Below are 57,671 nucleotides of genomic sequence, written 5' to 3'. Positions count from 1 at the left end.
CCTTACTTGTCATGAAAAGCATTAAAGCCGCACTTGACCCACATAACATTATGAATCCAGGAAAAATTTTTATGATGTAGTTTTTCAGATTAAGAGGGAAACTTTAGTAGCCTATAACACTTCATCACCTAAAAACACGGCCCCCGTTTAAAGTGGGAGTCCGTGTTTTTTTGAACATAATTAAAACGATGCCTGCTATTACCTCGTTTAAAGCCAAGTACGTGTACAACATTGTTCAACAGACGAAAGTTATATACTCACAATACGTAAATTAACTTCAAACACCCAACATGAGAAAAACTATCGTTGATTTTCATGTACGTTCCATCATCCACACACACTGGTTGAGCGACTCGGCCTAGATTATTACAATACCTTCGATTACTCTCAGCAACAATTTCTATAATTTTTTTTACAAAAAAAAAGCAATCCAGCGTCTCCCAGATTACTTTTACTATGTAGCGATGAAGCCATCCATCTTGACAACGTACATCGCACGTGGTCTACATCCCTCTGGCTGTGTTCCACTTTTATGTTATTCACATTGACATCCTCTGTTGCCAATGTGAACTCTCTTTATATAGTACTTCTCAACCCGAGAAGCATATGTCGAACGTTATGCTAAAATCGAAGCCATTACTGCTTTTTGTGCGTGAAGTCTATTCTCAGCTTGCTCAAAAATATAAGAATTTGGACCATCAATAACAGATGTCGCAACTTCTTCCTCACGGTGTGCTGGTAAACAGTGTAAGAACATGTAATCAGGCTTTGCATGTGCTACGAGCTCATCGTTGATTTGGTAACCTGCGAAGTCTTGTAAACGTTTTGCCGCTTCCTCTTCTTGCCCCATTGACGTCCAAACATCTGCATATACAGCGTCAGCATCTTTGACTGCTTCTATAGGATCATTGGTAATTGTGACTGTACTGCCATTTGCCGCTGCGATAGCTTGTGCCTTTGCAATAACCTCTGTATCACATTCATAGCCAACTGGCGTTGCTACTGCCACGTGCATTCCTACGTGTGCAGAAGCGACTACTAACGAATGCGCCACGTTGTTGCCATCTCCAACATATGCAATTTTAAGTCCTTTTAGTTCACCTTTGTTTTCAGCGATTGTTTCTAAATCCGCTAAAGCCTGGCAAGGGTGATAAATATCTGTTAAACCATTGATCACTGGAATCACTGCATGCTCGGCAAGTTCTTTCACCATTGCATGAGAGTTTGCACGAATCATTATGCCGTCTAAGTAGCCTGATAGCACATGTGCTGTATCATAAATCGATTCACCACGACCAATTTGTAAATCACGTGAATGCATAAACATTGCTTTACCACCCAGCTGATTCATGCCCACTTCGAATGAAATACGAGTACGTGTTGAATGTTTCTCAAAAATCATACCCAGAGTTTTACCTTCTAGTAATTTCGGGCATTTCCCTGCTTTAGTAATCGTCTTTAATTGCGTTGACAACGCTACTAATTGTTGAACTTCTTCACTTGTATAGTCAAGCAGGGTTAGTAAGTCTTTTCCTTTTAAACTAGACACTAACTGTAGCTGCACTTCTTCTAGTAATTTCATCGCTTTCGCTCCTTGCTTTCGTTGCTGTTGAGTTTATTATATACATGCATAAATATAAAATCAACTGAATTTTTATGTTTATTTTAAAAAGTTTGAATTCATACTCAAATTGTGACAAAAACACGTCATTCTGAATTTTTATGCATAATATGTAATTTTGACTTTCATCCAATTTAAAAGCAACGATGGTGTTCTAGCTCAACATGGTCGAACAAAAAAGAGCCTACCTCAGCAGGTAAGCTCTCTTCGTATATCAGTCAAAAATAATTTTATTTACAGCATCACGGTCTAATTTTTTTATCACTTCGACGATTAATTTAACTGCGTTATCGTAGTCGTCACGATGTAAGATTCCTGCATGTGAGTGAATATAGCGTGTTGCAATACCAATTGATAGTGCAGGTATACCGTTTGCAGTAACATGTATAGAGCCAGCGTCTGTCCCACCACCAGCCATCGCCTCAAATTGATACGGGATGTTATTTTCTTCTGCTACATCCAATACAAATTCTCGTAATCCTCGGTGTGATACCATCGATGCATCGTACACGACGATTTGTGGGCCAGCACCCATTTTGCTATTAGATTCTTTCGGTGTTACCCCAGGTGTATCTCCAGCAATACCAACATCGACAGCAAAGCCGATATCTGGTTGGATTTTGAATGTAGACGTTTTCGCTCCACGCAGGCCTACTTCCTCTTGTACATTACCCACTGAATATAAAATGTTCGGATGTTTTTCGTCTTTTAAAGCTTTCATCACATCAATGGCAATGGCACAACCAATTCGGTTATCCCAGGCTTTAGCTAATAAATATTTATCATTTTTCATAACATTGAATTCAAAATATGGCGTCACCATATCCCCAGGACTAACGCCCCATCCAATCACTTCATCCTTAGAAGCAGCACCGATATCAATGAACATATCTTTAATATCTACCACTTTGTTGCGCACTTCAGCCGGTAATATATGAGGCGGTTTAGATCCAATAACCCCGATAATTTCTTCGCCTTTACGTGTTGTAATCGTCACACGTTGTGCCAACATCACTTGGCTCCACCAGCCACCAACAGTTTGGAATTTGATGAATCCTTTGTCATCGATTTGCGTTACCATGAAGCCGACTTCATCTAAGTGACCAGCAACCATAATTTTAGGACCGTTTTCATCTCCTACTTTTTTGGCGATCAAGCTACCTAAATTATCTGTTTCCACTGAGTCCGCATACGGTGCAATATATTGTTTCATCACTTCACGCGGTGCACGTTCGTTACCTGGGATACCATTAGCATCTGTTAAATCTTTAAACATTTGCAACGTTGAATCTAATTGTGTCATGACTGTTCCTCCTACTTCTTATGTCTCTTCTTATTATAATTAGTTTATCGAAATATGCCTAATAAATCGTCTGAAAATTGAGGTAAAAAAAACAAGCATTCCCGAAAGAATGCTTGTTTACCTTACTCTTGTTCGAAAATTGTATCAGCAATGTTGTTGGCATGATCACCAATACGTTCTAAGTTACTGATAATATCCGCAAATACAATGCCCGCTGAACCAGAACAAATACCTTCGTTCAAACGTTTAATATGGCGTTTACGTAATTTACGTTCCATTTCGTCAATACGATTTTCTTGCTCTCTCACTTGCTGTGCTATCGACACATCGCGTGTATCTAGCGCTTGCATTGCTATCGTTACTGTATCAATAACAAGCTTAAACATTTCTTCTAGCTCTTGCATCGCTTCTTGACTAAGTTTTACGCGGTTCGCTTCTTTATAATCAATTAGCTCAACTAAGTTTTCTACGTGATCACCAATACGCTCAATGTCACGAATATTTTCAAGTAGTCCATGATGTAAATGAGAGTTTGCACCTGATAATGATTGTTTCGATAAACTTACTAAATAATCTGTTGTTTTTTGATCGAGGTTATTAATTGCCTCTTCTAGTTGTGCCGCTGTACTTGCCTGCTTCACATCTAGTGTATTTAAATAATCCAGTGATGCTACTAATCCCTGCACACCAAAATCACCCATACGTACAACTTCTTGTTTTGCTTGTCCCAACGCAATAGCTGGAGACTTTGTAATTAATGAATAATCTAAGAACTTCGGTTTATACTCAACAATTGCATCCTCGCCCGGGATTAACTTCGTCACGACGTAAGCCCAAACCCCGATTAATGGCAGTTGAATAAGTGTATTAATAACGTTGAACGTTCCGTGCGCAAAAGCAATTTGCATTTTAGGCTCTAACCCTAATACACCTGAAATCCACAAGATATAATTCGTAAATAGCCCAAGAACGAGCATGAAAACAATGGTACCAACTACATTAAATAATACGTGTGTTGCCGCTGCACGTTTTGCCGCAATAGATGCTCCTAATGCTGCCAATACCGCCGTAATCGTTGTTCCGATATTGTCACCGAAAAGTACAGGTATCGCACCATCAAGCGTTATTAAACCTCCTGCATATAGCTCCTGTAAAATACCTACTGTTGCAGAAGATGACTGTACGATTAGCGTAAAGATCGTACCTACAAGGACACCTAGAATCGGTGAATCACTCATATTTAATGTCAAATCAATAAATGGTTGCCATTCACGTAAAGGCTTCATACCACTACTCATCAACTCTAAACCGATAAATAAGCCCGAGAAACCAAATAATACTTGACCAATATTTTGAATTTTACTTTTCTTAAAGAAAAATAGCAGGACTGCCCCAAGTGCCATAATAGGGTAAGCATATTCCCCAACGTCAATCCCAATGATGAAAGCTGTAATGGTTGTACCAATATTCGCCCCCATAATGACACCAATCGCTTGTCGTAACGTCATAAATCCAGCGCTTACTAAACCAACCGTAATTACAGTCGTCCCTGAGCTAGACTGGATAAGTACTGTTACAAAAATACCGACTAAAACACCCATAAATGGATTTGTCGTAAAACGATCTAATATATCTCTTAAACGGTCTCCGGCTGCTTTTTGCAGACCATCACCCATATATTTAATTGCAAATAAGAAGAGACCTAGACCTCCCAAAAATTGGAAAATCATTTCCTGCCAATTTAACTCCATGTTGACACTCCTTCAAGTTTTATCTCATTTATTATAAAAAAAACTAGCTCTCTGTGCGGTTTTCAGCAGAGTTTTAACATGTTCTTTACATTGCGTTTACAATAAAGCCGCAATTTCGGCAAATTTCTTTATATTTTTATGTTACGCTTAAAGTTTGTGGAATTTTCCTAATATTATAAGAAAAACCTTATGAAACACATTGAATGTATTTCATAAGGTTCTTCGCTAATAGCCTGTACGTTGGCGTTTATAATTTTCCTCATTTTTTTCTACATACGCACGCACCACATCATCAAAGCTAAAACCTAAGTTATAAGCAATTACCCCATAGCATTGCCAAATAGCTAGGTAGCCATCCTTTGTCGGATTGTGGATGAATGTTAAAATATATTCTTGTGTCATTAGGAATGTTTCAGTTAAATCGCGTTTTTCCTCAATTACAGGCCACTTCTCGATTGTCGTAAAGCCTTTTAGTATACCGAGCGATAAAATAAAGTGAATCGAGTCCACATACTCTTCTAAAATCACATCACGTTCAGACGGACCTTTTGTGCTCCAGAACTTGAAACAACGAGTTTCATTGGCAAGTTCCGCAAGTTCTACCATAAGCGCAAGCCCTTTCTCCTTAAATACATCACGTTCAATCTTTTGCGTCTTCTCGATAAAGTCATCTAGCCCTTTTTGCATTTCAAACAGTTTTTGTAAGTTCATTTTTTTCTCCTAAAGTTTTTTTTCTAAAAGTGAAACTAATTGCCCCCCATATTCGTATAGGAAAGAATAACCTTTATACAAGGGGGAAATCTAACATGGTGCCATTACTAATACGACTTGCTGTCATTGCGCTTATTATTTATGTATTTTATAAAGCGATTCGTTATATAACAGATCCAAAGCGAAAACTGGACGAGGCCTACGAAAAAAATCAATATTATTTTTATGATGATGTCAAAAATGTCCGTAAAAACTTCTTTATCTCTTATAAGGGTGCGCTATTTGAAGGTGAAAAATACTTAGGTACCACAGAAGATGCTTTTGAAGTCGTGACAATATTCGTCGGAGCCCGTGACGCCGCTACTTTGCAAGGTCTCACCAAAAAAGACTTCGAATATTTACAACAAGAGATTTTAACGACCTATCCAAATGCAAAAATTAACTGGAAACAACCAATTGAACAACTTATGCGTGATACGTCCTCGAACTGAGGGCGTATTTTTTGTTTATCGGATAGCTTTTGGAATTTATCGGACAACTATATTGATTTATCGACCACATTTTCACTTTTATCGACATCAACCTTACAAACACATCAATTACGACTCGGCGTAATTATTGCTGACGCTTCGCTTTCGCACAGAAAAACACCTCCCTACCTAAAGAGAGATGCCCCATACACGCACAATTAGAAATATTTGCAAGGCTGCTAGTAGTGGAAATCCAAATGCGAAGCTATTATGACGTGTCTTATGGCGAAATAGATACATGCCCAGTACACCGCCAACAGCTCCTCCAGAAATTGCAAGTGTAAATAGTGTACGTTCAGCAATTCGCCACTCCTGCTTTATCGCACGAGATTTGTCCATGCCCATGAAAACGAGCAATACGAGTGACATTACTGCCACATAAGCAAGTAGTGCCTGTGCCATAACTACCTCCATATCTAGAAAAAAGGCTGATGGAAAAATCCATCAGCCTTTTGTTCTCAAAAATTATTTAGCGATTGCTTTTTTCACACCTGCCGCTTGCACTTTCGGTGTGGAAAAGAGAAGCATAGACCTTAAATAAGGTAATACTAGAGCCTAGTACTATTTCTTATTTAGCGATTGCTTTTTTAGCAGCGTCTGCTAATAATGTGAATGCTTGTGCATCAGTTACAGCTAGGTCAGCTAACATTTTACGGTTAACTTCGATACCAGCAACTTTTAAACCGTACATTAAACGGCTGTATGAAAGACCATTCATACGAGCAGCTGCGTTGATACGAGTGATCCATAATTTACGGAAATCACGTTTCTTTTGACGACGGTCACGGTATGCATATTGACCTGACTTCATTACTGCTTGGTTAGCAACTTTGTATAATGTATGTTTTGAACCATAATAACCTTTTGCTAATTTTAAAACCTTTTTACGACGCTTGCGCGTTACTGTTCCGCCTTTTACGCGTGGCATACTAATTACCTCCTGCTTTTCATTTAAAAATGAATGTTATGTTTTTATTCGATCTTATTTTACGTAAGTAAGTAACGTACGGATACGTTTGAAATCACCAGATGTAGCGATTTTAGCTTTACGTAATTTACGTTTAGCTTTTGTAGATTTGTTCGCGAATAAGTGGCTACCAAAAGCACGGTCAAATTTTAATTTACCAGTACCCGTTTTTTTGAAACGTTTCGCAGCTCCACGGTGTGTTTTCATTTTTGGCATGTCGAATTCCTCCTAAACTGTTCGTCTAATATTATTTCTCGTTCTTTGGTTGAAGAACTAAGAACATGCTTCGGCCTTCCATCTTCGGTTTTTGTTCAACCGTAGACACTTCAGCACAAGCTTCAGCAAATCGATCTAGCACACGCTGACCAATCTCTTTGTGTGTAATCGCACGACCTTTGAAACGTAGGCTACATTTAACTTTATCGCCTTTTTCAAGGAATTTGATAGCGTTACGTAGCTTCGTTTGGAAATCATTTTCATCGATAGTTGGGCTCAAACGAACCTCTTTCATCACGATAACTTTTTGATTTTTACGAATTTCGCGGTCTTTCTTTTGCTGTTCAAACTTAAATTTACCATAGTCCATGATACGAGCGACTGGCGGCTTGGCTTGAGGGGCCACAAGGACAAGATCCAAGTTTACACGCGTGGCGATTTCCAACGCTTCATTACGTGTCTTTACACCAAGCTGGTCACCATTATGATCGATTAATCGAAGTTCACGTGCGCGAATACCTTCGTTTACATACATGTCTTTGCTAATAGTAATCCACCTCCAAGTAGTTGTCGCGAATACATGGTTTGGGCAAAGCCTTGCCCGGTTGAACGGTACAACTTCTAGCGTCTGTCCATAAAAAAAAGACGGACATTTTGAAGATGTCCGCCCGCTATATGTGCATACGCCATCAAAGCGTAAAACAATTCAACGTGTCATAACCTTGAAACAACTCAAAATGAGCGTCAATCAGGTGAGAAGCGGGCAGCCTCTACTTCAACCACAAACTTTGTATTCATTAACCTCCACAATAATATCATGTCCTTTTTTGAAAGTCAACTATATTTCCATATTCATTCGATTAATTTTATACTAGTGCATTTTATTGTTCGAATATATTTTCAACATGATTACTTATTTTTTCTTTCTATCTATATAATCAGCACAATTACAAAATTTCATATTTTTCACTTTCGATGAAATTAGATGTCATTCATAGGAAAAACAGCATAATATTATCTTAACATTTCCAATTATTTGATTTACGATAGTATGAACGCCTAAAATAATTAATAAAGCGAGGTAAGGTAAATGTCCATTCGTAAAAAGCTTTTAGTAAGCTTCAGCATTTCTATCATTGTTACAGTACTTGCTTGTACGGTTATTTTTATGCAATTACGTAGTATTGATGCGAAATACAGCAACACAATAGCACTCGGATTGCCACAAATAAATTTAACGTCCGAAATTGAGTATTATACGCTATTGCAAACAGCACAGGTACAAAGCTATTTACTTGGCGATCAAAAAGCACTTGACCAGGTTGAATCATCGCAACAAAAATTGCAAGACATTACAAAAGAATTAAAATCCTTGCTCCAAAGAGAAGAAGTACAGCAAAAGCTGACTGGCGTTGTCCAAGACATAAATATTTTTGAAAAAAGCGTTAACGAAACGATTAATATCAACAATACACAGAATGTAAATGCTGCAATTGACCACTATAACACTGAAGTAAAAGAAAATCGTACACAAACAATTACATCAACAGATGAATTATCTACATTGATTGATACTTTATTTGAAAATGCACAACTTGAGGCCGATAAACGAGCGCAACAAGCTCTGTTTATTGCCATTTTAATTATTATTATCGCTGTTATCATCGGTGCATCAACTTCATTCATGATGAATCGATTAATTGCTATACCATTAAAAAATTTGCAAAGCAACGTACAACAAATTGCTAAAGGTAATTTAACCGTTCCTTCATTAGCTATTAGATCAAACGACGAAGTAGGCCAATTAACGACTTCGTTTAATGCTATGAAAGATACATTAAAAAATCTAATCATGCAATTATCTGACAGTGCAACACATTTAAGTTCTTCTGCTGAAGAATTAAGTGCATCAACTGAAGAAGTAACAGTATCCTCCGTTGAAACGGCACAACGCTCTGAACTTAGTGCTCAAAATACCCTATCTGCAGCACAAACAGCTCAAGAAAGTGCTGTTGCAATGGATGAAACAGCTTCTGCTGTACAGCGTATTGCTGAATCTTCACAAAATCTGCATACAAAAGCATCAGAAACTACAATTATGGCCGATCAAGGCGCAACCAATATCAATTCTGCTAGCAAGCAAATGACAACGATTTACCAATCAACCAAGTTAACGACAGAACTCATTCAAAAGTTAAGTAAGCAATCCGAAGAAATTGAAAGTATTTCTCGCGTGATCACGAGCATTACAGAACAAACAAACCTATTGGCACTGAACGCAGCCATTGAAGCTGCACGTGCAGGGGAACATGGAAAAGGCTTTGCCGTTGTGGCAGATGAAGTACGTAAACTCGCAGTAGAATCGAATGCATCAGCAAGCCAAATTGTCGCATTAACAAATGAAATTCAAACAGATACAAAAAATGTTGAAAAAGCAGTTCGAGAAAGTTTACAAATAGTGGAAGATGGAGTTGGCATCATTAACGAAGCTGGTCTATCATTTAGCCAAATCGAAAATGCAGTAGACGATATGAAATTACAAATTGAAGATATATCTGCCATCACTGAAGAAATTTCTGCAGCAGCTGAAGAAGTAGCTGCTTCAGTCTCTGAAATTGCAATAGCAGCTAAATCTACAGCTGAACAAGCTAAAAGTTCAACAGAAGCTTCACAACAACAATTATCTACATTGCAAGAGATTAGTGCTGTCTCAAATGATTTAAGCACCCGTGCACTGGATTTACAAAATGCGGTCAATCAATTCCGTGTGTAACTATCAAAAAAGACCTCGCTCCTATCTAAAAGGCGAGGTCTTTCACGTGTATCTATTAGAAGCGAGCTACTTCTGCTTTAATATTAGCCAGGAATTCTTCAAAGCTAATTGTTTCTGAATCTTTAGAGCCGTAGCGACGAACATTTACGCCGTTTGCTTCTACTTCTTTGTCCCCGATGACAAGCATGTACGGGATTTTTTTCATTTGTGCTTCACGGATTTTGTAACCAAGTTTTTCTTCACGGTCATCCATTTCAACACGTAAGCCTGCAGCAGTTAATTGCTCTTCGATTTGTTTTGCATAGTCGAAGTGCGCTTCATTGGATACAGGAATTACTTCTACTTGTACTGGTGCTAACCAAGTTGGGAAGGCACCTTTGTACTCTTCGATTAAGAAGGCTACGAAACGTTCCATTGTTGATACAACACCACGGTGAATAACGACCGGACGATGTGGTTTACCATCTTCACCAACGTATGTTAAGTCGAAGCGTTCTGGTAATAAGAAGTCAAGTTGAACTGTAGATAATGTTTCTTCTTTACCAATCGCAGTTTTTACTTGTACGTCAAGTTTTGGACCATAGAATGCAGCTTCACCTTCAGCCTCGAAGTAATCTAGGCCAAGTTCATCCATCGCTTCTTTTAACATACCTTGTGCTTTTTCCCACATTGCATCGTCATCAAAGTATTTCTCAGTATCCGCTGGGTCACGGTAAGAAAGACGGAATGAGTAGTCTTTTAAATCAAAGTCTTTGTATACTTCTTGGATTAATTGAACAACTTTTTGGAATTCGGCTTTAATTTGGTCTGGGCGAACGAATAGGTGCGCATCATTTAACGTCATCCCACGTACACGTTGTAGCCCTGAAACAGCACCTGACATTTCATAACGGTGCATTGTACCAAGTTCAGCAATACGTAATGGTAGGTTACGGTAAGAGTGCTTGCTGTTTTTGTATACCATCATATGGTGAGGGCAGTTCATCGGACGCATAATTAATGTTTCATTGTCCATTTCCATTGGTGGGAAAATTGAATCTTGGTAATGATCCCAGTGACCAGAAGTTTGGTATAACTCTTTTGAACCAAGTACTGGTGTGTAAACATGTTTGTAACCAAGTGATAATTCTTTATCAACGATATATCGCTCAATCACACGACGGATTGTCGCACCATTTGGTAACCAAAGTGGTAAACCTTGGCCAACTTTTTGTGAAGATGTGAATAGCTCTAATTCTTTACCAATTTTACGGTGATCACGTTCTTTTGCTTCTTCAAGCATTTGTAGGTGATGTTTTAGCTCTTCTTTTTTGAAGAAAGCTGTACCGTAGATACGTTGAAGCATTTTATTGTCTGAGTTACCTCTCCAATAAGCACCTGCTAATGATAATAATTTGAATTCACGAAGTTTACCTGTAGATGGTACGTGAATACCACGGCAAAGGTCGAAGAATTCACCTTGATAGTAAATTGACACTTGCTCGTCAGCCGGAATAGCCTCAAGTAATTCTAATTTGTATTCATCATCAATTTCAGTGAAAATCGCCTGTGCTTCATTACGAGAAACATTTTTGCGTTCAATTTCGATGTTTTCAGCGATGATTTTTTTCATTTCTTTTTCGATTGCTGGTAAATCGTCAGCAGTAATTGGTGTTGGTGCATCAATGTCGTAGTAGAAACCACCTTCGATAACTGGACCGATTCCTAATTTCACGTCTGGGAATAGACGTTTTACAGCTTGTGCAGTTAAGTGAGCTGTTGAGTGACGTAGGATTTCAAGCGCTTCTGCATCATCTTGTGTGATAATTGCAATTGTTGCATCCTCTTCGATTGGTGTTTTTAGGTCTACTAATTCACCGTTTACTTTACCTGCGTAAGCTTTTTTGCGAAGCCCCGGGCTAATTGATAAGGCTACATCATCTGTTGATGTGCCTTTTGCAAATTCCTTAACAGCGCCATCTGGGAACGTTAATTTAATCATATCTGACATTTTGTTTGCACTCCTTATTGGGTTTAATTGTTATGCATGATGTGATTGGAACTCTGTGTTCATCTTATGTTGAGCGAATTAGCGTCGGCGTTGAGCGCCCCGGCACCAATGTTGAGCGACCTGACACCAATGTTGAGCGCCTTACCACTAAAGTCGAGCGTTCCACCACCGATGTTGAGCGATCTACCACACAACTTGAGTGACCAACATCAAAATCACTCAAAAAAAACAAAAAAGCCCCGTCCCTAACGAAAGGGACGAAGCGTATGCTCGTGGTTCCACCCTTCTTCCTTCCGACTAAAAAGTCAGACGAAGCTCAAGGCTAGCTAACGGGCTAGTACCGGCGAAAGATTATTCCCTCTCGCTGCTCAGTAGGTAGTAAATCAAATGTTCACACTAGGAAGCTTACAGCCAATGACTTCCCTCTCTACAAGTAGATACACAAGATCCATGTCCTCATCAATGCATTTCAATGATATATATTATATGTGACAGTATACGCTCGATTGTCGCAAAATGCAACCTGCAAAATTACCCTCGGCGATTTTTCCCACCCATTTGTACAGGCTCGGTTATTGCCTTAATGCGCTCCATAATACGCGCAGCTTTCACGACCTCTAAATCACCCTTTTGCGATTGTGCTAAATGATGCTCTAGCTCATCGTAGTTAAAATTTGACGTAATAAAGGTCGGCAACTGCTCTGCCATACGGTAATGGAAAATCGTACCGAGTATTTCATCACGTGTCCAAGCCGACATTGTTTCTGCTCCTAAATCATCGAGCATTAACACAGGTGCTTTTTTCACGTAATCAACTTTTTCTTGCAACGTATTATCACCAATGGCATTTTTCATTTCTCGTAAAAATTCTGGCACAAATACGACTACAGATTTCACTTTAAGCGTCGCCAGCTCATTTGCTAATGCACCTAAAACAAAAGACTTACCAACGCCAAACTGACCATATAAATAAAGACCCTTTGTTGGTAATTTTCCTGTCTCGCGTGTTTTTTGAACAAAATCAGCAGCACGATTTGCAATATCTACACGTGAATAATCATCGATGAATAAATCACCAATCGTTGCTTGTAGCACGTCTTTTGGCATATGCATACTAGCAATCATATTAGCGACATCACGGCGATCATCTTCACGTATTTTTTGCTCGCATCGTACGTAATCGATTTCCACAGTATTGCGCACTGTTCGTAATTTTGGAATAAAACCCTCTAAGTTATTTGTGCAATGTGCTGTATTGTCACAGCCACAGCACTCCGTAGATTGACTAATGAATTCATGCAGCTTTGGTAAATTACGTTCGATCGCATCATAGCTAAGTTCCTCCATATGTTCAGCTAAAAAATCCTGCACACGTGGATTTTCTAAGATTTCTCGTCGCATCGCCTCGTAACGTTCTTGAAAAGATGGTACCTTCACTGCGCGTTGCAGCGGTCCATTAATTGGTTCCACGGTTATTCACCTGCCTTACTTTTGTTGATTGCCTAACTTGTCTAATATTTTTTGTCGTTCCTTTTCAAAATCCGTACCGCCAGTATTCGTCGTTTCTGCCGGTACTTCTTCTGATTTCTCATTACGCTTATAAAACCAATCGGGCACTTTCTCCTCGCGGCGATTAGTCGTACGTCCTTTTGTATAATTACTACTTTTGGCTGGCGTTTGCGGCTTGTTTTTCCAGGCTGTGTATTTATCATGCTCTTGGCGTGCAAGCTCCATAGCCTCTTTAGCTGTTTTTAAATTTTTCCGCACCCAATGGTCAGCAATTGTCTCCACGTACTTTTTCGGTAGCTTCATGTCAGTCGTTAACATAACATACTCCAATAAAGCGTTAACCACCCCGATAGGCATACCGTGCTGAACAATCAAGCTATCTGCAAGCTGTACAGACGTTTGTAATGGTTCTTTGCCATTATTAATATCACGCAGCACTTGCACAGGCGGTGTTGTCTCTAAATAATGTTGTAATTCCTGGTCTTTTGTCATTTGAGCCTTTTCTTCGACGCTCGGCGTATCATACACACGTGCAAGCTTTGGCGGTTCCTTAGAAACTGTCAGCTTATAATAGTCAGCTGCTGCTTTGCGTAATCGTTCCAATGAAATACCTAAATCATCATCGAGGGCTAAAATTACAACCTTTTGCATATCTAGCGCTGTTAAATGATACAAGAAGGCAAGCTTTGCAATCGCTTCACGCACCTCAAGTGTTAGTAAACTCGACGGTACCAACTGCTCAGACAGCCCTGCCTGCAATAAACCAAAGTCGAACTGCTCAAAATAGAAAGGATAGGTTTTTTGTGACTGCCCTTTTATGCCATCGTCACCTTGTAAATCAGCTGGGATATTCGTACTTACCGGCTTAAATACATCGATAAATGCACGCGAAACATCCTTGTATGACGCCTCCCTAGCAGGTAATATAAAACGCTGACGCAACTTACGATACGCCTGCTCTCCAATTTTGCTAAACAAGAACATTGATAACAAAGGATCCTTCAAAAAGCTATCCGCATCAAGTGGACGTGCTAGTTCATATAAAAAGGATCGTTGCCCTTCAATTTCTTTTTTCCACGTACGTAACAAACCAATTGCCTCTAAAGCAACACGTGCCTCAAATACTTTGCCAATAGGCATGCCAAGTACATTCATTAAATAATAATGTGATTGATGTTGTGTCTTCATTTGCTCGGCCTCTGCCCACAATGTCAAATACAAACTAATCGGCTCAGCACCCGTTAAAGGCTGATAAAACAATGTCACCAGCTGTCGTTCCTGCGTTGAAAGCGCATGAGGTAAGCGAATGTCAAAAGTATCCGCTGGCTGCAACTCCTTATACAAATGAACCAACGTCATTCACCCTCTCTTTGCCACATTATTTTTGCTCAGTTTGTCGTTGGATAATTTCTTTTAACTCCTCAATAAATACGTTAATATCTTTAAATTGACGGTAAACAGATGCAAAACGGACATAAGCAACCTCATCAATTTTCGCTAAGCGGTCCATTACCATTTCACCGACATCTTCAGAACGCACCTCTGCATTTCCGATACGGCGTAAATCTTTTTCAATTGCTAGCACCATTCCCTCTAACACTTCAAGTGAGACAGGGCGTTTTTCGCACGCACGAATTAAACCACGTAATACTTTCTCGCGGCTAAACTCTTCACGTGATCCTTCTTTTTTCACAACTACTAATGGCGTTTCTTCAATTTTTTCGAACGTTGTAAAACGGAAGCCACACGACTCACATTCACGACGTCTTCGTATTTCCTTATTATCATCTACAGGCCTCGAATCCACTACACGTGTTCCGTTAAATTGGCAAGATGGACATCTCATATATTTACTCCCCTGATTTTCCTACAATTTAGTATACCTATTATAACAAAATTTCCCCCGTGGACAAAATCACTTTCATTTCCGAAGTCTAGCACACTTACTTAAATAAAAAAACACACCGAAATCAAAAGGATTTCAGTGTGTATTCATACTACATATTTATTATGCGTTAACTGTTTCTAATGCTACTGAAACTTTTTTCGCAAGATCTACTACACGTGCAGAGTAACCCCACTCGTTATCGTACCAAGCAAGTACTTTTACTTTGCGGTTAGCCATAACGATTGTAGAAAGACCATCTACTGTAGATGAGAAAGTTGTTGTATTAAAGTCTGCCGATACAAGCGGCTCCATTGTGAAGTTTAAAATCCCCTTCATTGGTCCTTCAGTAGCTGCTTTTTCAAATGCAGCATTTACTGATTCTACTGTTACATCCGTATCTAAATCAACAACAAGGTCAACAAGAGAAACGTTTGGAGTTGGAACACGTAGTGCCATACCATGAATCTTGCCATCTAGCTCAGGTAATACTAGTTTTAAAGCTTTTGCAGCACCCGTTGATGTTGGGATGATTGACTGTGCGCAACCACGCGCGCGACGTAAGTCTTTATGTGGATTATCAAGATTTTTTTGATCATTTGTGTATGCATGAACAGTTGTCATTAAACCGTTGTTAATGCCGAATGTGTCATTTAATATTTTTGCTACTGGTGCTAAGCAGTTAGTTGTACAAGAAGCGTTTGAAATCACGTCATGTTTTTCAAGGTCAAGTAATTCGTCATTAACACCTAATACTACAGTGATATCTTCGTTTTTACCTGGTGCTGTTAAGATAACTTTTTTTGCGCCCGCTTCTAAGTGCATTGCCGCTTTTTCACGTTCGTTGAATTTACCAGTTGCTTCAATAACGATATCTACGCCCATTGCTGCCCATGGTAATTGTAATGGATCACGTTCGCTAATAATTTGTACGCGTTTACCATTTACCATTAGTGCATCGCCTGCTGTTTCAATTGTACCTTCGAATGTTCCGTGATTTGTGTCATACTTAATCAAATGTGCTAACGTTTCAGCCGGGTAGCTGGCGTTAATCGCAACGATATTTAAATCCTCCTGTACAATCGCTTGACGGAAAACCATACGTCCGATACGTCCGAAACCATTAATAGCAATAGATACTGTCATTTATAAATCCTCCTGTGAATACGTTTTCATATTAATTATATACTATACGAAATTAGTATAACACAATTTTAAAAAAGATGAACATTAAATACGTGCATTAGAAAAGTTCTTATTTTCTGACAAATATTGTAGCATTTTTCTCTTCAAAACTTATGCACTTTTTTTGTCTTTTAATATTAAAAAAAATGCGTAGCGATGATTTTTCGCTACGCACCCAAACTAAATAATTTCCCATTGACTAAGAATTTTTTTCAGTTGTTCTTCCGTTTGTTCTAGTGTTTCATTATTATAAATAACTGCATGCGCACCCTTTTCCTTCATAGAAACCGGCAATTGTGAATGAATGCGAGCAAGTGCATCTTCTTTCGATAATGCGTTACGTTCCATTAAACGACGTAGTTGCACTTCTTCAGTGACCGACACCACTAAAATACGCTCCACAAAATTCTGTAATTTACTTTCAAATAACAATGGAATATCCATCACGACATGCTTTTCACCTGCCGCTAAAAATGCATCACGTTGACGAATCATTTCTTCACGAATGGCCGGGTGCATGATCTCATTTAAGATTTTTCGTTTAGCAGGTTCGTGAAAAATAATATCGCCAAGTTTCGCCCGATTTAAATTACCGTCTTCTAGTAAAATATCATCCCCAAAGTTGCTGGCAATTTTCCCGAGCGTCTCTGTACCTGGTTCTACAACAACACGTGCGACAACGTCCGCATCGACAATAGGTAGTCCCAGTTCTGTCATCATTTTCGCTACTGTACTTTTTCCGCTTGCAATACTTCCTGTTAATCCGATAATCATAAGCTTAATCCCCTTTAATGTTGACAATTTGGGCAAAAGACAGACGTGCGTCCTCCAATTGTCATTTGACTCGTCTCTGTCCCACACGCTGGGCACACCTTTTTGCCGTACATTTGAAGCCGATTTTGCATACTACCAGCCTCACCATTAATATTGCGATAATCTGAAATCGTTGAGCCGCCCGCTTCAATACTTTGACGCAACACAGCTACAACTGTGTCAAATAACGCACGCTTGCTTTTTTCGCTAATACGATTCATTTTTCGAGCAGGGTGAATTCTCTCTGTGAATAGAGCTTCTGTAGCGTATATATTGCCGCAGCCCGATATCACTTGCCCATCCATAATCACTTCTTTGACAGCCTTTTTTTCATATTTCGGCAATAACGATTTCGCAATGAAATAATCACTAGCCTCATCATCAAAAGGCTCCGGTGCCATTTTGGTTAGCGGCGCATGATCTTCTAGATTTTCTAAAAGGCGCAGCTCCCCAAATCGACGAATATCCGAATAAATTAAATATCCCCCGTCCATAAAACGGAATGTTGCATGAATATGCTTTTTGAACTTTACTTCACTTATATCTTCTGGCGAATCGACGACAAACCATGCACCAGTCATACCTAAATGACTCACCAAAAAATAAGGTACATCCTCTTTCAATAAATGAAAAAATATATATTTTGAACGACGTACAACTTTCGTAATTGTCATTTGATTAAGTGCCGCTTCAAATGCATCTGGCTCAGCTTGTTTGACGATGCATTGCTTACCTTCACTAAAACCTAAATGAATCGTCTCCGACAACTTAACACTTTCAATTGTTCGTCCCTCGATTTCTGGTTTCAATGCCCTTACAACACCTTCTACCTCCGGTAATTCAGGCATACAGTTTAAGCCTCCTTACTTCGCTTCGTACCAAGTTGCGCCGTAGTTGACGTCCACTTTTAATGGCACAGCAAGCTTAATCGCATTTTCCATAACTTCTGGTACGATTTTTTCTAGCAATGCTAATTCTTCTTGTGGTGCTTCAAAAATCAACTCATCGTGTACTTGTAGTAGTAATTTCGCTTGCATATTTTCTTTTTTCAAGCGTGCATCCATATCAATCATCGCTTTTTTAATAATATCTGCCGCACTACCTTGAATCGGTGTATTCATCGCTGTACGTTCCGCAAAACTGCGCAAGTTAAAGTTCGAGCTCGTAATATCCGGTAAATAACGACGGCGATTTAAAATCGTCGTCACAAAGCCATTGAATTTCGCATCCTGGATGATATTGTCCATATAGCCTTTTACACCTGGGAAGCTCGCTAAATATTTCTCAATAAATACCGCTGCATCTTTACGTGTGATGTCTAAGTTTTGCGATAAACCATAATCACTAATCCCGTACACAATACCAAAGTTAACTGCTTTTGCCGCACGACGCATATCGCTATCCACTTCGTCTGCAGCTACGTGGAACACATCCATCGCTGTACGTGTATGAATATCCATGCCTTCACGGAAAGCTTCTACTAAGTTTTTATCTTCTGACATATGCGCAAGCACTCGTAGTTCGATTTGTGAGTAATCGGCAGAGAACAAAATCCAGTTTTCATGAGATGGCACAAACGCTTGGCGAATTTTACGCCCTTCCTCTAAACGGACAGGGATGTTTTGTAAGTTCGGATCTGTTGAACTTAAGCGACCAGTTGACGTTAATGCCTGCTGGAAACGTGTATGCACTTTGCCGTCTGCTTCATGAATTTCTTTTAGTAGACCTTCAATATATGTCGATTGCAGTTTTCCTAACTGACGATACAACAGAATATGCTCAATGATGGCATGCTCTGGCTTTAGCTTTTCTAAGACATCTGCTGCTGTAGAATAACCTGTTTTTGTCTTTTTAATAACAGGTAGGCCTAGTTTATCAAAGAGAATAACGCCTAGTTGCTTCGGTGAATTAATATTAAACGCTTCGCCAGCTTCCGCATAAATGTCCTGCTCAATGACCGTCAGCTTATCACCTAATTCTTGACCCATCTTTTCAAGTGTTGCTCGGTTGACCGTAATCCCTTCACTTTCCATCTCACTCAAAATCGATGCAAGTGGTAGCTCTAGGTTTTTATATAAATCAAATTGTTCGTTTTCGCGTAAAAGTGTTTCAAGTTTTGGTTGCAACGTCCAGACAGCAAATGCTTTACGACTTACATGTTCTGCAAGTACATCTTGCGCTGGCACAGCACGCTTAGCACCTTTTCCGTAAACCGACTCATTTGCCTGCACATCACGGTAGCCAAGATCTCTCGCAAGTGTCGCCACATCATCACCACTAAGAGAAGGGTTATTAATGTATGAAGCAAGCAATAAATCAAACTCGACCCCTGCAAGCTTGATGCCAGCACGTTTTAACGCTGCTTGAGACGCTTTTGAATCTGCCATATATTTAGTTTTCGTTGCATCTTCTAACCAAAGTCGTAATGTATCTGATTTAGCAGCATGCTCAAATGGCACATAAAAAGTATCCGTTCCATCTGTTAGAGCTAGTCCGAGTTGCTGACAAGTATGGTAATGCTCGTCCTCAAGCTCTATATGGACAGCCATCGTATCTTTTAACATATCAGGCTTTACATCTTCTACAATATCGTATTCGAATGGTGCACGCTCTTCTTCCTCGACCGCAAAATCACTTTTCTCGATCAATGATTTAAAGCCAAGCTCCTGCCATACATTGATCAATTCTTCCTCATTAGGTCCATTGTAAGCAAGGTCAGCAAGTGTCACCTCAATTGGTGCCTCTGTGAAAATCGTCGCTAGCTTCTTACTCATAATCGCCTGCTCTTCATTGGCCACAAGCTTTTCTTTCATTTTTGATGCTTTTAATGTGTCAATCGCCGCATATAACGCCTCAACTGAGCCATGCTCTTTTAACAACTTCACCGCTGTCTTTTCACCAACACCAGGTACACCAGGGATATTATCGGAAGCATCACCCATTAAGCCTTTCATATCGATAATTTGTAACGGTGTTAAGCCATACTTTTCTTCGATAAATGCAGGTGTATTTTTCTCAATTTCCGTAATGCCTTTTTTCGTAATATAAACTGTCACCTGTTCTGTCGCAAGTTGTGTTAAGTCACGGTCACCCGATACGATAATGACGTCCATATTTTCTGATGCCGCTTCTTTTGCTAATGTACCGATAATGTCATCTGCCTCGTACATTTCAAGTTCATAACGCTTAATCCCATATGCATCAATCAACTTACGAATATATGGGAATTGCTCTGATAATTCTGGCGGTGTTTTCTGACGGCCACCCTTATATTCCGTGAACGTATCATGACGGAAAGTTGTCTTGCCAGCATCGAATGCCACCAACATTTTTGTCGGTTGCTCTTCTTCTAATATCTTTTGTAGCATCGTCGTAAAGCCATACGCTGCATTCGTGTGAATTCCACTATCATTTGTTAAAAGGGGCAACGCGAAAAATGCGCGGTACGCCAAACTATTACCGTCTAGCAATAGTAACTTATCTTTTGTCATCTCATATCCTCCTGAGTTCTCATCTCTTCTTATTGTAAAACGAAAACGTATGTTTGAAAATGCTTCTCTCCCCCTACTTTATCGGGAAAATATACTTTTTACCAATCATATGAGCGGATATAGGGAAATTAGGGATGTGTGATAGTAACTGTGAATTTATCTCCTTTAATATAGAAGCGAGTTAAAACTCTTTCTCACTACCTAATTCGAATTCATTACATTAAAAAAGGCAAAAGTAGACTGTTTCACCTTTTACCCTTTTAACTCTATTCTTTTTCAGAGGTGCCAAAGCACACTATTAGATATCCTAATCCTTCTTTAACTCCGACTTCTTTTTTCTTTTAGTATCTCTTTTCATTAAATAACTTTTAGTTACACTAAAAGTTATTCCTGTAGAACATATCAACACTTGTAGAATACCGCTTGTCTTTCCCACTTTCACCCAATCGTATATAAACCAAATTAATAAGGCTGCCAGTACCATAGCAAGCGTGAACCTTGCAGCTTTTCCATCATAATCAATACAATCCTCTTGTTTTTCATCATCTTTCTCCATGTACATACCCCATTCTTTTTATACGTATACATTCGTAAAATCCTATAGCAAAGACTATTCATATTTGAGCATATCGTTTTGTTGATAACACATTCATTACTATTTCTCTACAAATCCCAAAAGACCTTTTTAACAAAAAAAGAGCCGATTGCACGTAACAATCGACTTCTTCTCTTAATGACTATTTAGTTCATTTGTTTTGTCTTCGCGATAAAAAATCTCTTCATAAATAACCGTCATGATAAATGCATTCATGAAAGCAAACACTAAAAACAACGGCATACCACCTAGTTCCGGCTGCGTAAGTTCTGTACTAAATACCATTACCATACCAATTTGTGCAAGGAAGAAAATGAAACCAATCCCAACTTGCCAAATAGGACGCTGATCTTTACGTTTCTCGTACCAAAACAGTTTTTTAAACACTTTACGTACATCTTCTGCAAGAACAAGACCTAACAAAAATACAACAACAAAAAATACAGGTATATGATAAATACTCTTCGTCACCCACTCAAACTCTGTCAGGCGGAAAAATAGAGTAAAGAACGATGAGATACTACAAGCAATCCCTAGATTTTGGAGCCATGTGCTAATTATTAATTTCACAACAATTACCCCCATACATCTCTTTTAACATCATAATTTTATCAAAAAATAGCACTCTATTAAACACCTTATTCAAAATTCACTCTAACAAAAAAGTGGAAATCTCGTACTCTTCATGTACGAAAATCCCCACTTTCACAAACCCCTGCATGGCTTGCTAGTTTATTCTAAGTGACCCGACAACATTTTGGCATATGGTGAAGTTGATGGCAAAATAATAACCGTCTCTTCCCCAATAGTTTTCTTATAGGATTCTAGTGTACGATACAGCGAATAGAATTCAGGGTCTTGCGAGAACGATTTATTATAAATTTTCGCAGCCTCGGCTTCACCATCCGCTTGTATCAATGCAGCATCCTTATTTGCTTTTGCCAGCATTTCTTGAACTTCTCTATCTGTTTGTGCCTCCATACGACGCTTCTCCGCATCACCTTCTGATAAATACTTTTGAGCAATCGATTCACGTTCTGACACCATATTCGTAAATACAGACTTCTCATTTTCAGCTGGCAAGTCGATACGACGAATACGTACATCGACTACTTCTATACCATAATTATCTTTTGCTAATAATTCATTGACACTTGCTGTCACGCTTTCGTTAATGCCCCCACGCTTTGAGTCTTTTTCACTTATAATATCTTTGTATTTAATCTGACCAAGCTCTGTACGAATGACCGAATAGATGAATTCCTCCATACGAGATTCTACCTTTTCAATTGTCCCAGCATTTGAAATTAAAAGCTTTGGATCTGTAATACGCCATACCGCATAATTATCAATAATAATACGTTTTTTATCCTGTGTATTAATCTCCTCTTCTGAAATTTCGTATGTCATTTGGTTTTTCGGTAATCTCGTCACACTTTGAATAAACGGCACCTTCATGTTCAATCCAGGTTCACTTTCAAATTTCACCACTTCCCCAAATTGACGAACAACGACATACTCAGATTCTTTTACAATATAAACATTCGCAAATAAAATAACTGCAATTGCGAAAATGACTGTTAACGTCACAGCAAGGGAAATATATTTCTTTGGATTCATCGGGCTCTTATTGGACATTTTCACAACATTATCACCAGTGTTTCCTTCAGTAGAAGCGGGTTTTTTAGTTTTCCCAGATAAAAAATTCAGAAATTTTTCAAGATCATTATTCTTTTGGTCCATTAGTTACCGCCCCCTTCTTTTTTCTCCGTTGGTGGTGGTGGTGATTGTAGTCCGGGTAGTGGTAAGTACTTCATCGTGCTACCATCATCATTCATAATGTAAAGTTGCGCTTTCGGTAAAACGTTTTCAAGTGTTTCTAAAATAAGTCGCTCACGCGTAATTTGTTGATTGCCTTTATACTGTTCATACATTTTATTGAAGACCGCTACATCCCCTTGTGCCTGCTCGATACGTGCAGTTTTTGCACCTTCTGCTTTGGAGATAATGGCATCCTTTTCACCTTGTGCCTCGTTAATGCGCTTATTCACATATTTTTCTGCTTCATTTATCTTCGTATTTTTTGTTTCAAGTGCATCTGTTACCGCTGTAAAAGCTGCTCGAACGTCTTTGTTTGGTAGCTCAACATCCTGTAATTTCACACCTAAAATACTGACGCCAATATCATATTTTTCAATAAGAGAGACAAGTAAATCACGTGTTTTAGCCTCGATATCGCCTTTGCCATCTGTTAACGCAGCATCAATGCCTGAGCTGCCAATAATTGAGCGAATGGCACTTGATGTAGCGCTATGTAAAATTTTCTCTGGATTTTGTGCATTGAATAAGTATTTACGTGGATCTGTAATTTTCCATTGAACAACTAGATCTGTTAAGACGATGTTGTCATCACCTGTAATCATTTTCGTTTCAGCATCATAAGCCTCTAACTCACCTTCTTTGTTTTGCTTATAACCAAACTGTAAGCTAAATGTTTCTTTCGATAATATTTCAACTGACTGCACAGGCCAAGGTAATTTAAAGTGCAAACCAGAATCCGTCACCGTTTCGTCTGCTCGACCAAATGTGATTACAACCGCCTGTTCTGATTCATCCACCGTGTACCACGACGTAAATACCGCGATGAGTGCCACGATGCTAAAAATCCCAAGTCCCACCATCATTAGTGTCTTTTTTACACTCATGTCTGTTCCTCCCTTAAGCTTTGTACTACTCTCTACGGAAGGAAATGTGAAAAAGTTTCATAATTCTCAAATAAAAATAGCCTACTACCCATTAAGGTAATAAGCTATTCATCACGAGTTGTTCAAAAACTGGGAATAATGTCGTTGATAAGACAATACTTATTAGCGCAGCGACCACCATCGCAAGACTCGAAAACGTACCTTCCAGCTCTCCAAACTCAAAAGCTTTCGATGTTCCCGTACCATGTGCACCCATCCCGAGCATTAAACCTTTCGCAGATGGCGTATTAAAATGACATGCTCGTATTAACATCGGTGCTAGTAAAGCCCCAAGAATACCAGTCGTCATGACAAAAACTGCCGTTAGTGTTGGCGAACCACCAATCATCGTTGAAATATCCATCGCAATCGGTGTTGTGACAGAGCGCGGCACTATACTATATGTGAGTTCATCATTTAATCCTATAAGTAACGCCAGTACAAATGACGAGGTGATGGCCACAGTAGAACCAACCGTAATACTTACTATGATTTCAAGTGCATGTTTTTTTAATAGACCAATATTTTTATAAATCGGCACAGCAAAAGCGACTGTTGCCGGACCAAGTAAATTCGATAAAACATGACCACCTGCATTATACATTTCATAAGGTATACCAGTTACGAGCAAAATCAGAATGACCACCAAGGGTGTTATAAGTATAGGTGTTAGCCAAGCCTTCCCAAATTTTACGTAAACGGTTTTACTGCCATAAAAGATAGCAATTGTGCCAAGCAAGCTAACAACTGCTACTAAAAAAGTCATACAGCGTCACCTTTTTTTCTATGTCCAAATAACTTCGCCATATAGCCCGTTGCAAGCATAACAACAATCCCGCTACCAACAATCACCGCTATCACTTTCATGCCCTGCACACCAAAAAGTGTATCGTAATCAATTACCCCTATGGCCGACGGAATAAAAAATAGTAATAGCTCACTTAACAGTAAACCCGCCCCAAGCTCTATCCATTCAAGCTTTATAATTTTAAACTGCAGCAGGAAAAATAATAGCCCCAGTCCAATAATGCTCCCCGGAATTGGAATATGTAGTAAACTCGAAATACTATTCCCAACAAATAATATGATATAAAGGTATCCAATTTGCAGGATACTTTTTGCAAACCTCATTGTAATCCTTCTTTCAAACTTATTATTCTTATATACTTTACACCCATTTAACGAAAGAGTACAACAGTAAAAAAACCTGAGCGCATCTGCATCCAGGTCTCTACAAACATTTATTTGTCTTATTATACTTTAAAGGGGGTTTCTAAAATTGATTATAGCCCCCTAATATAAAGCTACTATTTTGCTATTGTAAATATTTCGTAAACTTTTAAAACTAATTCAGGCACAAAAACTCAGTGCATCAATTCAATTCATCCGGTGAATGTTTTGGAATAGACACGATCATTTTCGTCCCCTTACCTACTTCACTTTCTACCAGAATGCGCCCATGATGCGCTTCCACTAAGTGCTTTACAATGGCTAATCCTAGCCCTGTCCCACCAGAATTCCTGCTACGCGCACGATCTACACGATAAAAACGCTCAAAAACGCGTGGGATTTCATTTTTCTCAATTCCTATACCCTCATCTTCAATTTCAAGAATGCCATACTCCTCATTTTCCTTTAAACGTATCGTCACCGTCGTATCCTCCGGCGAATACGTAATGGCATTTGTAATTAAATTCATTACAATTTGAATAATACGGTTAGCATCACCCATTACTTGTACATCACGAGCAATATCAACGTTAAAGCTCATATTTTTCTCATCAAGACGCGGACTTGTAAGCTCTGCTCCTCGAATGAGTACTTCCTGCAAACTCATCGGCATAATATTGACTGTAAAGCCATGCTGCTCAATTTTAGATAATTCCAGTAAATCCTGAATAAGCATTTGTAGCCGATTACTTTCCTTATGAATAATTTCTAAAAACGATAGTAGCATCGTTTCATCTTTATAAGCTCCATCTAGTAATGTTTCTGAGAAACCCTTAATTGAAGTAATTGGTGTACGTAGTTCATGCGATACATTCGCTACGAAATCTTTTCGTATTTGTTCAAGACGTACGAGCTCCGTAACATCGTGCATGACAACAACGACACCGAGCCAGCGACCATGGTCTCCAATTACCGGTGCACCGTATACTTCTTTATTGTAAAACTCCTGTTGTACTTCCATCTTTATTTGCTGGCGGTACGGCATTTCCGTTAGAAAAACGTGGTCAATAAACTGCTCCAATGACTTCGGTAATCCAATCGTACGGAATACTTTCCCTTCTACATCCTCTAACGGCATACCAAAGTGATCTAAAAACACCCGATTCACAATCGATACATTTCCTTCTCTACCAATCATCATCAGCGAACTACCCATGTTTTCGATTAACGTTTTCAGGCGTTCTTCCTCGACCTCTCGAATTGTCGTAATGTCCTGTAGATTACGGGCCAAAATATTGATGGAATGACTTAGTGGCATCAAGCGTTCCTGCTCATTTTCATGGGCTCTAGCACGATAATTACCTTTAGCTAATTCAAGTGCCGTTTCGGTTACATTATCGATTGGTTCTGCGAAATTACGAATCATATAGCGAGTAATAATGCCGAGTAACAAAATCGTAATGATAAATAAGATTGCGAGTACCGCCAAAAGACGTGTCTGAATATACGAAAGTAATTGCTTATCCGTTTCTTTGGTTTGTACCGCATTCAGTGCAGCTTTATCATCTTCAGATAAATTGAATTGCCTATCTTCTATAACCTTAATCATTTCTTCTTGAATGTCAGCGCTTCTCTGAGAATTGTATTGCTCTAGATAAACAGGAAAAAGCTGACCTATGACAAGAACTAGGACAGCTAGTATCGTTCCAAGCAATAGCATGAACGTCAAGAATAAGCGGGTGCTCATTGATTTCATGTCGTTTTTGGCTCCTCAAACTTATAGCCAAGACCACGAATCGTTTTTATAAATATTGGCTTACGGCTATTTTCTTCGATTTTATCGCGCAAATGACTAATATGCACATCTACAATACGAGTATCACCTGCAAAATCGTATTTCCATACTGCACTTAATAGCTGATCACGTGTTAACACACGGTTTTTATTTTCTAATAAATAAATAAGCAATTCAAATTCCTTTGGGGTGAATTCTAGTGCCACATCTTGTAAAAATACTTCGAAGCGCTCAGGATATACACGTAGGTGCCCAAATTCATACATTTTCTCTTTTAAGTCATCTTTATCTTCTATTACTGTACTTTGTGAAAATCTTCGTAACACTGCCTTTACACGTGCTAACAATTCACGAGGACTAAATGGCTTCGTCATATAATCATCAGCGCCAAGCTCTAAACCAAGCACTTTATCGAACTCATCGTCTTTTGCTGTTAGCATAATAATTGGTGTGTTCATGCGTTGCTGGCGGATTTGTTTACATACTTCAGTGCCATCCAGCTTTGGTAACATTAAATCCAGTAGCACTAAATCAGGCTGAATAGCAACTGCCTTATCTAATCCTTCTTGCCCATCTTGCGCCGTTTCCACCGCATAACCAGCTTGTTCTAAATTATATTTTAGTAAGGTTGCAATTGAATATTCATCTTCTACAACTAGAATTGTTTTTGTCATGTCTAATGCCTCCGATAGTGATTTGAAACCCCCATTTCAAATCATCAAGACGTGTTAATCTTAAAGTGGTGGTGTAACAGTTAAGTTTCCTTCGATGACAAGCTTCTTGTTCTCATCGTAAGAGTGGACTGACACATTTATCGTATTATTTTCTTTGTTCACTTCTGTAACTTCTAAAAACGTATCAAATAATTCATAATGATAGAGCGGTCCTAAATATTTTAGATGCTGTTCAATAATACGTGCACCAGGCCCTGGAATGTATTTAGATACAGCAGACGTGATAATGCCATTTAGCATAATCGTAGGCACAATCGGCTTTTTAAAAGGCGTTGTCGCTGCATAATCATGCTGAATATAGAGTGGATTACTATCATTCGTCAATCCTAAATAAAGAAGTAAATCTTTATCTTCTATTTTTTCAGTAATTTGAATCTTCTCGCCAATCGTAATTTCATCAATAGTGAGACCAATTTTACTGTTCTTTTGAAGCAATGACACGCCAACCCCTTTTCTCTCATATCTACTTTCATAGTATCAATTTTTTTCTAAAAGCACAATGAAAAGCCAAATCCAAGCTATGGTTATGTATATGCTCATAGAAGACAAAAAAATCGAACTGGAATGGATTCCCGCTCGATTTCATAAACATACTATTAAGATAGAACTTCCATAACTGCTTTAACAGCATTAGCAGAGTTATCTAACGCAGCTTTTTCTTTTTCAGTTAATTCTAGCTCAAAGATTTTCTCGATACCGTTAGCACCAAGTAAAGTTGGAACGCCTAGGTAGATATTCTCATAGCCATATTCGCCTTCAAGAAGCGCGATTGAAGGAAGTATACGTTTTTGATCTTTCAGGATTGCTTCAGCCATTTCAATAAGAGCAGCAGCCGGAGCATAATATGCAGAACCATTACCAAGAAGGTTTACAATTTCAGCACCACCGTTACGAGTACGGTCAACGATTTCTTCTAAACGCTCAGGAGCGATTAAAGTTTCTAGCGGAATACCACCAGCGAATGAATAACGCGTAAGTGGAACCATCGTGTCACCGTGACCACCTAGTACAAAACCAGTGATGTCTTTAACAGAGATATTTAGTTCTTCAGCAATGAATGAACGGAAACGGGCTGTATCAAGTACACCAGATTGACCGATTACACGGTTTTTAGGGAATCCAGTTTCTTTATATACAGTGTAAGTCATAGCATCCACTGGGTTAGTTAATACAAGGATTGTTGCTTCTGGAGAGTATTTAGCGATTTCTTTAGATACAGATTTCATAACGCCTTGGTTGATTTGCACTAAATCGTCACGGCTCATACCTGGCTTACGAGCAATACCTGCTGTGATGATTACAATATCAGAACCAGCAGTATCTTCATAGTTAGAAGTACCAATTACTGAAGAATCAAAACCTTGGATTGGAGAAGCTTCGAACATATCAAGAGCTTTACCTTTTGTAGGATTTTCTGCTTGTGGAACGTCAACTAATACTACATCACCAAGTTCTTTTTGTGCTGCTAGGAATGCTGCCGTAGCGCCAGTGAAGCCGCCGCCAATAACTGAGATTTTTTTACGTTTCAAAGTCATTTTTAATACGCTCCTTTTGTTTGGGTTTTTATGTTTTAAAAAAGGGAGGAGATTAATTCTCCTACCCTCTATTAAACAAATATATATTAGACACTTATCGAATTACAATAATTTATCTAAAGATTATAGGTTGCCGATTAAAGCATCAGCAAATTTAGAACATGAAACTTCTGTAGCGCCGTCCATTAAACGAGCGAAGTCATAAGTTACAACTTTAGAAGAGATTGTTTTCTCAACAGATGTGTTGATCATGTCAGCAGCTTCTTGCCATCCTAAATGTTCAAGCATTAATACGCCTGAAAGTAATACTGAAGATGGGTTAACTTTATCTAAGCCAGCATATTTTGGAGCTGTACCGTGAGTAGCTTCGAAGATCGCGTGACCAGTTACATAGTTAATGTTTGCGCCTGGAGCGATACCGATACCACCAACTTGTGCAGCTAATGCATCAGAAATATAGTCACCATTTAAGTTCATTGTAGCTACTACATCGAACTCTTTTGGACGAGTTAGGATTTGTTGTAAGAAGATATCAGCGATAGAATCTTTAATTAAGATTTTTCCTGATGCTAAAGCGTCAGCTTGTGCTTTGTTTGCAGCTTCTTCACCTTGTTCAGCTTTAATAGCGTCATATTGGTTCCAAGTGAATGTTTGATCAGCAAATTCAGTTTCAGCTAATTCATAACCCCATTTTTTGAATCCACCTTCAGTGAATTTCATGATGTTACCTTTGTGAACTAATGTCACAGATGGACGGTTATGTTTGATTGCATATTCGATAGAAGAACGTACTAAACGCTCAGTACCTTCTTTAGATACTGGTTTCACACCGATACCTGAAGTTTCTGGGAAACGAATTTGTTTTACATTAAATTCAGATTGTAAGAAGTTAATGATTTTTTGAGCTTGTTCAGAGCCTGCTTCGAATTCGATACCAGCGTAGATGTCTTCTGTGTTTTCGCGGAAGATTACCATATCAACGTCTTCTGGGCGTTTAACTGGAGAAGGTACTCCGTCAAAGTGACGTACTGGACGTAAGCAAACATATAGGTCTAGTTGTTGACGTAATGCTACGTTTAGAGAGCGGATACCACCACCGATTGGCGTAGTAAGAGGACCTTTAATTGCGATTAAGTATTCATTAATTTTGTCTAGAGTTTCTTGTGGTAACCATTCACCTGTTTGGTTGAATGCTTTTTCACCAGCTAGAACTTCTAACCATTCGATTTTCTTTTCGCCGTTGTAAGCTTTTTCAACAGCTGCATCGATTACACGAGATGCTGCAGCCCAAATATCAGGACCGATACCGTCACCCTCGATGAATGGAATTACTGGATTGTTTGGTACGTTAAGTACGCCATTTTCAACTACGATTTTGTTTGTCATTGTTGTTGCCTCCTAAATTCATAATCATAGGACTGTGTTAACTACAACACAGTCCCAAACATTTTAGCATATTTTCCTAATTAGCGCTCGCTGATTGGAATATATTTCTGCATACCTGGTCCAACATATTCTGCACGTGGACGGATAAGACGGTTATTAGCATACTGTTCAAGAATGTGTGCTACCCAACCAGAAGTACGTGATACAGCGAAAATTGGTGTGAATAGATCATGATCAATACCTAATGAATCATAAACCGATGCAGAGAAGAAATCTACGTTAGCTGGTAGTTTTTTCTGTTCAACAATCATATCATGGATTTTAACTGACATTTCATATAGTTCCGGTTTACCAGTTAATTCAGTTAATTTTTGTGACATTACACGTAAATGCGGCGCACGTGGATCACCTTTGCGGTATACGCGGTGACCGAAGCCCATGATTTTCTCTTTGTTATCTAACTTAGTCTGAATATAAGATTCAACATTAGCAAGTGAACCTATTTCAGATAACATTTTCATAACTTGCTCATTTGCACCACCATGAAGTGGTCCTTTTAATGCACCGATAGCTGCAGTTACACCAGAATAAACATCTGAAAGTGTCGCTACACATACGCGTGCTGTAAATGTTGATGCGTTTAATTCATGGTCAGCATGTAAAACTAAAGCTTTATCGAATGCTTCAACTTCGATTGCTGCTGGCTCTTCACCTTTTAACATATATAGGAAGTTTGCTGCATAACCTAGTTCTGGTTTTGGCGCGATTGGCTCTAAACCTTTACGAACGCGTGCAAATGCAGTTACTGCTGTAGCAATCTTAGCTTGTAGACGGATAGCTTTACGGTAGTTAGCTTCTGGATCCATTACATCTGCTTCTTCATCGAATACACCAAGTAAAGATACTGCAGTACGTAATGCAGCCATTGGATGTACAGTTGAAAGTGGGTATGATTTGAATTGGTCTACAATTGCTTGTGGAATAGACATGTTGTCTGCCAATTGTTGTTTTAATTCAGCTAGCTCGTCCTCTTTTGGTAAACGAGTGTGCCATAACAAATAAATTACCTCTTCAAACGATGCATTAACCGCTAAATCATCAATGTCGTAACCAACATATGTAAGTGTGTCATCGATAATTGAACTGATTTTAGATTCCGCTGCTACGATACCTTCTAAACCTTTTGTTGCTGACATAAATTATCGCTCCCTCATACTTTGTAATTTTTGTGTAAGTGCTTTCTATTTCATGAACACTTACGTTTTCTGCTCATTTAAACCATTAATTAAATCGCTTACATTGTTATTATAATCATTTTTGACAGCTTTGTGAATGCCATTCCTTTAAATTAAGAAAAAAACGTACGAGCGACCGTAATTTTACATTTAAGAGTTTTTTGAGAACATTTTGACAATATACAATCATTTAAATAGAGGTGATTTTGTAAAAAATGAAGAATTTTAAGTATTTTTCATACGAAAGATCTATAAACATAACACTTTTTCTTTTTTACTTCCTGGTTCTTTGGTTTGTATTGCCAGTATCTCTCGCGATTTTTTTATCTTTTTCTACTTATCCTATAATAAATTTCTTACACAAATATTGCAAAATCGCCTACTGGCTTGCAGCAATTATCGTAGAAATCCTCATACTTTCAAGTATTATTCTCCTAATCATTATTACAATCAACAGTATTATACTTATTTTCCCTGAAATACGAGATACACTTCAAAATTTCCACTTATTCACGGAATACGAATCTCTATTCATACAAGTTCTTCAAGAAAAATCACTGTCGATTTTCGATTCTATCCTTGTATACACAGCTAATATTCTACAACTTTTCATGAAGCATCTCATAGAAGTATTTATCTTCCTTGTTGCTTATTACATTGCGCTACTTGAAACAAGAAAATCTCGCTACTGGTTCTTCCAATACGTGCCGAAAAAATATCGTGTCGAATGGCAATCTCATTTTTCAAAAATAATGAAACTATTTCATTACTTTTTGTTTGTAGAATTCCAACTATTCACAATTACGTTATTCATATTATGCGCTGGCTTCATGCTGTTTCAATTTGAGAATGCGATTATTAAAGCATTTGTCGTTGCATTCGCTGATGTACTGCCGTTTTTTGGAATCGGAGTATTCCTCATCCCCATGAGTATTTATTTTTACTTCAATGGCAATACATTTTTATGTGTCTCTATTTTACTGTTATATTTATTCGTACAATTAACAAGGCAGCTAGCTGATTCTATGCTCTGGTCCAATACGCTACAATTACGTACTGTCCATACATTTTTCATCAGTGCTGCCTCAATTTTATTATTCGGTTTTTACGGTATTTTGTTAAGTCCGTTATTTTTATTCCTTGCAGTTAAGCTAAAGGAAAATGCTATCTTTGAACGATAATGAACTGACCGTTTTTCATTTTTTTACGCATCCAGTAAAAGGCTAACGGTTGGAACATTTTACGTGTAATTGGCAATAGCAACAGCAGACCTAGAGTATCTGTTAAAAATCCTGGTAGTGCTAATAATAACCCACCACTAAAATTCAACATGGCATCTATAACAGCAGGACCTGGTGCTTCACCACGTGCTAAAGAGTTTTTCACTTTTTGGACCGAATTCATACCTTTATTTTTTGCTACATATATACCGATGACACTTGTTCCAACAATTAATAACAATGTACTAAGTACACCAATTTTTTGCCCAATAAATATTAATAACGCCAATTCGGCTAATGAATAAACAACGAAACTAAGAAAGATTTTCTTCATTTTTCTTCTCCTTTCGCATAAAAAAAACGCTTACCTCTTATACGTTATTATAGCCCAATAAGTTTCACCTATAAAAGAAAAAGCTCTAGTACAAGTTTCATACTAGAGCTTTTCATTCTGTTGAGAAAGTAGAAATTACGTGAATAAATCGTTCTTAAAAATGGTCTCTACACCTAAATCCGTACTTGAAAGCTCCTTTAACTACAGTAACAGGGGGTGATTTCCGTTTCGGCTGGGCGCTTTCCGGGGGGCGTCCGATGAGCCACTTCACTCGGCAAGCAATCTAAAATTAATCTGTACTTTCATCAAACTCTATCCTTAACTTAGGAGGATGAATAGAAATTTTCAAGTAATATCATCAGTTCACTGCAAGATGACCATCTGCACAGTAGTCCTCTTCTCTTCATTAAAAATTAGATTGTTCCACTTTCTTTTACTATTTTGATAAGAAAATTCTAGTTGATTGGAGTGGAAGGCGGCGACTCCTAGGGGATCAGCGAGCAACTTGAGACCCTGCAGGAGCGTAAGCGACGAAGCGGCTCAAGGCTCGCCCCCTGGAACGCGTCCACCTGTAACGGAAATCAACGGGGCCTTTGAACAAACTTTCATAAACGTCCACCAAGAATTCATTGATGTAATTGTTTTTCAACAATGTGAAAAGCTCTAGTACAAGTTTCGTACTAGAGCTTTTCATTTACATTTTATAGAACACTTGCATGTCCTTTATAAATAACGCCTGTTTCAGCATCCATTGTAATTTCTTGTCCGTGGCGGATTAATGTTGTTGCCTCTTTCACTCCAACAATAACTGGAATACCAAGACTTAAACCAACAACTGCTGCATGACTTGTAAGTCCGCCTTCTTCAGTAATTAGTCCGACACAGTTTTCAAGAGCTGGCATCATGTCACGATCTGAGCCAACTGTAACTAAAATGTGACCTTCTGTCTCATAGGCAAGTGCTTCTGCAGCATTTTTTGCAATAACAGTTTTGCCAACTACAGAGGCTTTACCGATTCCTTGACCACGTGCAAGTAAATCGCCGATGATATGAACTTTCATCAAGTTCGTTGTGCCTGCTTCACCAACTGGTACACCAGCTGTGATGACAACTGCATCACCGTGATTTACAAAACCATGTTTCAAGCTTTCATCTACAGCTAACTCTAAAATTTCATCAGTTGAAGTAACACGTTGACAAACAACTGGCTGCACACCCCATACAAGTGTTAACATTTGCGCTGAATTCACAGAACCAGTTACTGCTATGATTGGCACACCTGGACGATATTTAGCAATCATTTTTGCAGTGTTACCACTTTCAGTTGGCGCAAGTACAGCTTTTACGCCTAAGTTGATAGAAGTATAAGCAACAGCTTGCGAAATTGCCTCTGTCATGTTTGCTTCTTTTTCACGGCTACGTTTTGACACAATTTGTCTGTAGTCTAAAGAATTTTCTGTACGTACAGCAATTTTATTCATCGTTTGCACAGATTCAACAGGGTAAAGTCCCGCTGCTGTTTCACCAGAAAGCATGATTGCGTCAGTTCCATCGATAATCGCATTCGCTACGTCACTCGCTTCAGCACGTGTTGGACGTGGATTACGTTGCATAGAATCTAACATTTGTGTTGCTGTAATAACTGGTTTACCCACTTGATTGCATTTTAAAATTAATTTCTTTTGTACTAGTGGTACTTCTTCGGCAGGAATTTCTACACCAAGGTCACCACGTGCAACCATTAAGCCGTCTGACACAGTAATGATTTCATCGATGTTATCGACACCTTCTTGGTTTTCGATTTTCGGGATAATTTGAATATGGCTACCACCATTTTGCTCTAATAATTCACGAATTTCTAACACGTCGCTTGCACGACGAACAAATGATGCGGCAATAAAGTCTACACCTTGCTTAATACCGAATAAGATATCTTGTGCATCTTTTTCAGTAATACCAGGAAGTTGTACAGATACACCCGGAACATTGACACCTTTTTTATTTTTTAAGACACCCGCATTTTCAACGATTGTATGGATTAAGCCCTTTTCCATATCTTTAGCTAGTACTCGTAATTCGATTAAACCATCGTCTAACAAGATAATAGAGTTTTGATCAACGTCTTCGATTAAACGATCGTAAGTTATTGAAAAGCATTTTTCTGTCCCTTCAACTTCAGTCATTGAAATATCAATCACTTGCCCTACAGATAGGTGAAGTTCACCATTGCGCATATTGTGCGTACGAATTTCAGGACCTTTCGTATCCAGTAAAATACCCACTGGTTTGCCTAATTTTTCTGCTACTTCACGAATTGTATTGATTCGACCTTCATGTTCTTCATGCGATCCGTGCGAAAAATTTAAGCGGGCAACGTTCATACCTGCTTCAATTAGCTTCTCTAAAGTTTCTGGTGACTCACTTGCTGGACCAATTGTACATACTATTTTCGTTTTTCTCATTATTTGCCCACTCCGTTTTTCACTAAATTATATTGAAAGTTCTTTCATCAATGTGTACAAGCTTACATCTGCTTCATGACTCTTTTTAAAAGCTTCTGGCATATCATAGTCAATTAATTGATGATTACGGATACCAACTGCTCTACCTGCTTTACCTTGCATTAGTAACTCTACTGCTAGTGCACCAAAACGACTTGCAAGTACGCGATCACGTGCTGTAGGGATTCCACCACGTTGTATATGACCTAATACAGACACACGAGTTTCAATGCCAATTTTATCTTTTAGCAATTTTGCTAACTCACTACCAGACATGACACCCTCAGCGACGATAATAATACTATGCTTCTTGCCGCGTGCAGCACCACGTTCTAATCTTGCAATAATTTCATCTAAATTATACTCTTCTTCAGGAATTAACACAGTTTCAGCACCTGCTGCAAGCCCTGCCCAAAGTGCGATATCACCCGCATCTCGTCCCATTACTTCGACAATGAAAGAATTCTCATGAGAATTCGCTGTATCACGGATTTTATCTATAGATTCTACTACTGTGTTGAGTGCTGTATCAAATCCAATCGTATACTCTGTACCTGGTATATCGTTATCAATTGTACCCGGTACTCCAACAACTGGGAACCCTTTATTCACCATTCCCATTGCACCACGATATGAACCGTCACCACCAATTACTACTAAACCTTCGATATCTGCAGCACGCAAATTCGCGATAGCTCGCTCTTGCGCAGCATCCTCTTTAAATTCAAGGCAACGTGCGGAGTATAATTTAGTACCTCCTCGTTGAATAATATCACCAACTGAACCTAAATCTAAAGGTTCCATACTACCATTCAACAATCCTTCATAGCCATGATTAATACCGACAACCTCAATTCCATGAAAAGCCGCCTTACGTACGACTGCACGAATTGCTGCATTCATTCCCGGTGCGTCTCCACCACTTGTTAAGACAGCAATCTTTTTCATAATCTAAGCACCTCCTGCACATATCTACTATTATTCACCTTATCACGAAAAAACAAACTACGAAAGTGCTCAAAAAAAACAAAAACATAACATTTACAAAAAAAAAATGAAAAGAATGCGTTAGCACGCATCCCTCCATCCAAGTTCTACCATTTGTAAAGTTCTGCTATTCGCCAAACTGACCTATTTTTTTAAACTTTTCATAACGATCTTCGACTAATTGCTCGGCATTGAAAGCTCCTAGTAATTTTAGTGTATCACTAATACACTCTTTTAAATACAGTGCTTGTTTAGCCACGTTTCGATGTGCACCACCTGCTATTTCTGGAATAATACCATCAATAACACCTAATTCTTTTAAATCTGGTGCTGTAATACGTAATGCCTCAGCAGCTTGCTTCGCTAAGCTTCCGTCTCTCCATAAAATTGAAGCAGCACCCTCTGGTGAAATAACCGAATACGTTGAGTTTTCCAACATAAAGACTCGGTTTGCAACACCTAAAGCAAGTGCCCCGCCGCTTCCACCTTCACCAATAACGATGCTAATAACGGGCACTTTTAAACCAGCCATTTCAATTAGATTACGTGCAATTGCTTCACTTTGTCCTCGTTCTTCCGCTGCTTTTCCAGGATAAGCACCCTTAGTATCAATGAAGCAAATGATAGGGCGATTAAATTTTTCAGCCTGCTTCATTAAACGAAGTGCCTTTCTGTATCCTTCTGGATGAGGCATCCCAAAATTACGTCGAATATTTTCTTTCGTCGATTTACCACGTTGATGACCAATAAGCGTCACTGGCTGTCCTTCAAAGAAAGCAATACCACCAATGATTGCTGCATCATCGCCAAAATTACGATCTCCGTGCAACTCAATAAAGTTTTCACACATTGCTTCTATATACTGTAACGTTGTTGGGCGTTCAGGATGACGAGCTACTTGTACACGATCCCATGGCTTCATGTTCGCATAAATGGATTGCTCCAACTGGGACAATCTCGTTTCAAGCTTTTCAATCTCCCCTGTCATATCTACTTCTGCCTCAGCAGCAATAGTTTTGAGTTCATCAATTTTCCCACGTAATTGCACAACCGGTTCCTCAAACGCTAATGTTTTAGACATGCTGAACGCCACCCTTCGTATGCATTTTCACGAGCATTGCGACTTGTTTCCTCATATCTTTTCGGTGGAAAATCGCATCAAGTTGACCATGTGCCAATAAAAACTCAGCAGTCTGGAAATCACTCGGCAATTTTTCTCGCACTGTCTCTTCAATAACACGACGACCAGCGAAACCAATAAGCGCTTGTGGTTCTGCAATATTAATATCGCCAACAGATGCAAAGCTTGCGGATACACCGCCTGTTGTTGGATGCGTTAAAATCGATATAAAAAGTAAACCTTGATCACTATGACGTTTTAAAGCTACACTTGTTTTTGCCATTTGCATTAGTGATAACACGCCTTCTTGCATACGTGCACCACCACTTGCCGTGAAAATAATAAACGGCACTCGCATTTCAGTTGCCTTTTCAACAGCACGTGTAATTTTCTCTCCCACGACAGACCCCATTGAGCCCATCCGGAAATGAGAATCCATAATAGCTACTACAATTTCTACGCCTTCTAATGTACCTACGCCAGTCAATACGGCTTCATTTAAGCCCGTTTTTTGCTGATCCACGGATACCTTTTCCACGTATGCTGGAAAATTCAAAGGATTGCTCGTTTGTAAATGATCGTCCATTGAAACAAATGAGCCTTCATCTAAGAAAATTGCTACACGTTCCTGTGCTTTCATTTTAAAATGATGACCGCATTTCACGCAAACATTATAGTGCTTTTCTAACTCTTTTGTTAGTTGAATATGACGACATTCTGAACACTTTGTCATTAATCCTTCAGGAAATGCCTTTTCTTGACCATCTTGTATCATTGTTTTCTTTTTACGATTACCACTAAATAAATCACGTATTGCCATTTTTGTATCCCCCTTTGTTGTATAAATGATTTAAGCAGTTTCCATCCATTTTTCGTATGCTTGTAATGCCTCTTTTTCAAACCCAAGCTGCATTGACTTTAGCATTGTTTGAATAATGAGCTTTTCCCCTTCCATTGAAAGGCGGTTTAAGCGGTCACCATCATACGCTACTAATTGAAACCAAATCTTTAGTGCAAGACGATTGCCTGAAGTAATCAATATTTCGCGTAAAATATCTCTACAATTCACCGCACCATCGATCTCTAGCCTAACAAAAAAGCTGTCCCACACAGGAAGTGTTCGTAATACCTCTGTACAGGTTATTACGCGAATTGCTTCCTTTTCATGAATTTGTCGCGTTAACTCGACATCTTTTTTTGATTTTTCATCTTCTAATATAAACATCGACAAAACTTCTACAAGCTGATGATTATGTGTGGTAGCAAGAAATGTTCCGCCACCATGTCTTGTTTCAATTAATCCTAGTAATTCTAAACTTCTCAGTGCTTCCCTTACAGATGAACGCCCGACACCCAATCGCTCTGAAAGTACTCGCTCAGATGGAAGCTTTCCACCAGATTGAATTTTTTCTACTTGAATAAGTTGACGAAGTTGATGCACGATTTCTAAAAAAACTTTTTTATTTTCGGTTTGTTTATCCATATGAAAACTCCCCTGTTACCATACTTACTTCTTCGGTCCAAAAGTGGTCTGACCACTTTTTACGATGACTATATCTTACAAAATAACAGTATAAATGTAAAGAAAAAACTGCATGGAATTCATGCAGTTTTTAAAATTTCTTTAATTTCAGTTATTATTTCGTCGTTTGTGCATGTTTTGCTTTCACCTGTTGCTTACCAAACCGCAATTCGAGAGTACCTTCAATGTAAAGTATCTCATCTTCTTGTAACATATCTTGTACAAGCTGGAACACTTGTGGAAACAGTGTTGCTGAAACGGAACTGTATTCATCTTGTAGTTGTACAAAAGCCATTTGCTCGCCTTTTTTCGTACGAATTACTTTCACTTCTTCAATCATTCCGATCATTTTGACAAGCGTTCCTTCACGCATTTGCTTGAGCTCTCGACATGTAGCATTGACTTCCTGCCATTGTAATCTTGCCTCTACAACTGGATGAGTAGAAATATAAAAGCCAAGGCTATCCTTTTCATGTTGCAGCATTTCTTTTCTTGGCATCGGTTCTGCTTGCATATATTTTGGTTTACCAAAGCTAAACGCCGTGGCCGACTCTAAATCAATATCATCAGTTGGACGAAGCAATTCTGCTTGCTTTACAGCCGCCTCTAATGTTGCAAGTAATACTGCTCGGTCTTTCCCTAAATAATCTAGTGCCCCTGCAAAAATTAATGATTCCATAATTTTTAGTTTAAAATGCTGTGCACTTAATAGAACCGCTAAATCAAACAAATTATCAAATGCAGATCGATTCTCTTTACGCAACATCATTAACTTATCTAAGAACGGCTGTGGTACACCTTTCACACCCGATAAGCTATAACGGATTCCTTCATTTTCAACAGTGAAGAACTTTGTACTTTGTAAAAGTGAGGGAGGATAAAATACGATTCCCTTATCTCTTGCCTCTGCAATAAGTTGCTGAATTTTGTCTGTATTTCCAGTAGCATTTGATAATAATGCTGCGTAAAAACTTTTCGGGAAATGCGCCTTTAAATAAGCCATGTGATAAGAAATTATACTATACGCTACGGCATGACTTTTCGGAAAACCGTAATCTGCAAAACGAACGATTAATGCATATACTTCCTCTGCTACCGCTAACTCATAGCCTTGCTGTATGGCACCACTTACAAACACCGCTCGTTGCTCCTCTAGCACTTCACGATTTTTTTTACTTACCGCTCGGCGTAATAAATCTGCCTGGCCCATCGTAAAGCCTGCCATCACCGAGGCAATGCGCATAATTTGCTCCTGATACACAATAACGCCAAAGGTCTCGCGTAAAATCGGCTCTAACACAGGATGCGGCAACACAACCAACTCCTTGCCAGCTTTACGCCTTGCGTACACAGGTATGAAATCCATCGGACCTGGACGATACAATGCATTGACGGCCACAATATCTAAAAAATGTGTTGGACAAATATCTCGTAATGCTTGACGCATTCCATCGGATTCTAATTGAAAAATTCCCGTCGTATCACCGGCTTGCAGTAACTGGAACGTCTTCTCATCGTGCATTGGAATTCGTTCAAACTCTATCCACGGGCCATCCGCTTTATAAATCGACCAGCGAATTTGCTCTAATATCGTTAAATTCCGCAAGCCTAAAAAATCCATTTTCACAAGCCCACTTGCTTCAACATCTCCCATCGGCCATTGTGTTAAATAAATACCATCATGTCCTTCTTCAATCGGTACTGTCTCTACTAAAGGCGTTGGTGCAAGTACAATTCCAGCAGCATGTGTTGACGCATTTCGCGGTAAGCCTTCTAACTTTAATGCCACATCAAACCACCGGCCATGCATTTCATTTTCTGCAATCCACTGTTGAAGTACTTGAGACTCTGCGTATGCTCTTTGTAGTGTTATGCCTGGTTTATTCGGAATCATTTTTGAGATTTTTTCGAGCGTTTCTGCTTCAAAACTAAAAACCCTTGCTACGTCTCTAGCAACAGCCTTTGCCGACAATGTCCCAAAAGTAATGATTTGTGCTACATTTGCCTTACCATATTTCTGTGCTACATATTGAATAACTTTTTGTCGTTTAGAATCTACAAAGTCAATATCAATATCCGGCAGTGTTACTCGTTCTGGATTTAAAAATCGTTCAAATAGTAGACCGTACATTAACGGATCGACTTGGGTAATTGATAAGCTATACGCCACAAGTGAACTTGCAGAGGAACCACGACCCGGACCTGTTAAAATACGATTCTCTTTCGCATAGCGCATAAAATCAGCTACGATTAGGAAATAATCCGCATACCCCATTGAGCAAATAACACCAAGCTCATAGTCGAGTCGTTCTTGATATTCCTGTGTTAATGGCTGCTGTAACCTAGCTGTTAGTCCTGCATAAGCCTCCTTCACGAGTAAACTCTCTGCTGTTTCTTCCGTTGGCACAGGGAATTTTGGCATCTGTATATGCACTTCTGGTATTTCAGCTGTACAGCTTATTAGCATACTCGCACTCTTTTCAAGCCATTCCGGTCGATCTAAAAACCAAGTATTCCACTCCTCTGATGTTGGAGCGAATTGCCCTTGCGAATCCGCAGTATACATTCCTTCATTAAGCTTTTCACCCGTGTCAATCGCTCTTGCTACCTCATAGGCGAAGTGATCCTCCGGTCGTAAAAAATAACAACAATGTGTAGCGCCAATCGCAATATTTTCAGCCGCACACCAAGAAACAATAGCCGCTTCTTGTTCAGAAACAGTTCCCAATGGTCTTGCTATGCCGACAAAAAATCGCTCACCAAAGACCGTATGTAGATTACTAGCAAAAGATTTCCAAGCCTCCATGTCCTCTTGGCGATCCGCACCAGTAAGCATTCCCATACACCCCGTCTGGTAGCCTTCAAGCCATTTCCACGGTAATACCTCATCTTGTCTAATAGACACAGCACTACTGATCTTTAATAAATTTTGATAGCCTTCCTGAGTTTGTGCATAAAGTACAAGAGCCATTTTCATATCCTGCCATTGCACTGTCACAGTTAATCCCATTACTACATGTAAGTTTGCTTGCTGCATTGCTTTACAAAAAGGCAAAAGCCCGTACAATTTCGTATTAACGATTGCACAGGCTTGTGTTTTTTGCTCTTGTAAAAATGGGATCAATTGTTCAAGTCGAATTGTACTCTGAAGCAAATCCGCGCTCGTATGCATTTGTGTGTATACATGTGTCAATAGTATCCCAACCTTTCATTTATGCGTTATACGCTGCACAAATTTCTTGTAAACGCTTTGTTACTCGTTCTGCTTCTCCCCAAGAATATGCTGTAGCACCTGAGGCAAGAGGGTGCCCACCACCATTAAATTCTTTCGCTAATGTATTAATAACAGGACCTTTAGAGCGTAGGCGCACGCGAATTTGATCTTCTTCTTCAATAAACACTACCCAAGCACAAATGTTTTTGACACTACCTAGACAGCCTACTAATAAAGAAGCTTCAGATGGTACTGCATCAAATTCAGCTAGTAAGCCTTTTGTTAGCTTTACATATGCAGCTCCGTTTTCATCCATTTCGAAATTTTGATAAATATAGCCTTGTAAATTGAGCAACTTACGGTCCATCTCATACATGCCGTCAAAAATTTGATTACGATCAAAATTATATGTAATTAGCTCACCAGCAATTTTAAATGTTTTGACCGTAGTGCTCGGAAATTGGAAACGTCCTGTATCCCCTACGATACCAGCAAATAAAAGTCTTGCTGATGTATCTGAGAGTTTCCAATTTGCCACGTCTTTTCCTTCTTCGAATAACTCATAGATCATTTCGCTACATGAGCTTGCATTTGTGTCCACCCAACGGAAATCACCATATGCATCATCATTTGGGTGATGGTCTATTTTAATCACCATTTTACCATTCGTATAACGTTGGTCGTCGACACGTTCAGTGTTTGCCGTATCTGTTACAATGACTAGCGCATCTTTATATACATCATCAGAAATTTGATCAGGCATAGCTAAAAACGACAAAGAAGTATCATGGTCTCCGACAGCATATACCTTTTTTTCTGGATAGTTTGCTAAAATCAGCTCTTTTAAACCCAATTGTGAGCCATATGCATCTGGATCTGGACGCACGTGGCGGTGAATAACAATAGTATCGTATTGTGCAATTGTGTCGATGATTTGTCTCTTCAAAATAGTTTCCTCCAAAATGATAGTAAAATCCGTTCGCATTTTCTCCAGTTTATCGTTACAATAATTACTAGTTATGCTAGGAGGTTTACTATGCTCAATTTAATTTTTGTCTTTGCGATTATTATATCGTTTGTTGTTTATTTTTACTTTAAAACAAAACAGTTTCGCTCAAAATTACCAATCGCTAAAAATTGGTATAAATGCAAAGCTAACGTAGGACTTGGCGCGTTTATTTTACTATTCGCACTAAACCAAGCTTATTTATTCCCTGGTTTATTTACATTTATAATTGTAGCAATTCTTGTCATTCTAGGCATCTTTGTTATTATAGAAAATGTCAAAAAAGTACGCCACTATGGACAATTTGTTGAAGAAGAATTCCAAATTAATCAATAAACCTATCAATTTCGCCTTGGCGTAATTGCGTCCAGATTTTGAATTGTGCTTAGGCCTGCGTGATGCAGGTCAGTTAGCTGTTGCCGCATGGATGCGACGTACTTAGGCTAACTTCTTCTTTAAACTCCTTTCAAAATCTGTGACATCCGCCGGAGGCTTAATCTTCATTCAGCAGGCGTTTGCTGCTGACGCTTCGCTTTCGCGCACAAAACATCTGGACACCCACTGAAAAAGAAGACTAATACCACATTTATCTCACAACCTATAGAGGTGAGATGAATGAAGATAAAGGGGTGACCTAGCTACTAGGTCACCCCTTCGTCGATGGAAGCTACAGTTTAACGCTCCAATAGTTGGAACGTCATCATCGCTTTTCCAACAAGCGTTTGATGACTATACACCTCAAAGTCCATTTTCACGAACTTACGGCTCATATCTAATATACGAGGTTTAACTGTAAGAATGCTTTCCATTTGTACAGGCTTAATAAAGTAAATGTTCATATTTTCAGCAATCGCGTCACCGCGCTTACGACGTTTCAAAGCAAATGAACCTACTTCTGCTAATAATGTAGTAAAGGCTCCATAAGAAATCGCACCATACTGGTTTGTCATTTGTGGTGTCACTTTAAACTCTACGATTAAATTTTCATCGCCAAGTACCTTCATTTCATTCTTCACTAGGTCATCGATTGTCTCACCATGCTGTGGCTGACGTTGCGCATGTTGCAATGCCTTTAAGACATCTTGACGACTAATAACACCTTGTAAAATATTATCATCATCCACTACTGGCAATAAATCAATGCCCTCCCAGATCATACGATGTCCAGCTGAAGCCACACTCATTTTCATTGAACCAGCGATTGGATTCTTCGTCATTACTTTTTCGATAAGTTCATCATCTTCTTTACCGATAACATCTCTTACTGTTATCATACCCACTAATTTGTTATTCACCGTTACAACTGGGAACGCCCCATGTGTTGTACGTTCGTTTAACTTCTGGAAATGATGTATCGTTTCGTCACTTCGAAGCACCGAGGTTTCCGCCATCGGAATAAAAATATCCTCGATAAACAAAATATCTTTCTTGATCAGTTGATCATAAATCGCACGGTTAATCATCGTCGCTACAGTAAATGTATCATAGCTCGTTGAAATAATCGGCATATCGAGTGAATCTGCGAGTTGCTTATTATCCTCTGTGGTATCGAAACCACCTGTAATAAGAACTGCGGCCCCAGCACGTAATGCATTTTCATGTGCTTTCATACGGTTACCAACGATTAACAAGCTACCTGCATCTGTATAGCGCATCATATCTTCAAGCTGCATTGCACCAATCACAAACTTTGTTAACGTTTTGTGTAGACCAGTTTTTCCGCCAAGCACTTGTCCATCTATGATATTGACAATTTCAGCAAATGTTAATCTTTCGATATTTTCTTTCTTTTTCTTTTCAATACGAATCGTTCCTACACGTTCAATCGAGCTGACTAAACGGCGATTTTCCGCTTCCTTAATGGCACGGTAAGCTGTTCCTTCACTTACTTGCATTTCTTTCGCGATTTGGCGCACTGAAATTTTATCACCCACAGGCAAGGATTCGATGTATTGTAAAATTTTTTCATGTTTAGTAGACAAAATATCACCTATTTCTCAAGCAATCTATTCTGCTCCTAGTGTACCATATTTTTCACAAAAGTATTGAGTATAAGTGATGAAATATCACAACCCCGCCCATCATTTCAACTATTAACACGTTGTTAAACTATATAGTACAGCCTGTAAATCTGTTAGTAACAGTTTACTTTTTGGCCAATCTTTAAAATTTGCACATCTGCATCTCCCACTAAATTTGCAAAAATTTGTGGATCCTGCTCGATTGGTGGGAATGTATTGTAATGAATTGGCACAACAATTTTAGGCTTAAGGAAACTTACTGCACAAGCTGCATCCTCAGGTCCCATTGTGAAATTATCTCCAATCGGAACAAATGCTACATCAATTGGATGCCGCTCACCGATTAATTTCATATCGCTAAATAATGCTGTATCACCAGCATGATATATGGTTTTGCCTTCAATAAAAAGTAAAATCCCAGCAGGCATACCCATATAAATGATTTCATTACTATTTGTCGTATACGAAGAACCATGGAAAGCTTGAGTAAACTTGACCTTACCAAAATCAAACTCCCTAGCGCCGCCAATATGCATTGGGTGCGCTCTCACTCCCTGCCATGAAATCCAGTTTGCCAGTTCATGTGGTGCGATAACAAGGGCATCCTTTTTCTTTGCCAGCTCAACTGTATCTCCAACATGATCATTATGCCCATGGGTCAACAAAATAACATCGGGTGCTTCCTCTTCTACTTTTAAATCCGTTAAAGTATTTCCATTAATAAAAGGATCGATTAAAATTGTTGTACCATTTGTTTGAACTTTTACAACCGAATGTCCGTGATAACTAATTTCCATCAATAATTCCTCCTAACATAATGTTTTCTACCCTTGCTTAATTCGCTACAAATGCGTTATTTCCCTTTTTTTGATATGCTATACAAGATTAGAAAATTTGCTGTTGCACGGGGAGGAAATACGATGTCAAAGTATGAAGAAATTAAAAATTATTTACTTGAAAATGATATTGATGCCGCTTTTATAACAACACCTGACAATGTTTTTTACGTCTCAGGTTTTAAAAGCAATCCACATGAAAGATTACTAGGCGTCATGATTTTTAAAGAAGCGGAGCCTTTTTTAATTTGTCCTCAAATGGAAATACCTGATGCAAAAGCAGCTGGCTGGACATATGAAGTAATTGGTCACCAAGATACTCAAGATTCTATGGTCGTGTTAGCTGATGCCATTAAAGCACGTGGTGAGAATCCAACGACTTTTGCCATTGAGAAGGCACACTTAATCGTAGAACGTTTAGAAGCACTACAACAATTATTCCCACAAGCAAGCTATGTACGTCTCGATGAAAAAATTAATGCTATGCGAGTGATAAAAGACGAAACAGAATTAACTAAATTACGCAAGGCCGCAGAACTAGCAGATTACGCAATTGAAGTTGGCTGTAAAGAAATTGCTGAAGGTAAAACAGAAATAGAAATCCTAACAGCGATTGAAAATGCAATTCAAGAAAAGGGTTGCAAGATGTCATTTGAAACAATGGTATTAAGTGGACCAAAAACAGCTTCACCGCATGGAACACCGGGGACTCGCAAAATTCAAAAAGGCGATATGGTGTTATTCGACCTTGGCGTGATTTATGACGGTTACTGTTCAGATATTACACGAACTGTTGCATACGGAGAACCTTCTGAAGCACAAAAAGACATTTACAACGCTGTACTTACTGCCAATATGAATGCAATTGCAGCTGTAAAACCAGGTGTTCGTGCGATGGATTTAGACAAAATTGCACGTGATGCGATTACAGATGCAGGGTACGGTGAATATTTCACTCACCGCCTTGGTCATGGTCTTGGTATTTCTGTTCATGAATTCCCATCGGTAACAGGTTCAAACGACATGACAATGGAAGCAGGCATGGTCTTCACAATCGAACCAGGTGTCTATAAAGCAGATGTGACTGGTGTGCGTATTGAAGATGATGTTGTCGTTACAAATGATGGTGTTGAAGTGTTAACGAAATTCCCAAAAACATTGACAGTACTATAAATGCAAAAAGGAAGCGTCCATACGAAATGGCGCTTCCTTTCTTATTAACTTAATGTCATTAAGTCATCTACATGTACATATGGTAATCCTTGAGACTCGGCAACAGCTTTATAGACCACTTGTCCGTCTAACGTATTGACACCTTTTTTCAATGCTAGATTATCAATACATGCCTGTTTAAATCCTTTATTCGCAATTTGTAATGCATACGGAATCGTATTATTTGTTAATGCGATTGTGGATGTACGAGGTACTGCACCTGGCATATTTGCCACTGCATAGTGTACAACCCCATGCTTTTCATACGTCGGATTATCATGCGTCGTCACACGATCGGACGTTGCAAAAATCCCACCCTGATCAATCGCAATATCAATCACTACTGAACCTGGTTGCATCGACTGAATCATTTCTTCTGTCACAAGCTTTGGAGCCTTGGCACCTGGAATTAACACAGCACCAATGACTAAATCAGAATTTTTCACAGACTCTGCAATATTATAAGGATTTGACATTAAAGTCTGTACTTCACGTCCAAATACATCTTCTAATTGACGAAGACGTTCAGGGCTTAAATCAATGACTGTCACGTCTGCTCCCATACCAACAGCCGTTTTAATTGCATTTGTCCCTGCAATACCGCCACCAATGACTGTTACTTTACCACGAGGTACACCTGACACCCCTCCTAGTAAAATACCTTTTCCTCCGTGAATTTTCTCTAAAAACTGTGCACCAATTTGCGTCGCCATCTTACCTGCAACTTCACTCATAGGCGTTAATAGCGGTAATGAACCATTCGCTAATTGCACTGTTTCATAAGCTATACCTACAACCTTTTTATCTAATAACGCTTGAGTTAACTCCCGCTCTGGGGCTAGGTGCAAATATGTAAACAATATTTGTCCCTCATAAAAATAATCATATTCAGATGAAATAGGTTCCTTCACTTTTAAAATTAGCTCTTGCGCCCATGCTTCTTTCGCTGTCGCTACAATATGTGCACCAGCTGCTACATAATCAGCATCAGTAAAACTTGAACCGATACCCGCACCTGACTCAATAAATACTTCATGTCCTGAATTTGTTAGTGACACGACTCCTGCTGGCGTCATTGCCACTCGATTTTCATTATTTTTAAGCTCTTTCGGAATCCCAATTTTCATAGATTTCTACCCCTTCCACTTCATATGAAATATGAATAATCTCTTAATCATCCCTTACCCTTCCATATTACCAAATAAGCATTGAAAATGCTTTAATTAAAGCACTTCTAATTCATAGTTTACACTGATTACCTTCTACAAAATCTAGTGATTATTAACGAGATTCTCAGCATTTTACAGTGAATGCCTTCACTTTTTCACAAATTTTCTCTATGAAAGTATTTCCTTTAAGCAATCATTTGGTATAATCAGAATATAAAGACAGGGAGGTAATACAAATGGCTAATCATTATAAAAGTATTGTAGTTGCAGTTGACGGTTCTAAGGAGGCTGAATACGCTTTCCGTAAATCAATCGATGTAGCAAAACGTAATGAAGGTTCAGTTCTTAACTTAGTAAATGTTATTGATACTCGTTCTTTCGCTGCAATCGAAGCATATGACCGTTCAATCGCTGAGCGTGCACAAGCATTCTCTGAAGAATTATTAAACGGCTACAAAAAAGAAGCAGAAGAAGAAGGCATAACAAATGTTAACCTTGTAATCGAATATGGCTCTCCAAAAAATATCATAACAAAAGAACTTTCTACTATTGTAGACGCAGACTTAATCATCTGTGGCGCTACTGGTCTTAACGCTGTAGAACGTTTCCTTATCGGATCAGTTTCTGAAGCAATCGTACGTTCTGCAAAATGCGACGTACTTGTTATCCGTACGCCGGAACAATAATTTCTCCGTACATAAAAAGGTATCCAAGTTTCTTGGATACCTTTTTTATTATTTCGCTTCTTTCCACATTTGTACTTTTTCAAAGAACATAGAAAGTGCTTGTTTATTTTGCATATTCGGCACTTTTGCTAAAAGCACTTCTTTCGGTGCCTTATAACCCTCGCCTTGTTTTTGTAAAATCACAATGCTCTTTTCATGTGCTTTATTGGCAAACATAGTATCAGGTAATTGAATAATCGCTTGTATCCATGCATGCTTTTTAATGTATTTATGCAGCTGTTTTGATTGCTCTGATTCAAACAAATGCGTTGGAGCTAAGAAAAACAAATAGCCTCCATCTTTCGTATAATTCACCGATTGCTCGATAAATAGGTGATGTGCATAGCTCATGCCTTCTGCCGCGCATAGCTCATAATCAAGTGCTACTTCGTCATTTGGATAATAGCCAACTGGTAAATCACATACGATTGCATCTGCTGGGTTAGCCAGTAAATCTTGCAATGCATCCTGGCGATATAACGATACAGGTTGCTCTGTTAAATCAGCTGTCGCTGCCGCTAAACGAATTAGTAATTCATCTACTTCTACACCAGTTGCCTCTACCTTGCCATCAAGTAAATTCATCACTGTTAATAATAAATTCCCTGTTCCAACAGCTGGGTCCATTATAGAAATCTTCTCTTTTTCTAGGCGCTCCTCGAAAAATTGTTCCACAAAATAGCCAACAAGTAAGCCAAGTGTATCAGGCGTCATTTGATGATTTGGCTGTGAACCTTTACGCATTCCTTTTAAAATAGCGATTTGCACTGCTTTACGAATATCTTCCTTTGTTGCCCCTTCAACCGTGAAATCTACTTCACCGTCCAACCAGGTTTCAAGTGCATCTAAGATACCCTCTAAAAATGTAGCATCTTGCTCTTTTTCTATTTTCTCCGCATGAGTATTCATCATGCCAAATAGTTTTTCAATCTTTTCCATACAAAACTTCCTTTCACACAGAAAGGAGCCGTGACAAACACCTTTGTCACAGCCCCGTCGTCTGGTACTATCTTAGCCTAAAAGAATCTATTTATGCTAGTGCTTTTACAGCTGCAATTGCTGCTTCGTAGTTTGGATGATCAGTTGCTTCTGGAACATACTCAACGTAAGTTACTTTACCAGCTGCATCCACTACGAATACGGCACGTGTAAGTAGACGTAATTCTTGAATGTATACGCCGTAAGCTTCACCAAATGAAAGGTCACGGTGATCCGATACTGTTTGTACTGCATCGATTCCTGCAGCACCACACCAACGTTTTTGTGCGAATGGAAGGTCAACAGATACTGTATAAATCACAACATTGTCTCCTAATTCAGCTGCTGCTTCATTAAATCTACGAGTTTGCGCGTCGCATACGCCTGTATCTAATGACGGTACAACACTAAATAAACGAATTTTACCCTCTGAATCTTTTAAAGTAACAGGTGCTAGTCCATTATCTAACACTGTAAAATTTGGTGCTTGGTCTCCAACCTTTACCTCGTTACCGATTAGTGTTACTGGGCCATTTTTGAAAGTGACTTGTGCCATGTTAACGCCTCCTATTTCTTCATATGTACATAATACTACTAAATGTAGGGAATTAATTGCAACTCAGACAGCTTGGCTATACAAATGAAAACCTCAAGAACTTGTTAGAGGTCATATTGTTGAAAAACAATTACGCTAATAAACTCTTTGTGAGCGTTTATGAGAGTTTGTTCAAGGGCCCCGTTGATTTCCGTTCCAGGCGGACGCGTTCCTGGGGGCGAGCCTTGAGCCGCTTCGTCGCGTTGCTCCTGCAGGGTCTCAAGTTGCTCACTGATCCCCTAGGAGTCGCCGCCTTCCACTCCAATCAACTAGAATATTCTTATCGAGATAGTAAAAGATGGTGGACCAATTTAATTTTGAATGAAGATAAAAGGACTACTGTGCAGGTAGGCATCTTGCATTGATCTGATGGTATTACTTATATCATTTGTATTCATCATCCAAAGTTAAGGGTAGCGTTTAATGAAAGTACATACTAATTTTAGATTGCTGGTTGATTGGAGTGGAGGCTGGGCGACTCCTGGGGGATTAGCGTCCTAGATGAGACCCTGGAGCGAGCGTAGCGAGTGAAGCGGCTCATCGGACGCCCCCCGGAAAGCGCCTAGCCGGAACGGAAATCGACCCCACGTTACTGTAGTTAAAGGAACTTTCTAGTACAGATTTTGGTGTAGAGGCCATTTCTAAGAGCACGTTATTCACGCAATTTTTAAGGACTAGATACTTTATTAACAGAAGAACCTCTAACAACTTGTTAGAGGTCCTTCAATCATTATTCTTTTGTTGATTCTTCAATCACTTCAGGCACTTTTACTGTTTCCTGTGCAGCTGGTGCTGGCTTTTCGAGATCTTTTTCTACATAAATTTTCTCATGTACTACCGTTGTATCAGCAAAGTAATCATGTAAGCCTTGATTGTCTGGCAAAATTGCCACAAAGACATACAACAACATAATAAAATTACTAATAAAACGACCAATCCATTCACGATATATTACATCAGACCACGATAATGTTTCTTTCTTTAACGATACAACACGTAGACCGAATGCCATTTTTCCTAATGTTTGCCCTAAAAATTTTGTCATCAATACAAAATATAAGTAATAAATAACAGCTGAAATAATGGAGATTGGTGCATACCAAGTCGAATCTGATAACGACCAATCCATTAAGTAAAATATTGGGTTAATACAAATGCCAATAACGGCTGATATAACGAGAGAATCAATTAAAAACGCCCAAAAGCGCACCCAAAAGCCAGCCGTTTTTAATGTATAGTGTCGTTCTTTTGTTGGTAGTATTTGCGTATAACTTGTTAATTCGGCGTCATCAGGAAATGGCCCTTGCACAACGAAATCATTATTAGTCATGATATGCCCCCCTTAATAATCACCGTATAAGTACATCATTTTTGGCGCACTATAGTCCGCCATAATCTTTATCAGCATTTTTTCTTCAGCTGATGGCCCAATGAATGAACCAATTTTCATGCCAAGATAAGACTGCCAGCCACCCACATCATATGTGTATTCGAATAGTTCTGCATCTTCTAAGCCATAATCCGCACGTAATGCAGCAATTGTCGCTTCTTTATCGCCAATTTCATCTATTAGACCTGCCTCAAGTGCTTTTGTGCCACCTAGAACTCGACCATCCGCTACTTTTTTCACGTCTGCTTCCGACATGTTACGACCCTTTTCAATAATATCAACAAATTCTTCATATGACTCATTAATCATTTCTTGCATCATTGCCCGCTCTTCTGCTGTAACATCACGCATCGGACTTAGCATATCTTTATGCTCACCTGATTTAAATGTTTCAAATTTGACACCTACTTTTTCAGCAAGCGCTTGATAGTTAATAGATTGCATGATGACACCAATTGAACCTGTAATCGTATCGCGATTTGCGAAGATTTTGTCTGCTGGTGCCGCAATGTAATAACCACCTGATGCTGCCATAGAACCCATTGATACGTAAATTGGAATTTGTCGTTCTTCTTTGATTTGTAGGAGCTTTTTATAAATCTCTGCAGATTCTGTGACGCCACCACCCGGTGTATTTACGCTTAATACAACACCCTGCACCGTTTCATCATTTAAAATATTATCTAATTGCCCTAAGAAAAACTGATGATCATAGCCAACCTGTTGCCATACCGAACCAGAACCAACATCTTGAATCGTACCATCCAATGTTAAATGAGCAATTCGTTCTTCAAAATTATTTCCTTCTAATACAGTTTCATAAACATCTAAATTATTGCCCGCCATCACGCTGTCAAAGTTACCGAAAAAATCAGCTTTTAAAAACGCAAATACCGTATTTATTCCTAGTGAAACTACTAGTAATACACCCGCAACAACTAAGGCTACCCACCTTTTTGCATTCATTCTTTTCCGCCTCCTTAAAATGTTATACGTCTAAATGTATAAAACGTTTCATTTATCTGCAATATTATGCAAGAATTTTCCGTAATTCATTGTGCCGTAAATAACAATTTTAACACATAAAAAAATCAAAGTTCATATAATGTGCTTGAACTTTGATTTTCGACATTATTCCCCAGGAAATAATTATTGATTATATTGTATTTGCTCTTGTTGACGTAGCTCTACACGACGAATTTTGCCGGAAGCTGTCTTGGGCAATTCCTCCACAAATTCAATAGCACGCGGATATTTATATGGTGCTGTTAAAGACTTTACATGATCTTGTAATTGCTGAATAAGCGACGAATCTCCGGTAATCCCTTCGCGCAAAACAACAAATGCCTTCACAATATTACCTCGAACCTCATCTGGACTTGCTACAACTGCAGCTTCCTTCACAGTAGAATGTTTCATTAATGCATCCTCCACTTCAAACGGACCAATAGTGTAACCTGAAGAAATAATCACATCATCGCCTCGCCCTTCAAACCAAAAATAGCCGTCTTTATCTTTATATGCACGGTCACCGGTAACATACCAATCTCCTCGGAATTGTAGACTTGTACGCTCTGGATCCTTAAAATACTCCTTAAATAGCGCAGGCGTTTCTTTGTGTACCGCAATATCACCAACAACACCTTCCGAAACTGGATTACCAAAATCATCGATAATCGCTACCGTATTACCCGGTGTTGGTTTGCCCATCGAGCCGACACGCGCTTCCATACCAACCATCGTTCCAACGAGTAATGTATTTTCGGTTTGACCGTAGCCATCACGCACTTGCAAGTCAAATGTAGTTGAAAAAACTTTCACCACTTCACTATTTAACGGCTCTCCTGCAGATACTGCTTGGCGAACTTCTGTTAAATTGTAGTCACGTAAATTTTCAAGCGCCGTCATAAAGCGATATTCTGTAGGCGTACAACAAAGAACATTAACCTTGAACTTTTCGAGTAATGTTAAATACGTAGCTGCATCAAACTTACCTTTATAAACAAATGCTGTAGCACCACTTCCTAACGTTGCAAGGAACGGACTCCAAATCCATTTTTGCCAACCTGGTGCTGCAGTTGCCCAAACGATGTCATTTTCTTGTACACCTAGCCAATTCGGTGCCGTCGTACGTAAATGCGCATAGCCCCAACTATGAGTATGAATAGCGGCTTTTGGATTTCCAGTTGTCCCACTCGTATACGCAAGAAATGCTACATCTGTACTTTTGGTCGATGTTGTACTGATAAAAGTTGTAGGTTGCTGTTCCATCTTTTCAAATAATGGTTGCCACGGTGAATGTGCATGGCCGATTACAAATTGTTGTAAACCGTCTAAATGTTCAACATCGTCAAATTGTGCAATATACGGTTCATAAGCAATGACCGCCTTGGCATCAGCGTGTAAAATACGATAATCAATATCTTTCGCTCTAAGCATTTCAGAGCTTGGAATAATAGCCAAACCAACCTTTAATGCAGCGATATATGCAACATATGCCTCAATAGATCTAGGCACCATAATGAGAATAACATCCCCTTTTGTTAATCCCTGTGCTGTTAACACATTCGCTGCTTGATTCGCTTTTTCTAGTAAACTTGCATATGTTATATAGTCAATTTCTTCGTTTTCATTATAAACAATTAATGCATTTTTCTCAGGATTTTGTGCATAATTTTCAAATTCCTCTACAATGTTATACCATTCTGGTGCGATTAGATCTTGTCGTTTCATCATTATTGCCCCCTTTGTTAGGCTCATTATAAAACTCAATTTTTATAGTTTTCAATGAAAAATACTCTAATTATTAAAAGTCATGACAACTATCATACTCTTGCATATGGCATCAGTCATCGCTTTTCATATAAAATGAAATTTCCCTTGTTCATACAGGGAAAGTATGGTACATTGTGGACAAATCAAATGTTTGCAGGGGGACTCATTTTGAGTTGAGAAGGTTAAAACCTGACCCTTTGAACCTGTTAGTTAACACTGACGTAGGGAGCAATGTACAATCACGATGTGCTTTTCTTGTACATACGCTCTCCTCATTCTTATAGGAGAGCTTTTTTTGTTCCAATTTTCAACTAAATATTTTGATTGCGGGGGGACTCATCTTGAGTTGAGAAGGTAAAACCTGACCCTTTGAACCTGTTAGTTAATACTGACGTAGGGAGCAGTACATCATTTTCTTGATGAAGAAGCTCTTTTTACGTGTATTTCACGAACAAAAAGAGCTTTTTTGCATGCTTACGTTCACCAATTAGAGGAGGACTTATAATGACATTTTGTGATGAATTAAGAAAAGAAACAGATATCTATTGGGAAGGAAGTTTTCAGCACCCCTTTGTAAAAGGGATTGCTGACGGGACTTTACCTATTGATAAATTTAAATACTATATGATTCAAGATGCATATTATTTAAAGCACTATGCAAAGGTATTAGCATATGCAGCGGCTAAATGTGAGACACCCGAAGAATTCGCGTACTACACAGAAACGGCGAAGTTCATTAATGAAGCTGAACTCGAATTACATCGTTCTGTTTTTTTAGAATTAAATGTAACCAAAGAGGAGCTCGAGCAAAGTGAACCTGCTCCAGGTGCTATCAATTATATTAATCACATGTACAGTGCTGTGCATAATGGTGATGTGGCTGAGGCATTTGCTGCAATGATGCCTTGTCCATGGCTGTATTTAGAAATAGGGCAGTATTACAAAGATGCAAAACCTGGTGTTAAGCTATATGAAGATTGGATTGCTATGTATAGTAGTGAGGATTTCCTAGTAACAATTCAAACACAAATTTCAATGATGAACGCTTATGCTGCAGCAGCTTCTCCAGAAAAATTAGCGATCTTAAAGAGTCATTTTAAAAATAGCTGTTATTACGAATTACAATTTTGGGAAATGGCTTGGACAAAGGAAAATTGGGTTCCGGAGAGAGTACAATGATTTTACAAGCTATTCGAAAAAAACAGCCTCTTGTTCATAGTATCACGAATTATGTTGTGGCAAATTTCCAAGCAAACGGCTTATTAGCCATTGGTGCTTCTCCAGTCATGGCAGATGAATTACATGAAGTTGAAGAAATGGTATCGATTGCGTCTGCCTTATTAATCAATATTGGTACACTAAATGAACGGACAAAAGAATCGATGCTACTTGCTGGAAAAAAAGCAAATGCACTAGGTATCCCCGTTATATTGGATCCAGTTGGTGCTGGCGCTACGACTTTCCGCCGAGAAACAGTACAACAACTATTAGCAGAAATTAAATTTGTCCTTATTCGTTGCAATATTGGAGAACTTGCTGCCATTGCGAATGTAAGCTGGCAACAAAAAGGTGTTGATAGCGGCAGTGGTTCAATGGCACTATCGGATGAAGCAAAAAAAGTTGCGCAACAATACAAATGTATTGTCATTGTTACTGGTGAACAGGATTTCATAACTGACGGTTTACAAACACAATGGATTGCAGGTGGGCATCACCAAATGACAAAAATTACAGGTACAGGTTGCTTACTAAGTGCCATTTGTGGTGCTGCGTATGTCGCGGGAGATGAACCTTTTGCACAGCTAGCTGATACGTTAATGACCTATAAAAAAATTGCTGAAAATGCCAATTCGATCACACAATATATTGGTGATTTTCAAATAACTGTACTTAATGAACTACATCGTCTTTCAAAGGAAGGTGAAAAATAATGCGTATTGTTACAACAATCGCTGGCTCAGATAGTGGCGGCGGTGCCGGCATTCAAGCTGATTTAAAAACGTTCCAAGAATTAGAAGTATTCGGCACATCTGTCATTACTGCCGTGACGGCACAAAATACACTAGGTGTAACTGGCGTTTTACCGATAGAAGTAAGTTTTGTTGAAAAGCAATTTCTTGCACTATT

General features: G+C 38.9%; 54 protein-coding genes and 2 riboswitches (2 of these 56 running past the window's edge). Of the genes, 10 read left to right on the top strand and 44 right to left on the bottom strand.

The genetic code is table 11. The annotated features are described in order from the left end of the window. Positions 1 to 80, top strand: the 3' end of a protein-coding gene (locus tag ACIQ2D_RS10970) for an FAD-binding oxidoreductase (RefSeq protein ID WP_402863754.1). The gene continues 1,300 nt to the left of window position 1, outside the view; the window shows 80 of its 1,380 coding nt (coding positions 1,301–1,380); its start codon lies beyond the left edge, outside the window; the stop codon is at positions 78 to 80. Positions 81 to 616: 536 nt separating this feature from the next. Here ACIQ2D_RS10970 and argF read toward each other — a convergent pair. The 4 genes from argF to ACIQ2D_RS10950 form a co-directional block, all read right to left on the bottom strand. Beyond that, positions 617 to 1,582: an ornithine carbamoyltransferase gene (gene argF, locus ACIQ2D_RS10965; protein WP_402863751.1), complete on the bottom strand. Its 966-nt coding sequence runs from the start codon at positions 1,580 to 1,582 to the stop codon at positions 617 to 619. 253 nt (positions 1,583 to 1,835) lie between these two features. Next, complete coding sequence (locus ACIQ2D_RS10960) at positions 1,836 to 2,924, bottom strand: M42 family metallopeptidase (protein ID WP_402863748.1); 1,089 nt, start codon at positions 2,922 to 2,924, stop codon at positions 1,836 to 1,838. Between the two features lie 122 nt (positions 2,925 to 3,046). After that, a complete protein-coding gene (locus ACIQ2D_RS10955) occupies positions 3,047 to 4,675 on the bottom strand; it encodes a Na/Pi cotransporter family protein (protein ID WP_402863745.1) in 1,629 nt (542 codons plus the stop codon). 225 nt (positions 4,676 to 4,900) lie between these two features. Continuing rightward, positions 4,901 to 5,386 (bottom strand): dUTP diphosphatase, encoded by a 486-nt coding sequence (locus tag ACIQ2D_RS10950; RefSeq protein WP_402863742.1) that lies wholly within the window; start codon positions 5,384 to 5,386, stop codon positions 4,901 to 4,903. Positions 5,387 to 5,481: 95 nt separating this feature from the next. Between ACIQ2D_RS10950 and ACIQ2D_RS10945 the strand changes: the two genes are divergently transcribed. Then, positions 5,482 to 5,877 (top strand): sigma-w pathway protein ysdB, encoded by a 396-nt coding sequence (locus tag ACIQ2D_RS10945; RefSeq protein ID WP_402863739.1) that lies wholly within the window; start codon positions 5,482 to 5,484, stop codon positions 5,875 to 5,877. A gap of 168 nt (positions 5,878 to 6,045) precedes the next feature. On the opposite strand, the gene ACIQ2D_RS10940 is transcribed toward ACIQ2D_RS10945, so the two are convergent. The 4 genes from ACIQ2D_RS10940 to infC all read right to left on the bottom strand — a co-directional run bounded on the left by ACIQ2D_RS10940 (position 6,046) and on the right by infC (position 7,634). Next, on the bottom strand, positions 6,046 to 6,318 hold the full coding sequence (locus ACIQ2D_RS10940; RefSeq protein ID WP_402863736.1) for a DUF1294 domain-containing protein: 273 nt from the start codon (positions 6,316 to 6,318) through the stop codon (positions 6,046 to 6,048). A gap of 166 nt (positions 6,319 to 6,484) precedes the next feature. Continuing rightward, on the bottom strand, positions 6,485 to 6,844 hold the full coding sequence (gene rplT / locus ACIQ2D_RS10935; RefSeq protein WP_402863733.1) for a 50S ribosomal protein L20: 360 nt from the start codon (positions 6,842 to 6,844) through the stop codon (positions 6,485 to 6,487). Between the two features lie 54 nt (positions 6,845 to 6,898). Further along, complete coding sequence (gene rpmI / locus ACIQ2D_RS10930; protein ID WP_402863730.1) at positions 6,899 to 7,099, bottom strand: 50S ribosomal protein L35; 201 nt, start codon at positions 7,097 to 7,099, stop codon at positions 6,899 to 6,901. A 31-nt stretch (positions 7,100 to 7,130) separates the two neighbouring features. Beyond that, positions 7,131 to 7,634, bottom strand: a complete 504-nt coding sequence (gene infC, locus ACIQ2D_RS10925) for a translation initiation factor IF-3 (RefSeq protein ID WP_402863727.1) — start codon at positions 7,632 to 7,634, stop codon at positions 7,131 to 7,133. Between the two features lie 555 nt (positions 7,635 to 8,189). Between infC and ACIQ2D_RS10920 the strand changes: the two genes are divergently transcribed. Further along, complete coding sequence (locus ACIQ2D_RS10920) at positions 8,190 to 9,872, top strand: methyl-accepting chemotaxis protein (RefSeq protein ID WP_402863724.1); 1,683 nt, start codon at positions 8,190 to 8,192, stop codon at positions 9,870 to 9,872. 55 nt (positions 9,873 to 9,927) lie between these two features. On the opposite strand, the gene thrS is transcribed toward ACIQ2D_RS10920, so the two are convergent. The 20 genes from thrS to citZ form a co-directional block, all read right to left on the bottom strand. Further along, positions 9,928 to 11,862, bottom strand: coding sequence for a threonine--tRNA ligase (gene thrS / locus ACIQ2D_RS10915; RefSeq protein WP_402863721.1), 1,935 nt, complete (start codon positions 11,860 to 11,862; stop codon positions 9,928 to 9,930). Positions 11,863 to 12,393: 531 nt separating this feature from the next. Then, entirely contained in the window at positions 12,394 to 13,323 is a 930-nt protein-coding gene (dnaI, locus tag ACIQ2D_RS10910; RefSeq protein ID WP_402863930.1) for a primosomal protein DnaI, read from the bottom strand. Positions 13,324 to 13,347: 24 nt separating this feature from the next. Beyond that, on the bottom strand, positions 13,348 to 14,730 hold the full coding sequence (locus ACIQ2D_RS10905; protein WP_402863718.1) for a replication initiation and membrane attachment family protein: 1,383 nt from the start codon (positions 14,728 to 14,730) through the stop codon (positions 13,348 to 13,350). A gap of 19 nt (positions 14,731 to 14,749) precedes the next feature. Then, entirely contained in the window at positions 14,750 to 15,217 is a 468-nt protein-coding gene (gene nrdR, locus ACIQ2D_RS10900; protein ID WP_402863715.1) for a transcriptional regulator NrdR, read from the bottom strand. A gap of 162 nt (positions 15,218 to 15,379) precedes the next feature. Next, a complete protein-coding gene (locus ACIQ2D_RS10895; RefSeq protein WP_402863712.1) occupies positions 15,380 to 16,402 on the bottom strand; it encodes a glyceraldehyde-3-phosphate dehydrogenase in 1,023 nt (340 codons plus the stop codon). Positions 16,403 to 16,621: 219 nt separating this feature from the next. Beyond that, positions 16,622 to 17,215 (bottom strand): dephospho-CoA kinase, encoded by a 594-nt coding sequence (gene coaE, locus ACIQ2D_RS10890; protein ID WP_402863710.1) that lies wholly within the window; start codon positions 17,213 to 17,215, stop codon positions 16,622 to 16,624. Positions 17,216 to 17,229: 14 nt separating this feature from the next. Then, the gene (gene mutM, locus ACIQ2D_RS10885) at positions 17,230 to 18,102 is read right to left on the bottom strand and encodes a bifunctional DNA-formamidopyrimidine glycosylase/DNA-(apurinic or apyrimidinic site) lyase (RefSeq protein WP_402863707.1); all 873 of its coding nucleotides are present in this window, start codon (positions 18,100 to 18,102) and stop codon (positions 17,230 to 17,232) included. A gap of 15 nt (positions 18,103 to 18,117) precedes the next feature. Next, positions 18,118 to 20,745, bottom strand: a complete 2,628-nt coding sequence (polA, locus tag ACIQ2D_RS10880; RefSeq protein ID WP_402863704.1) for a DNA polymerase I — start codon at positions 20,743 to 20,745, stop codon at positions 18,118 to 18,120. Between the two features lie 307 nt (positions 20,746 to 21,052). Next, positions 21,053 to 21,301 (bottom strand): hypothetical protein, encoded by a 249-nt coding sequence (locus tag ACIQ2D_RS10875; RefSeq protein WP_402863701.1) that lies wholly within the window; start codon positions 21,299 to 21,301, stop codon positions 21,053 to 21,055. Positions 21,302 to 21,475: 174 nt separating this feature from the next. Further along, positions 21,476 to 21,910: a DNA polymerase I gene (locus tag ACIQ2D_RS10870; RefSeq protein WP_402863698.1), complete on the bottom strand. Its 435-nt coding sequence runs from the start codon at positions 21,908 to 21,910 to the stop codon at positions 21,476 to 21,478. A gap of 162 nt (positions 21,911 to 22,072) precedes the next feature. Next, on the bottom strand, positions 22,073 to 23,083 hold the full coding sequence (gene hflC / locus ACIQ2D_RS10865; protein ID WP_402863695.1) for a protease modulator HflC: 1,011 nt from the start codon (positions 23,081 to 23,083) through the stop codon (positions 22,073 to 22,075). Next, positions 23,083 to 24,045, bottom strand: coding sequence for an FtsH protease activity modulator HflK (hflK, locus tag ACIQ2D_RS10860; RefSeq protein WP_402863692.1), 963 nt, complete (start codon positions 24,043 to 24,045; stop codon positions 23,083 to 23,085). Before hflK ends, hflC begins: the two co-directional genes overlap by 1 nt. Positions 24,046 to 24,136: 91 nt before the next feature. After that, the gene (locus ACIQ2D_RS10855) at positions 24,137 to 24,850 is read right to left on the bottom strand and encodes an LrgB family protein (RefSeq protein WP_402863689.1); all 714 of its coding nucleotides are present in this window, start codon (positions 24,848 to 24,850) and stop codon (positions 24,137 to 24,139) included. Beyond that, on the bottom strand, positions 24,847 to 25,215 hold the full coding sequence (locus tag ACIQ2D_RS10850; RefSeq protein ID WP_402863686.1) for a CidA/LrgA family holin-like protein: 369 nt from the start codon (positions 25,213 to 25,215) through the stop codon (positions 24,847 to 24,849). The genes ACIQ2D_RS10855 and ACIQ2D_RS10850 overlap by 4 nt, the downstream gene beginning before the upstream one ends. Positions 25,216 to 25,456: 241 nt before the next feature. Beyond that, on the bottom strand, positions 25,457 to 27,010 hold the full coding sequence (gene pnpS, locus ACIQ2D_RS10845) for a two-component system histidine kinase PnpS (protein WP_402863683.1): 1,554 nt from the start codon (positions 27,008 to 27,010) through the stop codon (positions 25,457 to 25,459). Beyond that, complete coding sequence (locus ACIQ2D_RS10840; protein WP_402863680.1) at positions 27,007 to 27,723, bottom strand: response regulator transcription factor; 717 nt, start codon at positions 27,721 to 27,723, stop codon at positions 27,007 to 27,009. The genes pnpS and ACIQ2D_RS10840 overlap by 4 nt, the downstream gene beginning before the upstream one ends. Positions 27,724 to 27,783: 60 nt before the next feature. Continuing rightward, a complete protein-coding gene (locus ACIQ2D_RS10835; protein WP_402863677.1) occupies positions 27,784 to 28,218 on the bottom strand; it encodes a MaoC/PaaZ C-terminal domain-containing protein in 435 nt (144 codons plus the stop codon). 161 nt (positions 28,219 to 28,379) lie between these two features. Further along, positions 28,380 to 29,318: a malate dehydrogenase gene (gene mdh / locus ACIQ2D_RS10830; protein WP_402863675.1), complete on the bottom strand. Its 939-nt coding sequence runs from the start codon at positions 29,316 to 29,318 to the stop codon at positions 28,380 to 28,382. A 123-nt stretch (positions 29,319 to 29,441) separates the two neighbouring features. After that, positions 29,442 to 30,704, bottom strand: a complete 1,263-nt coding sequence (gene icd / locus ACIQ2D_RS10825; RefSeq protein WP_402863672.1) for an NADP-dependent isocitrate dehydrogenase — start codon at positions 30,702 to 30,704, stop codon at positions 29,442 to 29,444. 80 nt (positions 30,705 to 30,784) lie between these two features. Continuing rightward, positions 30,785 to 31,900 carry a citrate synthase gene (citZ, locus tag ACIQ2D_RS10820; RefSeq protein ID WP_402863670.1) on the bottom strand — a complete coding sequence of 372 codons (1,116 nt, stop codon included), beginning with the start codon at positions 31,898 to 31,900 and terminating at the stop codon, positions 30,785 to 30,787. Between the two features lie 254 nt (positions 31,901 to 32,154). Here citZ and ACIQ2D_RS10815 point away from each other — a divergent pair, with 254 nt between their 5' ends. Beyond that, complete coding sequence (locus tag ACIQ2D_RS10815; RefSeq protein WP_402863668.1) at positions 32,155 to 33,120, top strand: AI-2E family transporter; 966 nt, start codon at positions 32,155 to 32,157, stop codon at positions 33,118 to 33,120. Here ACIQ2D_RS10815 and ACIQ2D_RS10810 read toward each other — a convergent pair. The 8 genes from ACIQ2D_RS10810 to ACIQ2D_RS10775 form a co-directional block, all read right to left on the bottom strand. Next, a complete protein-coding gene (locus ACIQ2D_RS10810) occupies positions 33,104 to 33,493 on the bottom strand; it encodes an FxsA family protein (RefSeq protein WP_402863665.1) in 390 nt (129 codons plus the stop codon). The genes ACIQ2D_RS10815 and ACIQ2D_RS10810 overlap by 17 nt on opposite strands. Positions 33,494 to 34,194: 701 nt before the next feature. Further along, entirely contained in the window at positions 34,195 to 35,955 is a 1,761-nt protein-coding gene (gene pyk, locus ACIQ2D_RS10805; protein WP_402863662.1) for a pyruvate kinase, read from the bottom strand. Between the two features lie 27 nt (positions 35,956 to 35,982). Continuing rightward, positions 35,983 to 36,942, bottom strand: a complete 960-nt coding sequence (gene pfkA, locus ACIQ2D_RS10800; protein ID WP_402863659.1) for a 6-phosphofructokinase — start codon at positions 36,940 to 36,942, stop codon at positions 35,983 to 35,985. Between the two features lie 166 nt (positions 36,943 to 37,108). Continuing rightward, positions 37,109 to 38,062: an acetyl-CoA carboxylase carboxyltransferase subunit alpha gene (locus ACIQ2D_RS10795; protein WP_402863656.1), complete on the bottom strand. Its 954-nt coding sequence runs from the start codon at positions 38,060 to 38,062 to the stop codon at positions 37,109 to 37,111. Next, entirely contained in the window at positions 38,055 to 38,921 is an 867-nt protein-coding gene (gene accD, locus ACIQ2D_RS10790) for an acetyl-CoA carboxylase, carboxyltransferase subunit beta (protein WP_402863653.1), read from the bottom strand. The genes ACIQ2D_RS10795 and accD overlap by 8 nt, the downstream gene beginning before the upstream one ends. 30 nt (positions 38,922 to 38,951) lie before the next feature. Continuing rightward, a complete protein-coding gene (locus tag ACIQ2D_RS10785; RefSeq protein ID WP_402863650.1) occupies positions 38,952 to 39,584 on the bottom strand; it encodes a FadR/GntR family transcriptional regulator in 633 nt (210 codons plus the stop codon). A 154-nt stretch (positions 39,585 to 39,738) separates the two neighbouring features. Next, on the bottom strand, positions 39,739 to 42,816 hold the full coding sequence (gene dnaE, locus ACIQ2D_RS10780) for a DNA polymerase III subunit alpha (RefSeq protein WP_402863647.1): 3,078 nt from the start codon (positions 42,814 to 42,816) through the stop codon (positions 39,739 to 39,741). 19 nt (positions 42,817 to 42,835) lie between these two features. Continuing rightward, positions 42,836 to 43,783, bottom strand: coding sequence for a DHH family phosphoesterase (locus ACIQ2D_RS10775; protein WP_402863644.1), 948 nt, complete (start codon positions 43,781 to 43,783; stop codon positions 42,836 to 42,838). Positions 43,784 to 43,873: 90 nt separating this feature from the next. Here ACIQ2D_RS10775 and ACIQ2D_RS10770 point away from each other — a divergent pair, with 90 nt between their 5' ends. Beyond that, a complete protein-coding gene (locus ACIQ2D_RS10770; protein WP_402863641.1) occupies positions 43,874 to 44,179 on the top strand; it encodes a YtpI family protein in 306 nt (101 codons plus the stop codon). A gap of 338 nt (positions 44,180 to 44,517) precedes the next feature. On the opposite strand, the gene ACIQ2D_RS10765 is transcribed toward ACIQ2D_RS10770, so the two are convergent. Continuing rightward, positions 44,518 to 45,825, bottom strand: coding sequence for a DRTGG domain-containing protein (locus ACIQ2D_RS10765; RefSeq protein ID WP_402863639.1), 1,308 nt, complete (start codon positions 45,823 to 45,825; stop codon positions 44,518 to 44,520). Positions 45,826 to 45,977: 152 nt separating this feature from the next. Further along, positions 45,978 to 46,661 (bottom strand): metal-dependent hydrolase, encoded by a 684-nt coding sequence (locus ACIQ2D_RS10760; RefSeq protein WP_402863636.1) that lies wholly within the window; start codon positions 46,659 to 46,661, stop codon positions 45,978 to 45,980. 123 nt (positions 46,662 to 46,784) lie between these two features. Between ACIQ2D_RS10760 and ACIQ2D_RS10755 the strand changes: the two genes are divergently transcribed. Beyond that, entirely contained in the window at positions 46,785 to 47,873 is a 1,089-nt protein-coding gene (locus ACIQ2D_RS10755; RefSeq protein WP_402863633.1) for a M24 family metallopeptidase, read from the top strand. A gap of 44 nt (positions 47,874 to 47,917) precedes the next feature. Here ACIQ2D_RS10755 and ald read toward each other — a convergent pair whose 3' ends face one another. Further along, entirely contained in the window at positions 47,918 to 49,039 is a 1,122-nt protein-coding gene (gene ald / locus ACIQ2D_RS10750) for an alanine dehydrogenase (protein ID WP_402863630.1), read from the bottom strand. Between the two features lie 278 nt (positions 49,040 to 49,317). Between ald and ACIQ2D_RS10745 the strand changes: the two genes are divergently transcribed. Continuing rightward, positions 49,318 to 49,767: a universal stress protein gene (locus ACIQ2D_RS10745; protein ID WP_402863627.1), complete on the top strand. Its 450-nt coding sequence runs from the start codon at positions 49,318 to 49,320 to the stop codon at positions 49,765 to 49,767. Between the two features lie 48 nt (positions 49,768 to 49,815). Here the strand turns inward: ACIQ2D_RS10745 and ACIQ2D_RS10740 are convergent, their stop codons facing one another. The 5 genes from ACIQ2D_RS10740 to mbcS all read right to left on the bottom strand — a co-directional run bounded on the left by ACIQ2D_RS10740 (position 49,816) and on the right by mbcS (position 55,502). Further along, the gene (locus ACIQ2D_RS10740) at positions 49,816 to 50,745 is read right to left on the bottom strand and encodes a class I SAM-dependent methyltransferase (RefSeq protein WP_402863624.1); all 930 of its coding nucleotides are present in this window, start codon (positions 50,743 to 50,745) and stop codon (positions 49,816 to 49,818) included. 91 nt (positions 50,746 to 50,836) lie between these two features. Beyond that, positions 50,837 to 51,340, bottom strand: coding sequence for a thiol peroxidase (tpx, locus tag ACIQ2D_RS10735; protein ID WP_402863621.1), 504 nt, complete (start codon positions 51,338 to 51,340; stop codon positions 50,837 to 50,839). A gap of 769 nt (positions 51,341 to 52,109) precedes the next feature. After that, on the bottom strand, positions 52,110 to 52,709 hold the full coding sequence (locus tag ACIQ2D_RS10730; RefSeq protein ID WP_402863618.1) for an RDD family protein: 600 nt from the start codon (positions 52,707 to 52,709) through the stop codon (positions 52,110 to 52,112). Between the two features lie 12 nt (positions 52,710 to 52,721). Further along, entirely contained in the window at positions 52,722 to 53,735 is a 1,014-nt protein-coding gene (gene sppA / locus ACIQ2D_RS10725; RefSeq protein WP_402863615.1) for a signal peptide peptidase SppA, read from the bottom strand. 183 nt (positions 53,736 to 53,918) lie between these two features. Continuing rightward, positions 53,919 to 55,502, bottom strand: a complete 1,584-nt coding sequence (gene mbcS, locus ACIQ2D_RS10720; protein ID WP_402863927.1) for an acyl-CoA synthetase MbcS — start codon at positions 55,500 to 55,502, stop codon at positions 53,919 to 53,921. Positions 55,503 to 55,689: 187 nt separating this feature from the next. Further along, positions 55,690 to 55,789, top strand: a riboswitch (TPP riboswitch). Between the two features lie 73 nt (positions 55,790 to 55,862). Next, a riboswitch (TPP riboswitch) is annotated at positions 55,863 to 55,961 on the top strand. Positions 55,962 to 56,048: 87 nt separating this feature from the next. Here mbcS and tenA point away from each other — a divergent pair. The 3 genes in view from tenA to thiD are tightly spaced (each overlapping or abutting the next) and all read left to right on the top strand, a layout consistent with a single transcriptional unit that may run on beyond the window. After that, entirely contained in the window at positions 56,049 to 56,723 is a 675-nt protein-coding gene (tenA, locus tag ACIQ2D_RS10715) for a thiaminase II (protein ID WP_402863612.1), read from the top strand. Continuing rightward, on the top strand, positions 56,720 to 57,475 hold the full coding sequence (thiM, locus tag ACIQ2D_RS10710; RefSeq protein ID WP_402863609.1) for a hydroxyethylthiazole kinase: 756 nt from the start codon (positions 56,720 to 56,722) through the stop codon (positions 57,473 to 57,475). The genes tenA and thiM overlap by 4 nt, the downstream gene beginning before the upstream one ends. Continuing rightward, positions 57,475 to 57,671, top strand: partial view of a bifunctional hydroxymethylpyrimidine kinase/phosphomethylpyrimidine kinase gene (gene thiD / locus ACIQ2D_RS10705; protein ID WP_402863606.1) — the beginning only. 628 nt of this gene lie beyond the right edge of the window; only the first 197 of its 825 coding nucleotides appear in the window; it begins with the start codon at positions 57,475 to 57,477; its stop codon lies beyond the right edge, outside the window. The genes thiM and thiD overlap by 1 nt, the downstream gene beginning before the upstream one ends.

It is taken from the genome of Lysinibacillus sp. NPDC097287, from assembly GCF_044761695.1.
GTDB lineage: Bacteria > Bacillota > Bacilli > Bacillales_A > Planococcaceae > Lysinibacillus.
The sequence above is the reverse complement of the archived record's forward strand: the minus strand, read 5'-3'. Positions and strand labels throughout refer to the sequence as shown.

What these genes read in the sequence shown, in the direction of transcription:
- argF (WP_402863751.1), bottom strand. Translation starts at nt 1,582, where the DNA reads ATGAAATTACTAGAAGAAGTGCAGCTACAGTTAGTGTCTAGTTTAAAA.
- ACIQ2D_RS10960 (WP_402863748.1), bottom strand. Translation starts at nt 2,924, where the DNA reads ATGACACAATTAGATTCAACGTTGCAAATGTTTAAAGATTTAACAGAT.
- ACIQ2D_RS10955 (WP_402863745.1), bottom strand. Translation starts at nt 4,675, where the DNA reads ATGGAGTTAAATTGGCAGGAAATGATTTTCCAATTTTTGGGAGGTCTA.
- ACIQ2D_RS10950 (WP_402863742.1), bottom strand. Translation starts at nt 5,386, where the DNA reads ATGAACTTACAAAAACTGTTTGAAATGCAAAAAGGGCTAGATGACTTT.
- ACIQ2D_RS10945 (WP_402863739.1), top strand. Translation starts at nt 5,482, where the DNA reads ATGGTGCCATTACTAATACGACTTGCTGTCATTGCGCTTATTATTTAT.
- ACIQ2D_RS10940 (WP_402863736.1), bottom strand. Translation starts at nt 6,318, where the DNA reads ATGGCACAGGCACTACTTGCTTATGTGGCAGTAATGTCACTCGTATTG.
- rplT (WP_402863733.1), bottom strand. Translation starts at nt 6,844, where the DNA reads ATGCCACGCGTAAAAGGCGGAACAGTAACGCGCAAGCGTCGTAAAAAG.
- rpmI (WP_402863730.1), bottom strand. Translation starts at nt 7,099, where the DNA reads ATGCCAAAAATGAAAACACACCGTGGAGCTGCGAAACGTTTCAAAAAA.
- infC (WP_402863727.1), bottom strand. Translation starts at nt 7,634, where the DNA reads ATGTATGTAAACGAAGGTATTCGCGCACGTGAACTTCGATTAATCGAT.
- ACIQ2D_RS10920 (WP_402863724.1), top strand. Translation starts at nt 8,190, where the DNA reads ATGTCCATTCGTAAAAAGCTTTTAGTAAGCTTCAGCATTTCTATCATT.
- thrS (WP_402863721.1), bottom strand. Translation starts at nt 11,862, where the DNA reads ATGTCAGATATGATTAAATTAACGTTCCCAGATGGCGCTGTTAAGGAA.
- ACIQ2D_RS10905 (WP_402863718.1), bottom strand. Translation starts at nt 14,730, where the DNA reads ATGACGTTGGTTCATTTGTATAAGGAGTTGCAGCCAGCGGATACTTTT.
- nrdR (WP_402863715.1), bottom strand. Translation starts at nt 15,217, where the DNA reads ATGAGATGTCCATCTTGCCAATTTAACGGAACACGTGTAGTGGATTCG.
- ACIQ2D_RS10895 (WP_402863712.1), bottom strand. Translation starts at nt 16,402, where the DNA reads ATGACAGTATCTATTGCTATTAATGGTTTCGGACGTATCGGACGTATG.
- coaE (WP_402863710.1), bottom strand. Translation starts at nt 17,215, where the DNA reads ATGATTATCGGATTAACAGGAAGTATTGCAAGCGGAAAAAGTACAGTA.
- mutM (WP_402863707.1), bottom strand. Translation starts at nt 18,102, where the DNA reads ATGCCTGAATTACCGGAGGTAGAAGGTGTTGTAAGGGCATTGAAACCA.
- polA (WP_402863704.1), bottom strand. Translation starts at nt 20,745, where the DNA reads ATGACAAAAGATAAGTTACTATTGCTAGACGGTAATAGTTTGGCGTAC.
- ACIQ2D_RS10875 (WP_402863701.1), bottom strand. Translation starts at nt 21,301, where the DNA reads ATGGAGAAAGATGATGAAAAACAAGAGGATTGTATTGATTATGATGGA.
- hflC (WP_402863695.1), bottom strand. Translation starts at nt 23,083, where the DNA reads ATGGACCAAAAGAATAATGATCTTGAAAAATTTCTGAATTTTTTATCT.
- hflK (WP_402863692.1), bottom strand. Translation starts at nt 24,045, where the DNA reads ATGAGTGTAAAAAAGACACTAATGATGGTGGGACTTGGGATTTTTAGC.
- ACIQ2D_RS10855 (WP_402863689.1), bottom strand. Translation starts at nt 24,850, where the DNA reads ATGACTTTTTTAGTAGCAGTTGTTAGCTTGCTTGGCACAATTGCTATC.
- ACIQ2D_RS10850 (WP_402863686.1), bottom strand. Translation starts at nt 25,215, where the DNA reads ATGAGGTTTGCAAAAAGTATCCTGCAAATTGGATACCTTTATATCATA.
- pnpS (WP_402863683.1), bottom strand. Translation starts at nt 27,010, where the DNA reads ATGAAATCAATGAGCACCCGCTTATTCTTGACGTTCATGCTATTGCTT.
- ACIQ2D_RS10840 (WP_402863680.1), bottom strand. Translation starts at nt 27,723, where the DNA reads ATGACAAAAACAATTCTAGTTGTAGAAGATGAATATTCAATTGCAACC.
- mdh (WP_402863675.1), bottom strand. Translation starts at nt 29,318, where the DNA reads ATGACTTTGAAACGTAAAAAAATCTCAGTTATTGGCGGCGGCTTCACT.
- icd (WP_402863672.1), bottom strand. Translation starts at nt 30,704, where the DNA reads ATGACAAACAAAATCGTAGTTGAAAATGGCGTACTTAACGTACCAAAC.
- citZ (WP_402863670.1), bottom strand. Translation starts at nt 31,900, where the DNA reads ATGTCAGCAACAAAAGGTTTAGAAGGTATCGTAGCAGCGGAATCTAAA.
- ACIQ2D_RS10815 (WP_402863668.1), top strand. Translation starts at nt 32,155, where the DNA reads ATGAAGAATTTTAAGTATTTTTCATACGAAAGATCTATAAACATAACA.
- ACIQ2D_RS10810 (WP_402863665.1), bottom strand. Translation starts at nt 33,493, where the DNA reads ATGAAGAAAATCTTTCTTAGTTTCGTTGTTTATTCATTAGCCGAATTG.
- pyk (WP_402863662.1), bottom strand. Translation starts at nt 35,955, where the DNA reads ATGAGAAAAACGAAAATAGTATGTACAATTGGTCCAGCAAGTGAGTCA.
- pfkA (WP_402863659.1), bottom strand. Translation starts at nt 36,942, where the DNA reads ATGAAAAAGATTGCTGTCTTAACAAGTGGTGGAGACGCACCGGGAATG.
- ACIQ2D_RS10795 (WP_402863656.1), bottom strand. Translation starts at nt 38,062, where the DNA reads ATGTCTAAAACATTAGCGTTTGAGGAACCGGTTGTGCAATTACGTGGG.
- accD (WP_402863653.1), bottom strand. Translation starts at nt 38,921, where the DNA reads ATGGCAATACGTGATTTATTTAGTGGTAATCGTAAAAAGAAAACAATG.
- ACIQ2D_RS10785 (WP_402863650.1), bottom strand. Translation starts at nt 39,584, where the DNA reads ATGGATAAACAAACCGAAAATAAAAAAGTTTTTTTAGAAATCGTGCAT.
- ACIQ2D_RS10770 (WP_402863641.1), top strand. Translation starts at nt 43,874, where the DNA reads ATGCTCAATTTAATTTTTGTCTTTGCGATTATTATATCGTTTGTTGTT.
- ACIQ2D_RS10760 (WP_402863636.1), bottom strand. Translation starts at nt 46,661, where the DNA reads ATGGAAATTAGTTATCACGGACATTCGGTTGTAAAAGTTCAAACAAAT.
- ACIQ2D_RS10755 (WP_402863633.1), top strand. Translation starts at nt 46,785, where the DNA reads ATGTCAAAGTATGAAGAAATTAAAAATTATTTACTTGAAAATGATATT.
- ald (WP_402863630.1), bottom strand. Translation starts at nt 49,039, where the DNA reads ATGAAAATTGGGATTCCGAAAGAGCTTAAAAATAATGAAAATCGAGTG.
- ACIQ2D_RS10745 (WP_402863627.1), top strand. Translation starts at nt 49,318, where the DNA reads ATGGCTAATCATTATAAAAGTATTGTAGTTGCAGTTGACGGTTCTAAG.
- ACIQ2D_RS10740 (WP_402863624.1), bottom strand. Translation starts at nt 50,745, where the DNA reads ATGGAAAAGATTGAAAAACTATTTGGCATGATGAATACTCATGCGGAG.
- tpx (WP_402863621.1), bottom strand. Translation starts at nt 51,340, where the DNA reads ATGGCACAAGTCACTTTCAAAAATGGCCCAGTAACACTAATCGGTAAC.
- ACIQ2D_RS10730 (WP_402863618.1), bottom strand. Translation starts at nt 52,709, where the DNA reads ATGACTAATAATGATTTCGTTGTGCAAGGGCCATTTCCTGATGACGCC.
- sppA (WP_402863615.1), bottom strand. Translation starts at nt 53,735, where the DNA reads ATGAATGCAAAAAGGTGGGTAGCCTTAGTTGTTGCGGGTGTATTACTA.
- mbcS (WP_402863927.1), bottom strand. Translation starts at nt 55,502, where the DNA reads ATGAAACGACAAGATCTAATCGCACCAGAATGGTATAACATTGTAGAG.
- tenA (WP_402863612.1), top strand. Translation starts at nt 56,049, where the DNA reads ATGACATTTTGTGATGAATTAAGAAAAGAAACAGATATCTATTGGGAA.
- thiM (WP_402863609.1), top strand. Translation starts at nt 56,720, where the DNA reads ATGATTTTACAAGCTATTCGAAAAAAACAGCCTCTTGTTCATAGTATC.